This window comes from Peptoniphilus faecalis, assembly GCF_012976305.1.
In the GTDB taxonomy this organism is placed as follows: Bacteria; Bacillota; Clostridia; order Tissierellales; family Peptoniphilaceae; genus Peptoniphilus_A; species Peptoniphilus_A faecalis.
Genome location: NZ_JABDSR010000008.1, coordinates 57,200 through 113,152 on the forward strand (window position 1 = coordinate 57,200; position 55,953 = coordinate 113,152).

At 32.5% G+C, this 55,953-nt stretch carries 71 protein-coding genes, 1 tRNA gene, 1 pseudogene and 1 other annotated feature (2 of these 74 only partly in view); of the genes and pseudogenes, 58 read left to right on the forward strand and 15 right to left on the reverse strand.

The genetic code is table 11. The features are described 5' to 3' along the window. The 8 genes from HKO22_RS06750 to HKO22_RS06785 all read left to right on the forward strand — a co-directional run. Positions 1-893 carry the 3' portion of an amidohydrolase gene (locus tag HKO22_RS06750; protein ID WP_169969445.1) on the forward strand. 391 nt of this gene lie to the left of the window's left edge, so the window shows 893 of its 1,284 coding nt (coding positions 392-1,284); its start codon lies beyond the left edge, outside the window; its stop codon occupies positions 891-893. A gap of 3 nt (positions 894-896) precedes the next feature. Next, entirely contained in the window at positions 897-1,757 is an 861-nt protein-coding gene (locus tag HKO22_RS06755) for a CPBP family intramembrane glutamic endopeptidase (protein WP_169969447.1), read from the forward strand. After that, a complete protein-coding gene (gene trpS / locus HKO22_RS06760; protein ID WP_169969449.1) occupies positions 1,750-2,742 on the forward strand; it encodes a tryptophan--tRNA ligase in 993 nt (330 codons plus the stop codon). Before HKO22_RS06755 ends, trpS begins: the two co-directional genes overlap by 8 nt. Before the next feature lie 63 nt (positions 2,743-2,805). Continuing rightward, positions 2,806-3,597 carry a hypothetical protein gene (locus tag HKO22_RS06765; RefSeq protein WP_169969450.1) on the forward strand — a complete coding sequence of 264 codons (792 nt, stop codon included), beginning with the start codon at positions 2,806-2,808 and terminating at the stop codon, positions 3,595-3,597. Then, positions 3,585-3,786 (forward strand) — a binding site (T-box leader). It overlaps the preceding gene by 13 nt. Positions 3,787-3,845: 59 nt before the next feature. Then, positions 3,846-6,497: a valine--tRNA ligase gene (locus HKO22_RS06770; protein WP_169969460.1), complete on the forward strand. Its 2,652-nt coding sequence runs from the start codon at positions 3,846-3,848 to the stop codon at positions 6,495-6,497. After that, positions 6,494-7,789 carry a bifunctional folylpolyglutamate synthase/dihydrofolate synthase gene (locus HKO22_RS06775; protein WP_169969462.1) on the forward strand — a complete coding sequence of 432 codons (1,296 nt, stop codon included), beginning with the start codon at positions 6,494-6,496 and terminating at the stop codon, positions 7,787-7,789. The genes HKO22_RS06770 and HKO22_RS06775 overlap by 4 nt, the downstream gene beginning before the upstream one ends. A gap of 696 nt (positions 7,790-8,485) precedes the next feature. Continuing rightward, on the forward strand, positions 8,486-8,986 hold the full coding sequence (locus tag HKO22_RS06780; RefSeq protein WP_169969464.1) for a hypothetical protein: 501 nt from the start codon (positions 8,486-8,488) through the stop codon (positions 8,984-8,986). 462 nt (positions 8,987-9,448) lie between these two features. After that, entirely contained in the window at positions 9,449-10,252 is an 804-nt protein-coding gene (locus HKO22_RS06785) for a C39 family peptidase (RefSeq protein ID WP_169969466.1), read from the forward strand. 232 nt (positions 10,253-10,484) lie between these two features. Here HKO22_RS06785 and HKO22_RS06790 read toward each other — a convergent pair whose 3' ends face one another. The 6 genes and pseudogenes from HKO22_RS06790 to HKO22_RS06810 all read right to left on the reverse strand — a co-directional run bounded on the left by HKO22_RS06790 (position 10,485) and on the right by HKO22_RS06810 (position 17,004). Beyond that, positions 10,485-11,240 (reverse strand): glycosyltransferase, encoded by a 756-nt coding sequence (locus tag HKO22_RS06790; RefSeq protein WP_169969468.1) that lies wholly within the window; start codon positions 11,238-11,240, stop codon positions 10,485-10,487. Positions 11,241-11,248: 8 nt separating this feature from the next. Then, positions 11,249-11,659 carry a GtrA family protein gene (locus HKO22_RS11155; RefSeq protein WP_407947282.1) on the reverse strand — a complete coding sequence of 137 codons (411 nt, stop codon included), beginning with the start codon at positions 11,657-11,659 and terminating at the stop codon, positions 11,249-11,251. Next, complete coding sequence (locus HKO22_RS06795; RefSeq protein WP_169969470.1) at positions 11,656-13,095, reverse strand: ArnT family glycosyltransferase; 1,440 nt, start codon at positions 13,093-13,095, stop codon at positions 11,656-11,658. The genes HKO22_RS11155 and HKO22_RS06795 overlap by 4 nt, the downstream gene beginning before the upstream one ends. Positions 13,096-13,372: 277 nt before the next feature. Next, positions 13,373-14,513: pseudogene (locus tag HKO22_RS06800) on the reverse strand (IS256 family transposase). 152 nt (positions 14,514-14,665) lie between these two features. Further along, positions 14,666-15,856, reverse strand: a complete 1,191-nt coding sequence (locus tag HKO22_RS06805) for an FIVAR domain-containing protein (protein WP_169969472.1) — start codon at positions 15,854-15,856, stop codon at positions 14,666-14,668. Between the two features lie 254 nt (positions 15,857-16,110). Further along, complete coding sequence (locus tag HKO22_RS06810; RefSeq protein ID WP_169969473.1) at positions 16,111-17,004, reverse strand: LysR family transcriptional regulator; 894 nt, start codon at positions 17,002-17,004, stop codon at positions 16,111-16,113. A 173-nt stretch (positions 17,005-17,177) separates the two neighbouring features. Between HKO22_RS06810 and HKO22_RS06815 the strand changes: the two genes are divergently transcribed. Then, on the forward strand, positions 17,178-18,575 hold the full coding sequence (locus HKO22_RS06815; protein ID WP_169969474.1) for a YfcC family protein: 1,398 nt from the start codon (positions 17,178-17,180) through the stop codon (positions 18,573-18,575). A 9-nt stretch (positions 18,576-18,584) separates the two neighbouring features. Further along, positions 18,585-19,748 (forward strand): M20 family metallopeptidase, encoded by a 1,164-nt coding sequence (locus tag HKO22_RS06820; protein ID WP_169969475.1) that lies wholly within the window; start codon positions 18,585-18,587, stop codon positions 19,746-19,748. A 33-nt stretch (positions 19,749-19,781) separates the two neighbouring features. Here the strand turns inward: HKO22_RS06820 and HKO22_RS06825 are convergent, their stop codons facing one another. Further along, positions 19,782-20,153 (reverse strand): hypothetical protein, encoded by a 372-nt coding sequence (locus HKO22_RS06825; RefSeq protein ID WP_235932832.1) that lies wholly within the window; start codon positions 20,151-20,153, stop codon positions 19,782-19,784. A gap of 49 nt (positions 20,154-20,202) precedes the next feature. Beyond that, complete coding sequence (locus HKO22_RS06830) at positions 20,203-21,132, reverse strand: L-lactate dehydrogenase (RefSeq protein WP_169969477.1); 930 nt, start codon at positions 21,130-21,132, stop codon at positions 20,203-20,205. A 239-nt stretch (positions 21,133-21,371) separates the two neighbouring features. Here HKO22_RS06830 and HKO22_RS06835 point away from each other — a divergent pair. Next, a tRNA-Leu gene (locus tag HKO22_RS06835) sits at positions 21,372-21,455 on the forward strand. Here HKO22_RS06835 and HKO22_RS06840 read toward each other — a convergent pair. The 4 genes from HKO22_RS06840 to HKO22_RS06855 form a co-directional block, all read right to left on the reverse strand. Then, positions 21,434-22,942: a recombinase family protein gene (locus HKO22_RS06840; RefSeq protein ID WP_169969478.1), complete on the reverse strand. Its 1,509-nt coding sequence runs from the start codon at positions 22,940-22,942 to the stop codon at positions 21,434-21,436. The two genes, HKO22_RS06835 and HKO22_RS06840, sit on opposite strands and share 22 nt — an antisense overlap. A gap of 97 nt (positions 22,943-23,039) precedes the next feature. Then, positions 23,040-24,002, reverse strand: a complete 963-nt coding sequence (locus HKO22_RS06845) for an exonuclease domain-containing protein (RefSeq protein ID WP_169969479.1) — start codon at positions 24,000-24,002, stop codon at positions 23,040-23,042. A 49-nt stretch (positions 24,003-24,051) separates the two neighbouring features. Next, complete coding sequence (locus tag HKO22_RS06850) at positions 24,052-24,249, reverse strand: LexA family protein (RefSeq protein WP_169969480.1); 198 nt, start codon at positions 24,247-24,249, stop codon at positions 24,052-24,054. After that, positions 24,236-24,826: a helix-turn-helix domain-containing protein gene (locus HKO22_RS06855; protein WP_169969481.1), complete on the reverse strand. Its 591-nt coding sequence runs from the start codon at positions 24,824-24,826 to the stop codon at positions 24,236-24,238. The genes HKO22_RS06850 and HKO22_RS06855 overlap by 14 nt, the downstream gene beginning before the upstream one ends. Before the next feature lie 191 nt (positions 24,827-25,017). On the opposite strand from HKO22_RS06855, the gene HKO22_RS06860 reads away from it, so the two are divergent. Further along, entirely contained in the window at positions 25,018-25,293 is a 276-nt protein-coding gene (locus HKO22_RS06860) for an XRE family transcriptional regulator (RefSeq protein WP_169969483.1), read from the forward strand. 108 nt (positions 25,294-25,401) lie between these two features. Continuing rightward, the gene (locus tag HKO22_RS06865) at positions 25,402-25,587 is read left to right on the forward strand and encodes a hypothetical protein (RefSeq protein WP_169969485.1); all 186 of its coding nucleotides are present in this window, start codon (positions 25,402-25,404) and stop codon (positions 25,585-25,587) included. A gap of 172 nt (positions 25,588-25,759) precedes the next feature. Here HKO22_RS06865 and HKO22_RS11075 read toward each other — a convergent pair whose 3' ends face one another. Then, entirely contained in the window at positions 25,760-26,413 is a 654-nt protein-coding gene (locus HKO22_RS11075) for a DUF4145 domain-containing protein (protein ID WP_169969487.1), read from the reverse strand. A 139-nt stretch (positions 26,414-26,552) separates the two neighbouring features. On the opposite strand from HKO22_RS11075, the gene HKO22_RS06875 reads away from it, so the two are divergent. Next, entirely contained in the window at positions 26,553-26,744 is a 192-nt protein-coding gene (locus HKO22_RS06875; RefSeq protein ID WP_169969489.1) for a hypothetical protein, read from the forward strand. Here the strand turns inward: HKO22_RS06875 and HKO22_RS06880 are convergent. Continuing rightward, complete coding sequence (locus HKO22_RS06880) at positions 26,731-26,901, reverse strand: hypothetical protein (protein WP_169969491.1); 171 nt, start codon at positions 26,899-26,901, stop codon at positions 26,731-26,733. The two genes, HKO22_RS06875 and HKO22_RS06880, sit on opposite strands and share 14 nt — an antisense overlap. 55 nt (positions 26,902-26,956) lie before the next feature. On the opposite strand from HKO22_RS06880, the gene HKO22_RS06885 reads away from it, so the two are divergent. Beyond that, positions 26,957-27,139, forward strand: coding sequence for a hypothetical protein (locus HKO22_RS06885; protein ID WP_169969492.1), 183 nt, complete (start codon positions 26,957-26,959; stop codon positions 27,137-27,139). Here HKO22_RS06885 and HKO22_RS06890 read toward each other — a convergent pair. Beyond that, positions 27,126-27,434 carry a hypothetical protein gene (locus HKO22_RS06890; protein ID WP_169969494.1) on the reverse strand — a complete coding sequence of 103 codons (309 nt, stop codon included), beginning with the start codon at positions 27,432-27,434 and terminating at the stop codon, positions 27,126-27,128. The two genes, HKO22_RS06885 and HKO22_RS06890, sit on opposite strands and share 14 nt — an antisense overlap. Positions 27,435-27,485: 51 nt before the next feature. Here HKO22_RS06890 and HKO22_RS06895 point away from each other — a divergent pair, with 51 nt between their 5' ends. From HKO22_RS06895 to HKO22_RS07100, 43 genes are all read left to right on the forward strand, one after another. Then, a complete protein-coding gene (locus HKO22_RS06895; protein ID WP_169969496.1) occupies positions 27,486-27,719 on the forward strand; it encodes a hypothetical protein in 234 nt (77 codons plus the stop codon). Between the two features lie 67 nt (positions 27,720-27,786). Further along, on the forward strand, positions 27,787-27,951 hold the full coding sequence (locus HKO22_RS06900) for a hypothetical protein (protein ID WP_169969498.1): 165 nt from the start codon (positions 27,787-27,789) through the stop codon (positions 27,949-27,951). Continuing rightward, complete coding sequence (locus HKO22_RS06905) at positions 27,944-28,753, forward strand: phage antirepressor KilAC domain-containing protein (protein ID WP_169969500.1); 810 nt, start codon at positions 27,944-27,946, stop codon at positions 28,751-28,753. Before HKO22_RS06900 ends, HKO22_RS06905 begins: the two co-directional genes overlap by 8 nt. Next, a complete protein-coding gene (locus tag HKO22_RS11005; protein ID WP_268935699.1) occupies positions 28,737-28,862 on the forward strand; it encodes a hypothetical protein in 126 nt (41 codons plus the stop codon). The genes HKO22_RS06905 and HKO22_RS11005 overlap by 17 nt, the downstream gene beginning before the upstream one ends. Before the next feature lie 171 nt (positions 28,863-29,033). Continuing rightward, positions 29,034-29,192 carry a hypothetical protein gene (locus HKO22_RS06910; RefSeq protein WP_169969502.1) on the forward strand — a complete coding sequence of 53 codons (159 nt, stop codon included), beginning with the start codon at positions 29,034-29,036 and terminating at the stop codon, positions 29,190-29,192. Beyond that, on the forward strand, positions 29,189-29,410 hold the full coding sequence (locus tag HKO22_RS06915; RefSeq protein ID WP_169969504.1) for a hypothetical protein: 222 nt from the start codon (positions 29,189-29,191) through the stop codon (positions 29,408-29,410). Before HKO22_RS06910 ends, HKO22_RS06915 begins: the two co-directional genes overlap by 4 nt. A gap of 12 nt (positions 29,411-29,422) precedes the next feature. Beyond that, entirely contained in the window at positions 29,423-30,304 is an 882-nt protein-coding gene (locus HKO22_RS06920) for a DNA methyltransferase family protein (RefSeq protein ID WP_169969506.1), read from the forward strand. Beyond that, the gene (locus HKO22_RS06925; protein WP_169969508.1) at positions 30,270-30,821 is read left to right on the forward strand and encodes a restriction endonuclease subunit S; all 552 of its coding nucleotides are present in this window, start codon (positions 30,270-30,272) and stop codon (positions 30,819-30,821) included. Before HKO22_RS06920 ends, HKO22_RS06925 begins: the two co-directional genes overlap by 35 nt. A gap of 89 nt (positions 30,822-30,910) precedes the next feature. After that, the gene (locus HKO22_RS06930; protein ID WP_169969510.1) at positions 30,911-31,204 is read left to right on the forward strand and encodes a hypothetical protein; all 294 of its coding nucleotides are present in this window, start codon (positions 30,911-30,913) and stop codon (positions 31,202-31,204) included. Then, positions 31,195-32,997 (forward strand): DUF2813 domain-containing protein, encoded by a 1,803-nt coding sequence (locus HKO22_RS06935; protein ID WP_169969512.1) that lies wholly within the window; start codon positions 31,195-31,197, stop codon positions 32,995-32,997. The genes HKO22_RS06930 and HKO22_RS06935 overlap by 10 nt, the downstream gene beginning before the upstream one ends. Next, complete coding sequence (locus tag HKO22_RS06940; protein WP_169969514.1) at positions 32,990-33,169, forward strand: hypothetical protein; 180 nt, start codon at positions 32,990-32,992, stop codon at positions 33,167-33,169. Before HKO22_RS06935 ends, HKO22_RS06940 begins: the two co-directional genes overlap by 8 nt. Beyond that, the gene (locus HKO22_RS06945) at positions 33,169-33,513 is read left to right on the forward strand and encodes a hypothetical protein (RefSeq protein WP_169969516.1); all 345 of its coding nucleotides are present in this window, start codon (positions 33,169-33,171) and stop codon (positions 33,511-33,513) included. Before HKO22_RS06940 ends, HKO22_RS06945 begins: the two co-directional genes overlap by 1 nt. Then, complete coding sequence (locus HKO22_RS06950) at positions 33,510-33,800, forward strand: 50S ribosomal protein L29 (protein WP_169969518.1); 291 nt, start codon at positions 33,510-33,512, stop codon at positions 33,798-33,800. The genes HKO22_RS06945 and HKO22_RS06950 overlap by 4 nt, the downstream gene beginning before the upstream one ends. Next, complete coding sequence (locus HKO22_RS06955; RefSeq protein WP_169969520.1) at positions 33,797-34,234, forward strand: single-stranded DNA-binding protein; 438 nt, start codon at positions 33,797-33,799, stop codon at positions 34,232-34,234. Before HKO22_RS06950 ends, HKO22_RS06955 begins: the two co-directional genes overlap by 4 nt. A gap of 174 nt (positions 34,235-34,408) precedes the next feature. After that, positions 34,409-34,807, forward strand: coding sequence for a MazG-like family protein (locus tag HKO22_RS06960; RefSeq protein WP_169969618.1), 399 nt, complete (start codon positions 34,409-34,411; stop codon positions 34,805-34,807). Next, positions 34,804-35,622, forward strand: a complete 819-nt coding sequence (locus HKO22_RS06965; RefSeq protein ID WP_169969522.1) for a recombinase RecT — start codon at positions 34,804-34,806, stop codon at positions 35,620-35,622. Before HKO22_RS06960 ends, HKO22_RS06965 begins: the two co-directional genes overlap by 4 nt. 2 nt (positions 35,623-35,624) lie before the next feature. Further along, positions 35,625-36,332 carry an MBL fold metallo-hydrolase gene (locus HKO22_RS06970; RefSeq protein ID WP_211660222.1) on the forward strand — a complete coding sequence of 236 codons (708 nt, stop codon included), beginning with the start codon at positions 35,625-35,627 and terminating at the stop codon, positions 36,330-36,332. Then, positions 36,326-37,081, forward strand: a complete 756-nt coding sequence (locus tag HKO22_RS06975; protein WP_169969523.1) for a DnaD domain protein — start codon at positions 36,326-36,328, stop codon at positions 37,079-37,081. The genes HKO22_RS06970 and HKO22_RS06975 overlap by 7 nt, the downstream gene beginning before the upstream one ends. Continuing rightward, positions 37,047-37,838, forward strand: coding sequence for an ATP-binding protein (locus tag HKO22_RS06980; protein ID WP_169969525.1), 792 nt, complete (start codon positions 37,047-37,049; stop codon positions 37,836-37,838). Before HKO22_RS06975 ends, HKO22_RS06980 begins: the two co-directional genes overlap by 35 nt. Positions 37,839-37,880: 42 nt before the next feature. Continuing rightward, entirely contained in the window at positions 37,881-38,234 is a 354-nt protein-coding gene (locus tag HKO22_RS06985) for a VRR-NUC domain-containing protein (protein WP_169969527.1), read from the forward strand. Between the two features lie 10 nt (positions 38,235-38,244). Next, positions 38,245-38,667 carry a hypothetical protein gene (locus tag HKO22_RS06990; protein WP_169969529.1) on the forward strand — a complete coding sequence of 141 codons (423 nt, stop codon included), beginning with the start codon at positions 38,245-38,247 and terminating at the stop codon, positions 38,665-38,667. Next, positions 38,660-38,845: a hypothetical protein gene (locus HKO22_RS06995; protein WP_169969531.1), complete on the forward strand. Its 186-nt coding sequence runs from the start codon at positions 38,660-38,662 to the stop codon at positions 38,843-38,845. Before HKO22_RS06990 ends, HKO22_RS06995 begins: the two co-directional genes overlap by 8 nt. 197 nt (positions 38,846-39,042) lie before the next feature. Then, a complete protein-coding gene (locus HKO22_RS07000; protein WP_169969533.1) occupies positions 39,043-39,492 on the forward strand; it encodes an endonuclease in 450 nt (149 codons plus the stop codon). A gap of 256 nt (positions 39,493-39,748) precedes the next feature. Then, complete coding sequence (locus tag HKO22_RS07005; protein ID WP_169969535.1) at positions 39,749-40,216, forward strand: phage terminase small subunit P27 family; 468 nt, start codon at positions 39,749-39,751, stop codon at positions 40,214-40,216. Then, the gene (locus tag HKO22_RS07010) at positions 40,209-40,796 is read left to right on the forward strand and encodes a terminase large subunit domain-containing protein (RefSeq protein WP_169969537.1); all 588 of its coding nucleotides are present in this window, start codon (positions 40,209-40,211) and stop codon (positions 40,794-40,796) included. Before HKO22_RS07005 ends, HKO22_RS07010 begins: the two co-directional genes overlap by 8 nt. A 112-nt stretch (positions 40,797-40,908) precedes the next feature. Continuing rightward, positions 40,909-41,865 (forward strand): GIY-YIG nuclease family protein, encoded by a 957-nt coding sequence (locus HKO22_RS07015; protein ID WP_169969539.1) that lies wholly within the window; start codon positions 40,909-40,911, stop codon positions 41,863-41,865. Between the two features lie 220 nt (positions 41,866-42,085). Further along, complete coding sequence (locus tag HKO22_RS07020) at positions 42,086-43,237, forward strand: terminase TerL endonuclease subunit (RefSeq protein ID WP_328819081.1); 1,152 nt, start codon at positions 42,086-42,088, stop codon at positions 43,235-43,237. Further along, entirely contained in the window at positions 43,224-44,459 is a 1,236-nt protein-coding gene (locus tag HKO22_RS07025; protein WP_169969543.1) for a phage portal protein, read from the forward strand. The genes HKO22_RS07020 and HKO22_RS07025 overlap by 14 nt, the downstream gene beginning before the upstream one ends. After that, positions 44,452-45,132, forward strand: coding sequence for a head maturation protease, ClpP-related (locus HKO22_RS07030; RefSeq protein WP_169969545.1), 681 nt, complete (start codon positions 44,452-44,454; stop codon positions 45,130-45,132). The genes HKO22_RS07025 and HKO22_RS07030 overlap by 8 nt, the downstream gene beginning before the upstream one ends. Before the next feature lie 16 nt (positions 45,133-45,148). Next, positions 45,149-46,279, forward strand: a complete 1,131-nt coding sequence (locus HKO22_RS07035) for a phage major capsid protein (protein WP_169969547.1) — start codon at positions 45,149-45,151, stop codon at positions 46,277-46,279. 20 nt (positions 46,280-46,299) lie between these two features. Then, a complete protein-coding gene (locus tag HKO22_RS07040) occupies positions 46,300-46,584 on the forward strand; it encodes a head-tail connector protein (RefSeq protein ID WP_169969550.1) in 285 nt (94 codons plus the stop codon). Next, positions 46,577-46,915 (forward strand): phage head closure protein, encoded by a 339-nt coding sequence (locus HKO22_RS07045; RefSeq protein ID WP_169969551.1) that lies wholly within the window; start codon positions 46,577-46,579, stop codon positions 46,913-46,915. Before HKO22_RS07040 ends, HKO22_RS07045 begins: the two co-directional genes overlap by 8 nt. After that, positions 46,903-47,364 (forward strand): HK97 gp10 family phage protein, encoded by a 462-nt coding sequence (locus HKO22_RS07050; protein ID WP_169969552.1) that lies wholly within the window; start codon positions 46,903-46,905, stop codon positions 47,362-47,364. Before HKO22_RS07045 ends, HKO22_RS07050 begins: the two co-directional genes overlap by 13 nt. Continuing rightward, positions 47,365-47,799: a phage tail terminator family protein gene (locus HKO22_RS07055; protein ID WP_169969554.1), complete on the forward strand. Its 435-nt coding sequence runs from the start codon at positions 47,365-47,367 to the stop codon at positions 47,797-47,799. Further along, positions 47,792-48,901: a phage tail sheath subtilisin-like domain-containing protein gene (locus HKO22_RS07060; protein WP_169969555.1), complete on the forward strand. Its 1,110-nt coding sequence runs from the start codon at positions 47,792-47,794 to the stop codon at positions 48,899-48,901. The genes HKO22_RS07055 and HKO22_RS07060 overlap by 8 nt, the downstream gene beginning before the upstream one ends. A gap of 247 nt (positions 48,902-49,148) precedes the next feature. After that, positions 49,149-50,090, forward strand: a complete 942-nt coding sequence (locus HKO22_RS07065) for a PDDEXK family nuclease (RefSeq protein ID WP_169969557.1) — start codon at positions 49,149-49,151, stop codon at positions 50,088-50,090. A gap of 148 nt (positions 50,091-50,238) precedes the next feature. Further along, entirely contained in the window at positions 50,239-50,679 is a 441-nt protein-coding gene (locus tag HKO22_RS07070) for a phage tail tube protein (protein WP_169969559.1), read from the forward strand. A gap of 4 nt (positions 50,680-50,683) precedes the next feature. Next, positions 50,684-51,094, forward strand: coding sequence for a phage tail assembly chaperone (locus tag HKO22_RS07075; protein ID WP_169969560.1), 411 nt, complete (start codon positions 50,684-50,686; stop codon positions 51,092-51,094). Positions 51,095-51,259: 165 nt separating this feature from the next. Then, positions 51,260-53,446: a phage tail tape measure protein gene (locus HKO22_RS07080; protein WP_169969562.1), complete on the forward strand. Its 2,187-nt coding sequence runs from the start codon at positions 51,260-51,262 to the stop codon at positions 53,444-53,446. A gap of 1 nt (position 53,447) precedes the next feature. Further along, a complete protein-coding gene (locus HKO22_RS07085) occupies positions 53,448-54,068 on the forward strand; it encodes a hypothetical protein (protein ID WP_169969564.1) in 621 nt (206 codons plus the stop codon). Then, on the forward strand, positions 54,065-55,432 hold the full coding sequence (locus HKO22_RS07090; protein WP_169969566.1) for an XkdQ/YqbQ family protein: 1,368 nt from the start codon (positions 54,065-54,067) through the stop codon (positions 55,430-55,432). The genes HKO22_RS07085 and HKO22_RS07090 overlap by 4 nt, the downstream gene beginning before the upstream one ends. A 1-nt stretch (position 55,433) precedes the next feature. Then, positions 55,434-55,814 carry a DUF2577 family protein gene (locus tag HKO22_RS07095; protein WP_169969567.1) on the forward strand — a complete coding sequence of 127 codons (381 nt, stop codon included), beginning with the start codon at positions 55,434-55,436 and terminating at the stop codon, positions 55,812-55,814. Between the two features lie 2 nt (positions 55,815-55,816). Continuing rightward, positions 55,817-55,953: the 5' end (the start) of a DUF2634 domain-containing protein gene (locus HKO22_RS07100; protein WP_169969569.1), read on the forward strand. 307 nt of this gene lie beyond the right edge of the window; 137 of the gene's 444 nt are visible here — the first part of the coding sequence; it begins with the start codon at positions 55,817-55,819; its stop codon lies off the right edge, out of view.

Here is a 55,953-nt window from a genome sequence, read left to right on the forward strand (position 1 = left end):
CAATTGAATCTGGAATTCGTGGAGTTTTAACTCGTGGAATGACAGATGTGGATGGCAAGGGCGAAGAAAAGTTAAAGGAATTTGACGACCTTTACAAAAACTATCAAAACAAATGTGGCGGTAGAATAAAAGTCGTGCCTGCACCTCACGCAATTTACACTTGTTCCACAGAATTTTTAAAAGAAATTGCAAAAAGAGCAAGGGAAAATTACGACAGTTTAATTCACATTCACTTGTCGGAAACAATAACTGAAGTAGAAAATTCAAAAAAAGAATACGGAATGACGCCAATTGAATATGTAAACACGCTGGGACTTTTGGACAGTCAAGTAATTGCAGCCCACTGTGTCCACATAACTGATGAAGAAATTGAACTTGTAAAAAATAAAAAATTTTACCCAGTTTACAATCCATCATCAAATTTAAAACTTGCAAGTGGATTTACGCCAGTGGATAAGATGCTAAAAAATAATATGAAATTGGCAATGGGAACTGATGGTGATTCATCAAATAATAATCAAGACTTTGTAGAAGAAATGCACCTTGGTGGGATTGTAAATAAAGCCGTTACCATGAAGGAAAAAGCTGTTCCAGCAATTGAAATTTTAAAAATGGCAACAGTAAATGGGGCAGAGACCCTTGGCTTTGAAAAGCTTGGACTTATAAAGGAAGATTACCTTGCCGACCTTGCGATTTTTGATTTAGAATCAAATTCCTTCACACCGAGAAATAATCTCATCTCAGCCCTTGTCTATTCAGCAAACTCTCATGATGTTGAGTCAGTAATTTGTGACGGAAAATTCATTATGCGAGATAGGGAGCTTGTAAATGTAGATGAAAAAAAGGTTAGAGAAATTGTAAATAAGAGATGGGAAGATATAAAAAGAAGATAAATTATGGAAGAAAAAAATAAGGTAAAAAATTTTTTAAAAATTATTTTAAAGCTTTTGATTCTGATTGTGATGATTGCCATCTTCACTGTTGGCATTATGCTTGCCCTGTCATTATTTTTTTATAGACAGACCTACTTTAACAGCGACTATAAGAATGCAAACCTAGTAATGTTAATGGGAACTACGGGTCAGTTGTTTGCAGCAATATTATTTGTGAGATTTATTTTAAAGAAGAGGCTTGATTACATCTTTTTCAAAAGAGATAAGCTTGCAAAAAACATTGCTATTGGCTTATTTTTTGGATTTTTGCAAATTTCTATCTATGTATTAGTAGATTTAGGAAGGGGAGTCCTTGGCTACCAAGGCATGAATCTGGGAAATCTTAACTTGTTTTTCTTAGCCTACTTCATAGCCTTTTTCATCCAATCAACATCAGAAGAAGTTTTGGTGAGAGGTCTTTTAACAAGAGCCTTATTTGATAAATTTGGAAAGAAAATTGCAATAATTTTGCCATCAATTTTCTTTGGACTTTTGCATCTTGGCAATGAGGGCGTGACAGTTTTATCTACCTTAAATACAATATTAGTGGGAATATTTTTTGCAAAATTATTATTTTACACAGACAATATCATGGTGACCTCTGGAGCCCACGCAGGCTGGAACTTTTCCATGGCAATGATTTACGGCTTAAATGTAAGTGGCTTTAGTGGCTTTGACAGCCTACTTAATTTTAAAATTTTAAGTTATAACTTGTACGACAAAACCTATGGGCCAGAGGGCAGCATAGTAGTAACTTTTATTGAAATCATAAGCATTTTTATTATATTTTATTTAGAAAAAAGAAAGGGAGTTAAAAATGGATGAGAAAAAAATAGTTTATTCTGGGATTCAACCTTCTGGTTCTTTAACAATTGGAAATTATATTGGAGCACTTAAAAATTTTATTGCGCTTCAAGATGAATACAATTGTTTATACTGTATAGTTGATATGCACGCAATAACTGTGGCACAAGAGCCAAAGGAACTTAGGGAAAATACCCTAGATGTTCTTGCACTTTATCTTGCAGCAGGGCTTGATCCTAAAAAGAGCATAATTTACATTCAATCTCATGTGCCAGCTCATGCTGAACTTGGTTGGGTATTAAACACAATGACAGGGCTTGGACAACTTCAAAGGATGACACAATTTAAGGACAAGGCAAAAAAATATACTGATGTGCAAGCAGGTCTTTTGAATTATCCTGTGCTTATGGCTGCAGATATTTTATTATACCAAGCATCTTATGTGCCAGTGGGAGAAGATCAAAGGCAACATATTGAGATTACGAGAGATTTGGCACAAAGATTTAACTCAAGATATTCTGAAACTTTTACTATTCCAGAAATTTTGACGCCAAAAGTTGGTGCTAGAATTATGTCCCTTAAAGATCCCTCATCAAAAATGTCTAAGTCAGATTCAAATAAGGACGCCTTTATTTTAATTTTAGATTCAGAAGAGGACACTAGAAAGAAAATAAAAAGAGCAGTTACAGATTCCTCTGGCGAATTTAGATATTCTGACGAGCAAGCTGGACTTAAAAATTTGATAAATATTCACGCATCCTTTTCTGGCATGAGTCCTGAAGAAATCGTAAAGAAATATGAAAATATTGGATATAGAGAATTTAAAGAAGACCTTGGCGAAGTTGTGGTAGAAGGATTAAGACCACTTAGAGAGAGATTTAAAGAAATTAGAGATGACAAGGCTTATCTTGAATCAGTCTACAAGGAAGGAGCAGAAAAGGCATCCTACCTTGCCAACAAAACTCTAAGAAAAGTTTATAAAAAGGTTGGCTTTATCCCTAAATAATCGAATTTTTATTGATTTCAAAGGATTTTTGTGGTATCTTTTATATTAATTGGGAGGTGCTCAATGAAGAAGAAAATTATAATCTTATTGGGAGTCCTTATTGTGGGAGGAATTTTTGCCTATCCACAGATTCGAAACAAAATGCTAGAAGCAGAATTTAAGAGGCAAAACCCTGGAGTAGAAATTATTGGCAGGGCAGATGGCCCGACAGCTATTTTTACCACAAAAAATAAAAAGACAGACAAAGATAAAGATGGAGAAAAAGATAATAATCAAAAAGCAGACCAAGCAAGTGCAATAGGAATAATTGGTGGAGCTGACGATTCTAAGGTCTTATATCCAAAGGTGGATCCAGATACTGAACTTACCTTCCAAGCTTCTGATTTTTTAAGGGTCAAGGATTTTATTTTTGAATCTTCATCAGTAAAAAGTGACCTTGAAAAAGATTATGACAATGCAGCAAGAGCTTTTGGCTTTGGAAGTGAATCCAAAGAACCAGAAGAGGCTGACAAGATAGAAGATGCGACAATTATTGGAGCAGTCATAAACTCAAAGGGGTTTAGTGGTGACAAATTAGTCTTAGATATTAACACCTACTCCAATGTTAAAAGTTTAATGAAATCTACTTACATCTTAGGGTTTGAAGATGAAAATGGAAAAGAAATCAAAGAACTAAAGGTGAGAATAAATTCTTCAGAGCCAGAAGATCATCAAAATGTAAGAGAAGAAATTGGCGGGATTGATAAGTACGAAAAGGTAATCATATTTTTCAAGCAAGTAGAAGTTGTAGAAGACAATGATTGCACAAGTTACCTCACTCCTATACAAAATTTGATAATAGAAAACAAGCAATAAAAAAGAGGATTGTAAAAATTTATATTTAGAGAGAGACTATTTGGTGAGAAGTCTTTATAAACTTTACGATTGTAGCTTTTTTGCTTCTTTGGTAAAAATAGTAGCCAGAGACGGTTTATCGCGTTAAAGATAATAGAGAGTTTATTGAAAAATAAAAATTAAGGTGGTACCGCGTCTTTCGTCCTTATGGATGGAAGGCGTTTTTATTATATAAAAATTAAATTCACAAATATAATTTAGGAGGAAAAATGAAAGAGTTAAACAAAACTTATGATCCAAAGGATTTTGAAGAAAAAATCTACGACTATTGGATGGAAAATAATTATTTTAGAGCAGAGGTAGACGAGAATAAAAAACCTTATTCAATAGTAATGCCTCCTCCAAATGTAACGGGAAATCTTCACATGGGTCATGCACTAAACAATACAATTCAAGATGTTTTAATTAGAACAAAGAGAATGCAAGGTTACTCTACACTTTGGATTCCTGGAACTGACCACGCATCTATTTCCACAGAGGCAAAAGTTGTAGAAAAACTAAGGTCTGAAGGAATTAATAAGGAAGATATTGGAAGAGAAAAATTCTTAGAGAAAGCATGGGAATGGACTCACGAATACGGCGGAAACATTGTAAATCAACTTAAAAAGTTGGGGATTTCTTGCGACTGGTCTAGGCAAAGTTTTACCCTTGATGATAATTTGTCTCACGCAGTGGAAGAAGTTTTTATTGAACTTTACGAAAAGGGACTTATTTATCGAGGAAATAGAATTATAAACTGGTGTCCATCTTGTGAAACTTCAATTTCTGATGCAGAAGTGGAACACATTGAAACAGATTCAAATATTTGGTATTTCAAATATCCTTTTGCAGATAGAGAAGGCGGAATTGAAATTGCAACTACAAGGCCGGAGACAATCCCTGGAGACCTTGCCATTGCAGTAAATCCTAAGGATGAAAGATACACTGACTTAGTTGGTGAATATGTAATGATTCCAGTAATGGATAATAAAAAGATTCCAATAATCGCCGATGAATATGTTGAAATGGACTTTGGATCTGGTGCAGTAAAAATCACTCCATCTCACGATCCTAACGACTTCGAAGTTGGAGCTCGCCATAATCTTGGTCAATTAGTCATTATGGATGGAAAAGGACATCTAAATGAAAATGCAGGTGCTTATGCAGGCATGGAAAGGTATGAAGCGAGAAAGAAAATAATTGAAGATTTTGAAAAACTTGGCTTCTACATTGGCAAGAAACATCATCACAATTCTGTTGGCCATTGCGAAAGATGTAAAACTGTAATAGAACCACTTATATCAAAGCAATGGTTTGTAAAAATGGCACCACTTGCAAAGCCGGCTCTTGAAGAATATAGAAAGGGCAATTTAAATATTATTCCTGAAAGATTTGGAAAAATTTATGAAAATTGGCTAGAAAATATTCGCGACTGGAATATTTCAAGACAACTTTGGTGGGGACATAGACTTCCAGTTTGGTATTCTGACACCGATGATGAAATTGTAATTTCTAGAGAAGATCCATCAAATACTAAGGGACATGAAAATAAAACCTACACGCAAGACCAAGACACATTGGACACTTGGTTCTCCTCTGCACTATGGCCTTTCTCAACTATGGGTTGGCCAGAGAACACACCTGAATATAATTATTTTTATCCAACAAATGTACTTGTAACTGGTTACGACATAATTTTCTTCTGGGTAATTAGAATGGTATTCTCTGCACTTGAACAAACTGGCAAACTTCCATTTAAGGATGTACTTTTAAATGGACTTGTAAGAGATGATCAAGGAAGAAAAATGTCAAAATCTCTTGGAAATGGAATTGATCCACTTGATATCATAAGAGATTATGGTGCAGATGCCTTAAGATTTACACTTGTAACTGGAAATACTCCAGGTAATGACATGAGATTCTATACAAAGAGAGTTGAAGCAAATAGAAACTTTGCTAATAAATTATGGAATGCTACAAGATTTTTGATGATGAATATGTCTGATGAAATTGATGATTCAAACTTTGATGTGGAAAAACTTCATTACGAAGACAAGTGGATAATTTCAAAATTACAAAAAGTCATAAAGCAAATTACTGATAAAATAGAGAGATACGATATTGGACTTGCTGCCGATGACATTTATGACTTTATTTGGTCTGACTTCTGCGACTGGTATATCGAAATTGTAAAGCCAGTTTTATATTCTGACGATGTTGAAGAAAAAACAAACACAATAAAAGTTCTATTATATGTACTAGAGAATATTTTAAAACTTCTTCATCCATTTATGCCATACATTACAGAAGAAATTTGGCAAGCACTTCCTAATAGAAAGGATGCTTTAATTATTTCTAGCTGGCCAGAATACAATGAAAAACTTGTATTTGAAGAGGAAGAAGCAGCAACAGAATACATTGAAAATGCAATTAGAGAAATTAGAAATGCAAGAAGTGAAATGAATATCGAAAATTCAAAGAAATCTAACACAATTGTCTACACAAAGGACGACGAAGTGAAGAAAATCTTTGAGGAAATGAAAGGAATTCTGCTAAATCTTGGCTATTCAAATTCTGTTGAAATAACTGACGATGAAGGAAGAAAAAATTCAGAAAATATTGCCATTGTTTTAGATAAAGCAGAAATCCAACTTCCGCTAAAGGAACTTGTTGACTTTGAAAAAGAATTAAAGAGACTTCAAAAGGATAAAAAAGAAGCAGAGGCTGAATTAAAAAGAGCAAAGGGCAAACTTTCAAATGAAGGATTTGTTTCAAAAGCTCCTGAAAAATTAATTGAGCAAGAAAAAGAAAAAGTTACAAAATACGAAGAAATTTTGAAAACAATAGAAGCACAAATCTCAAAGGTAGAAAAAAACCTATGACATATCTTGAAGTTGTAAAGAATATTGAGCATAGAATTGGCAAATTTAAGTCAAAGGGCAATGTTAGAATAAAAAAGTTTTTGGAAAAAAATGGGTCGCCTCATAAAAATCTAAAAGTAATTCACGTTGCAGGTACAAATGGCAAGGGTTCAACAGTTAATTTTATAAAGGACGTTTTAAAAGAAGATTATAAAGTTGGTTCTTTTGTTTCGCCTCACTTGATAACCTATTGCGATAGAATAAAAATTGGCGACAAAGAAATTTTACAAGAAGATTTTGCAGAAATTGGCGAATTTATAATTGATAAAGAAGCAGAAATAATTGATGAATATGGCGAACTAAACCTATTTGAATTCTTGACAATTATGGCGATAATTTATTTTGAAAGAGAAAAAGTTGATGTAGCAATCTTGGAAGTCGGCATGGGAGGTCGTGCCGACTCCACAAATATTTTCACAAGCCGTGAAAAATTAATTTCAATAATCACATCAATTTCCATGGACCACATGGAATATTTAGGAAATACAATTGAAGAAATTGCAAGTGCAAAGGCAGGTATAATTACAGAAAAGGGACTTGTAGTAACTACAAATAGAGATGAGAGAGTCCTCAAAGTGATAGATAAGGAAGCAAAAGAAAAATCTGCAGAAATTTATTATACAAAGGACCTTGAAAGTGAGGTTGTAAAATCTAATTTAACAGGCATTGACTTTAAATTAAAGTTAGATAATTGGGAAGAATTTTCCCTTACTCAGATTGGTGATTATCAAGTGGAAAATGCTATTGGAGCAATTTATTCGCTCTATCTTTTAAATAAAAAAGGGATTTTAAAAATTGATCTTAAAAAGATAAAGGAAAGAATAAAAAATTCAACTTGGAAGGGAAGAATGGAAATTGTATCAAAGGACCCACTAATTATTTTAGATGGTGCTCACAACTTTGACGGCATAAAAAAACTAGTAGAGGCAATTGACAATTTTAAATTCAAAAAACTTTTTCTCATAATGTCAATTTTATCCGACAAAGAGCATAAAAAAATGCTTGAGGAAATTTCAAGCTTTACAGATGAAGTTATTTTTGTAAATTTAGATTACAAGAGGGGAACAAATCCAGAGGAACTAAAAAAAGAGGCATCTGATTATGGACTAAAAGCAGAAGTTATGAAAGTGGAGGATGCAATAAATTATTACAAAGAAAAATATGAAGAGGGCGATTTAATTTTAATCACAGGGTCTCTTTACTTTGTAAGCGAGGCAAGAGCAAAAATTTTAAATTATGAATATAGCATTTAGAAAATTTGTAAGAACTTTGAAATAGATTTTTAAAAGTGATTTTATATAATGACTATGGTTATAATATGAAAAAGATTAGAATCATAGTCATTATTTTTTATTTCTTTTGCTATCACGAATATATGTATATGTAAAAACACATAAAACGAAAACATCAAGAAGATAATTAATAGTCCGGATATTATTAAGCTATTATATAAGATAGAAAAAAAGAGATAAGCAACACAAGACAATAAATATTTCCGAAAATCACTTTTAATAATAGCTTCCTTAGTAAAATTATTAATAAATATAAAAAAATAAAAACCTGTAAATTCAAGTAAAACAACTTGACTTACAGGTTTAATTTATCCTATATATTTCGTCCGGAAATCCCATGATTTAATTTTCTATTATTTTATAATCTATCACTTTTGAGATAATATTCAAGTTTATGTTGGAACTACTATAAGAGTTTGTGACGAATTTAATTATTATAAATTTAGGGGTTTGAGGATATTCAAAATAAGTAAAATGGATAAAAATAAGTGATATATTCGTGGTATTCTTATTCAATTTTTAGTAAATGCATATGCACTTACTGTGCTTGCTATAATAGTTATATAACAAAATATTTTCAAGTATTTGATTAAAATTGACAAGTTATTATATCTACGATATCATTTACATATAAAAAAACAAAGGAGGGTTTTTAATATGAAAAAAAATATATTAATATTAATAGCCATTTGTTTTTTAGGTGTATTCATATATCTTTTAAATCAACCAAAAAAAATAAATGAAGTTAATGTGAGGGCAGTTTATACATATATTAATGATGATGGCGACTCTGCGTCAAGTGTTGGAATTATAGGGGGTAGTGATGGAGATGATAATACATCAGTACCGTTAGACATAGCAGAAGGAAGGATAGTTCTTTTCAGTGATGGGACTGCTAAAATAAACTACAGTATAGTACTTGGAGAATCAAAAGTATTTACTTCGAGAGGATTATTAAAGTTTTATGATGATAGTTCTAATATAGTAGATGAAATACAATTAAATACAAGTAGTGACCAAAAAGAAAACGCTCATAAACTTGAAAAACGAATAAAAATTAATCAAGAAGCACAAACTGTAGAATTAAGTGTAGAAGTTATAGATGAAAATACAAATTATGTGTTAGAAAGTTTAGGCGGAGCACAGAAATTAAAATAAAAAGTAGGGAGAATTTAAATTCTCCCTATTTTTTATAGAATGAATGACTTAGGAAATAAGTTTTTTATGTGCTATAAGATTTATAATAATCTAAAAACATGAAAAATACACTAAAGTAAATAATATTTCATAGCATCTTGTATAAAAACAGCTATTATTGTGAGGCTAAATTTTCTTTTTAAATTCAGAGATTTCCATATAAAAATTTTAATAGTGAACATAGACATTTATTGAAACTTCTTGTGTCGAATTTAAATTTACAATCTATAATGAAGATAGACATTATAATTATTACATAGGTAAAGAAACAAGAATTTTTGATGATATCATGTAAAATAAAGATAGTAGTGGATTTAAAATAAGAGCAAAAATTTTAAATTACGATTACAATATTTAGTAAATTTGTAAGAACTTTATAATAAAGTTGTAAAAATGATTTTATATAATGATTATGGTGATGATATGAAAAAGATTAGAACTGTAATCATTATTTTTTTAATAATTTTTCTTGCAAGGGGAATTTATTTAAAAGAAAATAATTCAAATGAAGTGAATCTAAAGAGCGATGAAAATTTTGAAAGGTATGATGACCTTTCTAGCAGTATTAAAGTAATAAAAGATAGGGCAAAAGACAATAAAGATTATGCGTATATCTATGAAAATATAAATAAATTGCCAGACGATTTAGTCAAACTTGCAGCAAAAAGAGAAGAAGCACTGGGTTTTATTCTTGGATATTTAAAGGACGACAAAAGTCTTGCAAAGAAAAGTGAAGAATTTGGCGTCAATAATCCTGTAAAGTTTTATCTTCAATATGATAAGCGTTGGGGCTATTCTAAATATGCAGGAGGATTAATCGCTACAAGAGGATGTATGCCAACTACTTTATCAATGGCTTTAAGTGGATGTGGAATAGATAAAAGTCCAAAAGAAATTGCAAAGTATGCGGAGAAAAATGGATATGTGGATGATGGAATGAGCTCGTGGAATCTTGTTTGTGATTACCTCAATGCTCAAGGTGTAAATGTACATGGAATTATGAAAAGTGAAATAACAAAGGAACTTGGGAAGGGGAATTATGTAATTTTATCTCTAGGTCCCGGATATTTTACAGATAAGGGACATATACTCTTGGCATGTGGCTTAGATGATAGAGGTAGACTCATTTTAAATGATCCAAATTCAGTTTATAATTCAATAAATAGATGGAATTATGAGAAAATAAAAAAACAAATAAAGGGAGCATGGGCTATTAGCAAAGAATAAATTAAAGGGAGTATGACTTTATTATTTTAATCGAGAATATAGTAGCAACTTTAAATTTTATGTCTATAATTTTTGAGACTTAGTTTTTATAATATAGCTTTATTGAAGGAAATTAACATTACACATTTAAAAATTTAATAAAAATAGTATATAAAAAGCCATGAATTTTCTTTGAATCCATGGCTTTTTGCAAAATATTAAAAATTACACAATGTGGACAATGTCGGATTTTTTATTTATTAAATCGCAATTTAAGCGCCGTAATTAAACTCGTCTTTGTCGTATTTTTTATATTCATCGAACTTTCACCTTTTTTCTTGTCATATCGCAATACAAACGGAATTTCGCCGATTTTCGCGCCGATTTTATATAATTTGTAAATGAGCTCCATCATACATGCAAATGAGGTATTTTCGATTATGTCGCCTTTATATGTATCGTCTGCAGATTTTAAAATTTCGTATTTATATGCTCTGTATCCGCACGTATAATCTCTTATGTCTTTTATATTTAAAACGATCATATAATAAATCTTTGCACAAAATGTCATAAAAAGTCTGAATTTCGGAACGCCATACGTCTTTGAACCTTGTTGATATCTTGATGCTATTGCAATGTCAAAGCCTTCGTTTAATTTTTCAATCAAATTTTTCATATACTTGGGGTCGTGTGAGTTGTCGGCATCCATAATTATCAAAATGTCGCCCGGCTCATAATTTTTTAAAAAATAATTTATAAGCGTGTTCATTCCGCCGCCGAGATTTTTGTTTTTATCGTGAAAAATAGGAATGACGTTTCCGTATTCGGCTTTCTTTTTTATCATCAAATTTTTCGTTTCGTCGGTTGAGCAGTCGTCGAGCGGTACGATTTCTAATGAAAATCCATAATCTTCCGCCAAAATTTTTGCCTCTTTATTTGCACAGTTTATCAACAATCCTATGTTTTTTTCTTCATTGTATGCGGGCAATCCCAACATTATTTTTTGCATAATCTTCCTCATTCAAATTTTTTATACAAATTTAGTCTCAAGACATATGTGATAAAAAATGTCGACACTATCGATAAAGTTTTTGCTATATAAAAACTCAATTTTTCCGAAAATCGCAGCAAAAATGCGTTATATGCATATTTTATGACGATATTTGCAATTAAAAGTCCGAATAAAAATGTGCTAACGTGGATTAGAAAATTTTCTTTTGAATATGCGTTTTTAAATGCAAATTTCAGCGTCAGAATATATTGAAAAATCGACCCCGTAACCACTCCCAATGTGTTTGAGATTACTATGTTAAGTCCAATTTTCAATGCAATTCTTCCGACTGCGATATCCAAAATCGTTATAAAAATCGTAATCAATCCATATTTTATCAAGCGCTCGTATTTTTTTAACAATTTTTTTATCATCATTCTATCCTATAAATAAACAAATTTTCATCTTCATAGATTATTCTACCATAATTGTCCAAGATTTTTGAAAATTCTTCAGTGCTACCCCACGGTTTTAAAAGGACGAAATTTTTTATGCCTTCGTCAATCCAATATTCTATCTCCAATGTCTTGTCTTTTGGCACATTGTCAAAATGATTTAAACCAATCCTTGCGCCTTCCGTTTTTAAGGCGTCGATATAGACGGGACTTGCATAATTTATGCCAAACGGAACATCTGCATCTTTGTGCATCCTGATTGTATTTATATTGTGGTCTAAATGTTCGTCGACTTTCATATATTTTTCTTTCGTCATAAATGCTTCAATTATCAAAAATGCGATTGCGATCGACATCAGAATGTATTTTCCTTTTCGCCTTTTAAAAATCTCGTTGTATATTATACCCGAAAGCATCGCCGTAACGGGTACAAAAAAAATATAATAATATTCAAATTTTATGATTGCGCAAATTGTTAAAACTTCCAACGCCATTGAAATAATCCACGGCAGAAGATTTCGATATTTTTTCTCCGCCAAGACGAATAAAAATCCGAAAATTGCAAGTATTACGACGATGATGCCGAAAAATTCCATAAAAATGTTAAAGTGAAGTTTCAGTGTTTGAATATTAAATATATCGCCAAGCTTTGCAGAAAATATGTGTTTGTTCGCAATGCCCGAAACGAATTGCTGATTTGAAACGGATTTTACTTTCGTATATCCGAAATAGCAAATCGCCGGCAACAAAGCGATAATTCCGTATAAATAAAATTCTACACTCTTTATCGCTTTTAATTTTTTTTCTTTTAAATAATAAAATATGACCGCCAATCCGAAAAACGCCGTCGGAATTTTTTCAAGTATCGCAAATGCCATAAAAATTGCGGAAATATATGCGTAAGATTTCTTTTTTGTTTTAAAGCGCATAAAAATAAAATACACGCCGCCCAGATAAAAAAACAACGCCGCCGATTCTGGCATAATCGCCCGTGATAAAAACAGTGAAAGCGGTGTCAGCATATAAACCGCCATCGAAAAAATCGCAAACGTACTCTTCATATAAAGGCTCGCCGTCAAATACATAAATATCGCCGAACCCAGAAAAAATAATACTGAAATCAGCCTGAGTGAAAATATTATATCGAATTTGAAAATGTTTGAAATTAAAACACCGAGAGCTGGCAAAATTTGCAGTTCGAGTTGAACTATGTTTTTTTCTGCGCCGTCATAAAAAAATTTGGGCTTCGAAAGATTTATGCCTTCTTCTTTATAAATTTCGGCGATTGAATATGTATCGGACTGTCGCCACGACAACAGCACTTCCCAAGGTGCATTGTTAAGTGTATCAAATAGCAATAAAACAAAGCACAGAAAAATAATTGAAATTAAAATTGTATTTTTAAAGGACTTTTTCAAAATAATCCTCCTTAATAATTCATAATTAAAAAAACAGTAGTATGAAAAGTTTTGTGTATCAGCTCTCCTGATTGGGTTGAACTGATATTTTTCTCATTAAAAATATCTCTTTGTGGATATCTATATCTTAATATTGTCATAAGCAAACTAAAAAGTCAAGATTTTCTTCTTAAAATTACCTTTTTTGCTAATTGGTATTCAAATAATTTACTCTTGAAAGGGCAAAAAGGGGTTGTTTTTGCTCTTCTTTTATTCTTCCTTCAAAATATATCTCGAGTTATGAGAGTATTTTGTCCCACCCTCTTATTCTGCTCGTCCATTTACTTGAAGCATCTACCATCGCTAGATACAGGCTTTTTTGTAGGGCGTAGTCGCTTGGAAATATTGTCTTGTTTTTAGTTACTTTTCTAAGTTGTCTATTAAAATTTTCTATGCTATTTGTTGTATATATTAGTTTTCTTATTCCTTCTGGATATTTGAAATATGTTGCTAATTCAGCCCAATTATTTCTCCATGAATTTACACACATTGGGTATTTTTTGCCCCATTTTTCTTCAAATATATCTAGATTATTTAATGCTAGTTCTTCTGTTGATGCTTTGTATACTGTTTTTAAGTCTTTCATTAGCTCTTTTATATCTCTATATGATACGAATTTTGTTGAATTTCTTATTTGATGGATTATGCATTTTTGAATTTCTGTTTTTGGATATACACTTTCTATTGCTTGGCTAAATCCTGATAAATTATCTGTTGAAACTATTAATATATCTTCTAATCCTCGTTCTTTTAATTGATTTAATACCAATAGCCAGTATTTACTTGATTCATTTTCTCCAACCCACATTCCAAGGATTTCTTTGTATCCTTCGGTATTGTATCCTAGGGCTATATATACTGCTTTTTTTACTACTATGTTATTTTCCCTTACATGATAGTGTATTGCATCTAAAAATACAAATGGATATACTTTTTCTATGGGTCTATTTTGCCATTCTTCAATAGTTAGTAGTATTTTATTTGTTATTTTGCTTACCATGGATTCTGATATTCCAAATCCATAGATTTCTTTTATGTGAGTTGATATGTCTCTTGTTGTCATACCTTTTGCATACATGGATATTATTTGGTTTTCTATGTTTGATATATCTTTTTGATATTTTTTTCAATGCTTGTGGTTCAAAAGATCCTTCTCTGTCTCTTGGAATGTTTAGGTCTATGTTTCCATATGATGATTTAACTGTTTTCTTACTTGAACCATTTCTTGTGTTTAAGGATAGTGGCTTTTCACCATATTCATAGTCTAGATGTTCATCTAACTCTGCTTTTAACATTTGCTCCATTGTGTCTCCTAGAAGATCTTTCAAGGCTTCTTGTAGGTCTTGTACTGTTTCTGGTTGATATTCTTCAATTAACATCTTTGATATTTTGTTTAATCTAGTTTCCGGTCTTTTTCTTGGCATTTAAAAATCCTCCTGATTAGTATTATTTTATCAGGAGGATTCTTCATACACAAACTCTTTCACAGTCTCCTTTTTGACAAAATCATTAAAATATTTTGCAATGTTTCTTATTTAGTTTCTTCTTTTGCTGTCTTAGTTTCTTCTTTATTAGCTTTAGTATCTTCCTTAGCTGCTTTAGTTTCTTCTACTTTTTTATCTGATTTAAAGCCAAGTTTTTCCTTTGCTTCTTTAAGATTAAAAAGTTCGTTTTCGAATTGTTCTTGAGTAGCTTTATCGTCATCAAGAAGTGATTTTCCAGCAGCAATTGCATTTTCGTAATTAGATTGAACTTTTAAATCTGATTTTTTGTATTCTTCAGATTCACGAACAGTTTTTTCTTGAGCAATTTCTTTTTTTATAGCTTCTTTTGTTTCTTCAAGTGTAGGAGTAGCTTTTTCTTCTTTAGTTTCAGAAGCTAATAAAACAGTGTTATTTGTTTTATCAAAATCAACAGCAAATCCAAGAGCTTCGCCAAGATCTCTCAATTTATAATAATTGTTATCGTCAATCTTGTAAGCAGTAGCAGTAAGAGCTTTATCTCCAACTAAAACTTTATCATTAGTAAGCATACCCTTAGATTCAGATTTAACTTCTTTTTGGTCAGATTCAGCAACTTTGTAGTCGCTACCCTTAGTTAAAGTAACAACGCCATCTTTGTAAGTAACGCCGAATTTTGCTTTAGTATCTTTTAATACGCTAGCTAAATCTCTTAGTTTGAAATAATTGAAACCGTCGATATTGTATCCATATATAACAACATCTTTACCATCAAGTTTAACTTTTTGTGTAGTAGCTTTAACGTCAACAGTTTTAGTTTCTTCTACTTTTTTATCTGCTTTAAAGCCAAGTTGTTTAACTGCATCTTTAAGATTGAAAAGTTCATTTTCAAATTGTTCTTGAGTAGCTTTATCGTCATCAAGAAGTGATTTTCCAGCAGCAATTGCATTTTCGTAATTAGATTGAACTTTTAAATCTGATTTTTTGTATGCTTCAGATTCACGAACAGCCTTTTCTTGAGCGATTTCTTTTTTAATTGCTTCTTTTGTTTCTTCAAGTGTAAGAGCAACTTTTTCTTCTTTAACTTTTTCCTTAGCATTATCTTTAGTTTCAGTCATAGCTTCTTTTGCGTCTTTAACTATTTTTTCTACCTTAGTAGGTTCTTTAACTTCAGCTTTAGCTTCAGTAGTTGCAAAAACAGGACTAGCTGTAGATAGAAGCACAACTCCTGCTAAAGATAGTGATATAATTTTCTTATTCATTTTTATTCCTCCTAAAAATATAAGTTAAACTTATTATACAAGAAATCTATTGGAAATCAATTACAAATCAATTACAATCCGGTAAATGTAGACTTATTTTTATAATCTTAATAAATTTGTAATAATAATTATTAGTAAAATCCAAGGGAAAATAACAATAATAAACAGCACTAATTTCAAAAGTACATCTATTATTATCAGTAAAATAGCCGAATATTAGTTAGAGTTTTAATTTTACTAAAAAATCCATTTATTTATCTTAGTGTGATGTATAATTTTGAGATATAATTTTTAATAATATTGCTTAAATTTTCTGCAATTGGTTTAAAAGACAAGTCTTTGTAGATTACATTTATAGTTGCATAATTTCCGTTTATTTCTATGAAATTACAATAAGAAGTTGAATTTATCATTCTAATAGATGAGCCATAAATGAAGGTAACACCCTTATTTGCTCTTACAAAACTAACAGAATCCATAATGCTCGAAGTTAGTTTGACTTTTTGAGGATAGAAGTTAGTAACCTTAAAGATATCTTCAACAGATTTGCGTAAATTTTTTTGCGGTTTTAATAGGAAGAAAGTTTCATTAGAATAATCTTCTAGTTTATCTTTGCCCTTGCAGTAAATTGCTTTCGGTATCATGAGATATATTTTGTCATTTAAAGAATGAATAGAATTTAGCTTGCTATTATCTATATTTCTATTAGTTATAAATAAGTCAATTTCATTTTTTATTAGTGCGTCTTCAAAGGATGTAGAATCATATTTTGTAAGGCTTAACTCCAAATTTGGATAAAGGTCCATCAATTTTGGAACAATGTTTGGAATAATATATTGAGACATAAAAGTTAGTGCGCCTATGCGAATATAGCAATTTTTTAAATTATTTGATTTATTGATTTTTTCCTTCATTTCTATTTCAAGTTCTTCAAACTTTTCGATGTATTCAAATAAAATTTTGCCTTCCTTTGTTAAATAAAGGGGAGATTTTGACCTTTCAAAGACTTTAAAGCCAAGTTCATCTTCGATTTGTTTTAGGGCTCTACTTAAATTAGGTTGAGCAGTGTATAATCTTTCAGACGCTTTGCTTATGCTGTTGTATTTTTCTATGGTTTTCAAAATATTAATTTTTTTATTATCCAACATTATATCACCGCAAACATTATATCATAAATTATATACTGGATATAGTATATTATGTATTTGCTGTGTTAAAGCAAAACGTGATAATATCAATTTAAAGATGATGAAAATGTTTACTTATAATTTTCACATCTAGTTGTAATTGGTTTTATATTTTATTATTAATGAGGTGTTTTATGGAGAAAGTAAAGAAAAAGAAAGTTCCTCACACATTAGTAATTCTTTTAGTAATTATATTGTGTGCAGTTGCATTAACTTGGATTATTCCAGCTGGTGCTTATGAAAGGGTGAAAAATGCTCAAGGTGTAAAAGTAATCGATCCCGAAACTTTTCATTATGTAGAAAAAAGTCCAGTAAATCCTTTAAAGATTTTTAATATTGGACTAGATGGATTTAATAAAGCTGCAACTTTAATATTTTTAATATTATTTTCAGGAGCGTCTTTTAACATCATTACAATGAGTGGAGCATTGCAATCACTTATTGGAGCAGTATCAAAGAAGACTAAAAGTAAAGAATATCTATTTATTCCGATTTTAACTTTTATTTTTGGGCTTATATGTACTACTCAAGGCGTTAATACTTTTATAGGATTTGCTCCAATAATGGTTATGATTTCTTTAGCAATGGGATTTGATTCCATTGTGGGAGCTTCAATAATTTTGCTTGGAGGAGCAGTTGGATTTTCAACAGGAACATTAAATGTAAGTACAACAATAGTTGCGCAAGAAATTGCAGGACTTCCACCTTATTCAGGATTAAGTTATAGAGCATTTTGTTTCCTAGTGTTTTATATAGTAACAAATTTGTATTTAGTAAAATATGCTCTAAAAGTTAAAAAGAATCCAGAATTAAGCCCTATGTATGAAATAGACAAAATAAGGATTAAAGACACTGATTCTCACGATGAATTTAACTCTCCAATGAATGCAAGAAAGTGGTTAGTTATTTTAACATTATTTGCAGCCTTAGGAGTTATAGTCTATGGTGGAGTAAAATTAAAATGGAAATTAGAAGAAACGGCAGTAGTATTTGTTTGGTTATCTATTATCGCAGGACTTGCAGCTGGATTTAGTCCATCAGAAATAGCAAAATACTTTGTAGAAGGTGCTAAAAAGATGGTAGGAGCTGCTCTTATAATTGGGCTTGCAAGAACAGTTTCAGGAGTTCTTGATGCAGGGAAAATTATGGATACAAGTATTCACGCAATGACAGGTTGGCTTAACTTTTTCCCACATCTATTAAAGGGACCTGTTATGTTTATTGTAAATATAATAGTAAATATGTTTATAACATCAGGTAGTGGACAAGCGGCAGCGGTTATGCCAATATTTGCACCACTTGCAGATACAATTGGAATTACTAGACAATCTGCAGTTCTAGCTTTTAACTTTGGAGATGGATTCTGTAATTACATCCTTCCAACTTCAACGGCTTTAATGGGAATTTTAGGAGCAACAGATATTCCATACGACAAATGGATGATTTTTATGGGTAAATTATTTGGTATTTGGGTTTTAGTTGGATCAATATTAATGATTGGAGCTCAAGTCATTCATTTGGGACCTATGTAAAGGAGAAAAATGAAAAATTTAATAGTAAAAGAAATAGATGAAATAAAAGAAAAATTATTTGAAATGTCAGATAAAATCTATGACAATCCAGAATTGTGTTTTGAAGAACACTTTGCAAGCAATTTACTAGAAGACTATCTTGAAGAAAATGGATTTGTTGTAGAAAGAGGTTTGGGAAGTCTTGACACAGCTTTTAGAGCAAAATATTCTAATGGTGATGCAAAATACAATATTGGACTTTTATGTGAATACGACGCACTTCCCATGGGTCATGGATGTGGACATCAAATGCAAGGACCTTCAATAATTGGTGCCGCAGTGGCAATAAAAAATGCTGTAAAAAATCTTCCCTTTAATCTAATTGTTTATGGAACTCCAGCCGAGGAAGGCGGCGGAGGAAAGATGATAATGTTAAAGGAAGGATATATAAAAGATATTGACATAGCCCTTATGATGCACGCTGGTCCAGCTACACAAGTGGATGTAAAATCAATGGCATTGTCATCAAGATTTGTAAAATTTTTTGGGAAAGCATCTCACGCAGCATTAAAACCAGAAGCAGGTAGATCAGCCTTTGATGCATTGCTTCTAACCTTTCAAGGACTAGAATTTTTAAGAGAGCACGTAAAAGAGGACACGAGAATGCACTACACAGTACAAACACTTCCAGGACCTGCAAATGTAGTTCCAAGTGAAGCGGAGGGGCACTTCTCTTTGAGATCTTATAACTCAAAATATTTAGATGAAGTTGTAGAAAGATTTGACAATATAGTAAAAGGGGCAGCCCTTATGACTGGAACAACTTATGAAATAAAAGAAGATAGAAGACTGGAATCAAAAATACCAGCTTATATTCTAAACGACTTGATAATGAAAAATGCAGAAGAACTTGGAGCACCAAGAATAAAAGGGGCAAGAGAAAAAACAGGATCAACAGATTTTGGAAATGTAACATATCTAATGCCTGGTTCCTGTGCGAGAATTGCCTTTGTACCAGAAGGCACATCTTCACACTCACAAGAATTTTTAGACTTAGGTAAGGCTAAAGAAGCACATGATTGTGTAGAATATGGTGCAAAAATTATTGCGACAACAGTTTATGATTTAATTGAAGATCCAAAGTTGATTGAAAAATCAATTAAAGATTTCGAAGAATACAAATCAAAAATGTAATAAAAAAGCTTCCTAAGGAGATCTTGGGAAGCTTTAACTTTTTACTACAAATTTATTGCCACATTCTTTACAAGTAACTCTAATTTTACCCTTGCCTTTTGGGACTTTCATTTCTAATTTGCAATTTGGACATTTTATGTACTTGTAAATTTTTCTATTGTCATATTTACTTTTTGATGAGAAAAACTTTTTTCTCAGAGGTTCAATGCTGTCTAAAAACTTTTTATTTTCAGAGTACCTTGCATTTATATCTCGCGAAAAAGTTCTATAATAGGAATAAGCTATTAAAATTAAAGCTGCAAAGGAAAGGGCAGCAGTTTTTGTGAATAAATTAATTATTAAAAGAATTAAAGATAGAGACAAAATAAATTTGCCCAACTCATCTTGTCCATATCTTCCAATCATAAAATTCCTCATTTTTTCTTTAAAATTCAAAAAAATCACTCTTTCTAAATCACAAATTTAAAACTTCTATATGTTTTTTTATTACATCTGCCGTTTCCTTTAACCTACCCATTTCTTTATCAGTTAAACTTAATTCTAACTTTTCTTCGATTCCATCTTTTCCGATTTTTATTGGAGTTGAAATATAAAGATCATTTAGTCCATATTCACCACTTAGAAGACAAGAACCCTTTAAAATAATTTTCTCGTCATTTGCTATTGCTTGGATAATGTTATTAACTGTATTTGCTATACCATATTGTGTTGAACCTTTTCCTGTAAAGATATCCCAACCACGATTACGTGTTTCATCTTCTATTTCATCTCTATTGAAATTTTTAAAAAGTTCTGGATGTATTTCTTCGTACTTATCAATAGTAAGGGAATCTATTTTTACTTGAGACCATGGGACAAACTGACTTTCGCCATGTTCGCCTAAGACAGTTGCATTTACAGATTTTGGAGAGATACCAAGTTTATTTGCAATTACAACTTCTAATCTTGCGCTGTCAAGAGCAGTACCAGATCCAATTACTCTTTTTTCATCAAAACCGGAAACTTTATAAATTTCATAAGTAATAATATCAACGGGATTTGTAACAACTACAAAAATTCCTTTGAAACCTGCATTAACAATCCTCTTTGTAAAATTTGCAACTTCCTTTTTATTTCCATCAAGTTCTTGGAGTCTGTCTTTTTCAGGAATTTTGCCAGAACATACTACAACAACATCCCTGTCTTTCATATCTTCATATTCTCCAGCTCTAAATTTCACATCCTTTGGGTAAAAAGGTCTTCCGTCATTAAGATCAATTGCCTGAGAAATGGCTTTTTCTTTTATTACATCATTTAAAATAATATCAGTTGCTATTCCTCTTAAAGCAGAAGTATAAGCAACAATTTCTCCAACAGATCCTGCTCCTATTATTCCTAGTTTCATCTTTTTCCTCCTTGATATAGTCCCATTGTGGATTATAGATTGTATATTTTAAAAAATCATACAAAATTTATCTAAATTAAAAAACCATTTATCTTTTGATTTAATATTATAATACATTAAATTTAAAAATAAAATTAAATTTTATGTAAATTGTAAAAAGCTTTATAAAGTTTTTGTAAAAAAAGTATTGACAAAGTTTTATTTGGTGCGTATAATATATTTTGTTGTTAAAACTTCATGCGGGAATGGCGGAATTGGCAGACGCGCTAGACTTAGGATCTAGTTCCAACGGAGTGGGGGTTCAAGTCCTCTTTCCCGCACCATAGATATCCGCACGGTCTAACATTTTTAGTTGGACCGTGATTTTTTTGTCCTTATAAGTGATTTTGTCGATAAAATTCTTTAGAATTACTGATTGTTCCTGTGGTGTAAAGTCATAGATTGAGTTATTTTTATTTAAAAACTCTTTGATCTCATCGATTAAATTTGAGGACTTGTAAGATATAATATTACATCTTGAGATACTAGCTTTGAGTGTCTCTTTTTTTGTTTCCAATTCTTTTAATTTTTCATTTACACTTGGAGATGATATACCACTTATAATTGCATCTAAAATATTTTCTATTTGCTTTTCTACTGTTGTCAATTCTTTTTCTAGGCTTTTCTTTTGATCCGTTGTATCAGTTTCTTTATCTAAAAATTTAAGCATAGATTTTATAACTGCATCTTTATTAGTTTGTGTAAAAATCACATCGTCAAAGCAGTCTAATACTTCTTTTTCAATTTTTTCTGCTCTTACTACTGGAGCGTGACATTTGTGTGTCCTTGATTTTTTATTACACTTATAGTAATAATATCTGTTGCCTTGGTTGTTACTTTGCATATGTCCACTCATAGGTGAGCCACACTCACCACAGAAAAGTAGTCCAGTAAGCAAATAAAATCTACCATTTTTATTTATGCGATTTAAGTTTTTATTATTTTTTATTTTTTCTTGTGCCTTTGCCCATGTATCTTTATCAATTATTGCTGGCACACCATTTTCAATTCTAATCATTTTACTTTTATCCCTTTTCTTATGATAATTTCTTTTTCCCTTAAATCCATCATAGTCCTCTTTTGAGTAGAAATAGGTACCAATATACCTCTCATTGTTTAAAATCTCGTAGAAACTATTCCTGGTAAACTCACGACCTCTTTTAGTCTTATACCCTAAGCTATTTAATGTCCTCATCATGTCAGAGTAGCTATAATTTTTTGTAAACATATCAAATATTAATTTTATAGCTTCCGCCTCATGGGCATTTATAACATAATTTTTATCTTCATCGATGTCATAACCAAGTGGGGGAGTGCCACCATTAAATTTACATTTTAAGGCATTTTCCCTCATGCCTTTTTTAACTTCCCTTGATAAGTTCCTGGAGTAATACTCCGACATACCCTCTAAGACTGATTCCAAGATTAAGGACTCTGGAGATCCGTCTAAGTTTTCTAAGACTGACAGTAACTGGACATCAAGTAGTTTTAATTTTCTTTTATAAATCGCACTATCGTATTTACTACGGGAAAATCTGTCTAGTTTATGGACTATGACATAGTCAAATGCTCCTAACTCAGCATCTTTTATCATTCTCTGAAACTCAGGTCTATTGTCTGTGGTCCCAGAGATACCCTCATCTGCATAAGTGCTTACTAATTCAATTTTGTTTCTATCGCAGTAATCTCTAATTGCTCTAAATTGAGCATCGATACTTTCTTCTCTCTGCATATCAGTCGAGTATCTGCCATAAGCGACTGCTCTTTTCAATGTTTTATACCTCCTTATTTTGTGGTATAATACAAGAGATTGGAACTGGTTTTTATACCACTTTATTAGGGGATGTGTTTTGCACGTCCTCTATTTTTTATTTTATTGTATCTAGGAATAAAGATTCATCCATTATTTGTAAGTCTTGACCATCCAAGATTAGTTTTTCAGCTTTTTTTAATTTTATTGATTTGTCTTTAACCGTCGCATTATAATCAAAGCTACCTAAAACTAATATATTAGTTTTTTTAGTAACACTATTCTCACAACTAGCACCTAAATTAACACAGATTTGAGCAGCCTCTTTTCTAGTAAAGTGTTCTAATTTTCCAGTAAAACAAATATTTTTATTGTAAAAATAATTTTCGGGATCTATATCATCCTCAGTAGATTTAATTTTTCTTAAATCAACATCTTCGCTTGGAAGAGTTAAATAATTAATGTTATTTTTTTCAGCATACTCTTTTAATAAATTCATTATTTTTAATGTAGTTTTACAATCATTTACTGCCCTGTGTCCTTCATAATTATAATTAAAATATTCAGCTAAGTCTTTTAATCTATGGTGTTCTAAATTTTTTAAGATTCTTCTAGATAGTTTTAATAAATCCCAATAATCATTATTGAATTCTTTTTCATAATTTTGTTCATAAAAATCATAGATAAAATTAATATCAAAATTCACATTGTGACCAACTATTATATTTTCTCCAATAAACTCAATAACATGGTCGAAAACTTCTTCTAGCTTTGGAGCAGTTTTTAACATTTCATTAGTTATTCCAGTTAATTCTTCAATAAAATCATCTATATAATAAGAAATTCTATTTCCATCATCATCAGAATAATTATATTCTTTAGGTTGAATTAAAGATTCAAAAGAATCAATTATTCTGTTATTTTTTATTTTTAATATTCCTATTTCAATAATTTCATCAAACAATGGATTTAATCCAGTGGTTTCTAAATCTAAAACGCAAAAATCTGTAGGAAATTCATTCAAGGATTTACCCTTGTTTCTTATTGCGTGTTTGAGCATTCCAGACTCTATAATAAACATAATACACCTCCTGATTAAAGTTAAGAGAATGCTTGCGCACTGCACTCTCTTATTCTTTTTTACTATATACACCTACTAATTTTCCTAAAACCCGTATATTGCCACTTGTATAAATTCTTGGCCAATCTGTCATGCTTGGATTTTCAGCCTGAAGTATTACACTATCATTTGTTTTGCTAAATCTTTTTAAAGTTGCCTTATCATCAATAAGAACCGCAGCTATTGTTGTTTGATTATAAATCATCATAATAAATTCTTCTCCAGGTAGGAAGTGATTGTATTTTGTTACAAATGTTATTAATTTCTAAAGAAAGTTCATTTTGAAAATACTTGGATATAATTTCATCTTCGTTAATATTAGGATATTTTTCTTTGTATTCTTTTATAATAATTTCAGAACTTTTATTCCAAAGGAGATTTGCTTGCAGATATCTTTCAATAAGTTTTTTATAACCCAAAAGAAGTTCATCAAAATGTTTTGTTAATAGGATTGTATCCTTAGGACTTTGAAGCTTATCAGTTATCCAACGTAATACACCATTAAGATGGGTTTTCATCATTTCATTAGCCTTTGTGTAAGGAGCTCCAAACTCAGTTCCTATAATTTTATTTAGATTACTATTATCTTCCCAACCCATTAAATGTGCTGGAGTAGTTTGTAAAATTTTAGCTAAAGATTCTAGTACATTGGCTGGCATATTTTCAATTTCATTACTTTCATACCTATAAACAGTAGCTCTATTTTTATTTAAGGCTTTTGCTAAATCGTCAACGGAAAGATTCAATTCAATCCGTCTTTGTTTTATTCTTTGTCCTATATTCATGATAAAACCTCCGTAAATAAGATACCTATATTATATTATAAATTCGCAAAAATGCAAGTAAATTTATTTGAATTTAAAAAATAATTGCATATTTTGCGAAAAAATATTGAAAATATTAATAAGCATGATATAATTAAATTAATCGCAGATATGCGAATAAAAATAACTTTGAAAGGAGATGTAATTATTTTATGGTTAATGTAGATAAATTAAAAGGTAAAATTGTTGAATCGAATCTTAACATTAGTAGTTTAGCTAAAAAACTAGATGTTAATCAGGCTACTCTTTATAGAAAAATCAATAATTATGGAGTTAATTTCACAGTTAAGGAAATTGAAATTATTGGGATGACTCTTAATCTAACATTAGAAGAAATGAACGAAATTTTTTTTAAAGATTATGTCGCATATAATGCGAAAAAAACAAAAAACAAAGAAAGGAGCAGTAATGAAAATAAAGATAAATAAATTTTTAATTATCTAAAATATTTGAATATTCTTGGTATGTTGTAAAAAATAAATGATTTGATAAAAAACGAAATAATGGAAGGTTAAATAAAAAATGGAGGTTTAAAAATGAAAGATGAAAAATTGATTTTAAAAATTGAGAAGAATTATAAACCATGCACTGATGTTATAAGAGTTAATCCAGCTGTTGCTGAAAGAGTAAGGGCTATCGCTAGTGAAGTTAATAAGGATTATTCAACTATTGCATGTGAATTATTGGAATTTGCACTTGATAGAGTTGAAATAATTGATTGATGTAAAAGGAAGGTTTGATTTATAAACTTAAATATGGGTGGCTTAAAAGCCGATTTAACGATTGATGGACTTGATGATTCATTAGAAAAATTGAATCGATATTTGGAATTATTAAAAGAGGCAAGGTCAATCGCTTATGAACTTGCCAACATAGAATTGAATATGAAATTTACTAAAGACGGCTCACAGGAGGATTAAGTATTTTATACTGCGTGTCAATTTGTCCTATGAAGATTTCTAAATAATTTTTTAATTTTGGAAAATCTATATCTTTATATTTTCTAAGATAGTGAGTGTTGTCATTACCTAGAATTCTTACAACATCAGCTGTGTTTAGAAGATCCTTAGGCAGATAATCTTCAATTGCTTTAAAAAGTGATTTTTTAACTACTTCTTCAGGGTTTTCTTTAAGAACTTTGATTGCATAGTCTTTTATAAGGATTTCTATTGAATTTCTGTATCCACAGGCGGCTAATTCAAAGTGATTATTTCTTTCTGATGCTAAAGCTTGTGAATACATTGAAACAAATCTTGGAGATATATTAGCAATATTTTCAGGAAGTGGGTTTGGATTTTGGCTAGGATAAAAATTCAAAAAAGTAAATTGTTGGGTTTTATATTCAAATAAATAGCTAGCTATATAAATTTTATCACAGCAATTAGATTGTAAAGCTATTATAAAATATTTGGAATTTTGGTCAAATTCAAGGCTTGCATTACTTATGTAAGATGAATGGGCAATTTGACCACAATATGGGCAGTTTGATGGAACTAAGAGCTTATGCTCATGATTATTATAAAAAAATTTGGTTTGAGACGTTTTCACAAAATTACCTCCTTACTTTAAGTATACCATCAAAAATGATTTTAATGATTATAAAAGATAAAAATGTAAGAGTGTGGAAAATTTGAATACAGAAGAAAATATTGAAGTAGCTATGAAAATAAAAGGAAGGTGAAAAAATATGAAAGTTAAAGTAGAGGTAATAGGCTTAGACGAATTAATGGACAAATTAAAAGAGCTCCATAATTTATTACAAGAAATAAATAGTGAAGCTCTCGTAATTGCAACGGCTTGTAATGACAAAATTGATATCGATAAATTAGCCAAGCAATTAGCAGATCGTTTGAAAGATGCTAAAGCTATTCTTTATTAAGTTCTTCTTGGTACTTTTGAAGAACAAGGATAGTTGTATCTAAAGCGGTAGTTTCAATTAATTCAAGGATTTCCAAACTTCCGCAATTAGAATTTTTATAGCGGTTAGCAATATCTTGCAATACATCAGATTTAATTTTTTGCAAGTCAACAATCACAATAGTCACCTCGCTTTCTAGGGTGATTATAACAAATAAAAGGAAGGTGAAAGTAATGAAGTTAGAAGATGAAAGAAAGCTCCCTTTAAGAGAGCTTGTAAAAAAACATGGACTGATAGTGGCAATAGATATCAAATATCCTTTTTTGTGGATGGATTTAGAAACTTACACTCCAATTATATCTTTAGCGTCTTTATTAATATCGCTTATAGCTTTGATTATTGTTACAAAGTCCTAAGTATAGCAATTACAGAAAGAATTAAAGATAGGGTTGAAATTATGTAAGGATACCAAGTTCTTAAGACATCTCTTTTAGCAAATAAAGAGTAGTTGTAGGCTTGGGGATCTAAGGAATACAAAAGGATGGTTTCTAACGAACCTTTGTAAGCAAGTTCTTGCTTTATGAAGTGCAATTTAACTAGAAAGTCTATATCTTTGTCGTCGAATTGTTCTAATTGTGAGTTGGGGTTATTAGCTAAATATTTAAGTATTTGTTTTTGGCTAGGGCTTAAAACAATTTCAGAATAATTCATATTAATCATCTCCTTATGGAGATTATAACAAACAAAAGGAAGGTGAAAGTAATGGAAAAAGAAAAAATAAAAAATCTTTATCTTCAGGAATTTAAAAAAGAAAATGATCCAGCTGAAAAATGTTTTGATGTTGATGTTAAAAATATCTCTGAAGAAGTCATCTCAATTATGAGAAAAAAAGGACTGACATATGAAGAAGCATACGCAGTCCTACAGTATAGTTACAATAAATTAAAATTTGAGTCAAACTTTATTCATTTGGAAGAACTAAACTTAGAAGTTTAAAAAGGAAGGGATGAATTTGGAATTGTTAATAAGCGTAGTAACATCGATATGCGTTTGTAGCATATTCATGTACTGGTACGAGAAAAAGCTGGACAATGATATTCGAGATTTGATTGAAGAAATGGAAAAGATTTCTATTGAAGCCATTGAACAAGCTAAGTCACAAAATATTAATGAGATCTTAGATAGATTTGGAAAATTTACAAACAATAAAAGGAGCAAAAATGAATGATTTAAGAATTTTTGAAAATAGAGAATTTGGGAAAGTCAGAACATCGATTATAAACGATGAACCTTATTTTAATTTAACTGATGTGTGCAGGATTTTAGAAATTAACAATCCTAGTCAAGCAAAGACAAGACTAAAAGCAGGCGGGGTCATTAGTAATGAGGTAGGGGTAGTAACTGGTAAAAGAGCAGACGGAACAGAGGCTGTTCAATATGTGAAGATGAATTTTATCAATGAGTCAAATCTCTATAAATTGATTTTTCAAAGCAGAAAACCAGAAGCAGAAAGATTTGCCGACTGGGTTACATCAGAAGTATTACCAAGCATAAGAAAGCACGGAGCATATATGACGGAAACAGTCATTGAAAGAACTCTTACAGATCCCGATTATCTAATACAACTTGCAACAACTTTAAAAGAAGAGAAGCAAAGAAGAATTGCAGCCGAAGAAGAAAATGAAAGAAACAAACCTAAAGTTTTATTTTCCGATTCTTGTGAAGTTGCAGAAAACTCAATCCTTATAGGCGAGTTTGCAAAAAGACTAAAGCAAAATGGTCTACCAAACATGGGACAGAACAGGTTATTTGCTTATTTAAGAGAGCAAGGTTATCTCTGTAAGGGCGGAGAAAGAAGAAACCAACCAACACAAAGGTCAATGGAGCAGGGACTTTTTGAGACCAAGGTAAGAGTAATTAATAACCCCGATGGCAGTACAAGAACAACTACAACAACAAAGATGACTGGTAAAGGACAAATTTACTTTACTAACAAATTTTTAGGGGGATCTTATGGACAAGAATTTTGACGTTGCCATCGAATATAGCGATACACAGGCGGACTGGGACGCTTTTATAAATCTCATGGCAGAAAAGTTTAAAAAGTGGCAAAAGGAAAGAGAGGATAGAGATGATTAAAGTTAGTAAATATAACATCTTATTAACAATCAGGAGATTGATAGGCTTGCTGATTCTTGCGAAAGCCTTATATTTTATAAGTTTGATTTCCATTAAATTTATATTTTGGTTTTTGTACGCAGGTGTAGAAGTTATTGACAGTTTTTTTAAGTTTTTAGTGGGGTGATGAGATTGAAAGATTGTTATTGTCATACTTGCGACAAAGAATTTAATTCTCTAGGTATTACAAGACATAGGGCTATGCATAGAGATAGGCAAGAGGATTGCAAGATAACCTACAAAGATGGAAAAACTCTTAATTATAAGTTTAGTCAGGTGGTAAAAAAGTGAAAGCAAATAGAAGAACTGCCACAGGAATTTTAAAGGCATATTTTGACAAAAATAATATTGCCGATGGGGAAGATTTTGAGATACAAGATTATAGAAAGTTCCTAGAAGAGGAAACGGAATCTTATCATAGACAATGTGGGATTGATGTTTTCCAAGATTACGGGAAGTTTTCAAAGTATGTGAAAGATAAGTATTTAAAGAGGAGAAAAAGTGAATAAGGCAAATAAAAAATGAAAGAGTTTAACAATAGGCAAATAGCGAACAAACACGCTGAATATGTTACAGGTGAAGTATTAAGAAAGTATGCAGCAGAAAAGGTCAAAAAGTATGTACCAGATTTAAAAACTATTTTTGATGGAGCGGCAGGGAGTGGACAACTTGAACAGTTTTTGAATGCAGAAAAAATAATAGCAGTTGAAATTCAAGAGCAAGCAGCAGACACACTAAAAGAAAACTTTCCAAATGCAGATGTGTATACAACAAGCTTTTTCTTATATAAGGATTTTAAAGAATATGACGCAAGCTTAATTAACCCGCCTTTTAGTTTGAGTTTAAAAGATCAGACAAAAGAAGAAATTAAAGCAATACAAGAAGAATACCCATGGAAGAAGTCAGGAGTATTGGACGATATATTCTTACTTAGAAGCTTAAATTTTACAAAACGATATTCTTTTTATATTTTATTTCCTGGTATTGCATATAGAAAAGCAGAAAGAAAAGCAAGGGAGATAATAGGCAATAAGTTGTTGGAGCTTAACTATATAGAAAATGGATTTAAAGATACTACAATATCTGTAGTTTTTATAGTTATAGACAAAGAAAAGAAAAGCAAAAATTATACAAGCGAAATTTATGATTGCCAAACAAAAACTGTAAATGTTAGAGAAGAATTTGAAATTGATGTAAATTATTGGCAATTAGCAAAAGATATAAAAGAAAAAGAAGAAGAAATAGATATTGTTAAACTTGAAGCAGAAATCAAAAAAAACAATAAAAATATTATTCGACTAAACAAAGAAATAGACAAAATCATAGAGGAAGAAATAAAACCATTTTTATATGGAGAGGTAGATAATATTGAAAACGAGCCAAAACAAATTTCATTATTTTAAATTGAAAGACTTAATAGATTTAGAGCGTGGAAAGAGAACTGATTATATAGAAAATGGGAAGTACCCAGTATTTGGAGCTGGAGAAAAAGCAATGGGATATTGCAATGAATATAACAATGAAGGCAATATAACAATAACTAGAAAAGGAACGATAGGCAATATATATAAACGAGAGTTCAAGCATTTTGTAACAGACGCAAGCAATATTATTGTTGTTAAAAACAAAAAGATTATAGAAGTTTATTTGTATGAATGGCTTTTAAGCAAAGAGTATTTAATAAAACAATTATCAAAACCTATGTTAATACCAGAACTTGATGAAAAAGCCTTCATGAATTTAGAAATTAACGTACCAAATTTAGAAGATCAGAAAAAGGTAGTTGATATTCTAAACCGATATAGATTTTTTTTAGAAGAAAATAATAAACACACATTGCAACTTATAAATAGCTTAGAAAACTACAGGTCCGGAGTAAGAAATATGTTTTTTGAGATTTTAGGAGAAAAGAATGAATAAGGCAAATAAAAAAAGTCCCAGGTCGGCTAAAACTCCAGGACTAAAATATATAAATATTTGCTCTTAGTATATCACAAGGAGTTAGAAAAATGAAAAGAATTGAATGTTATGAAACTGAAGACGGAAGATTGTTTACAACTTATGAAGAAGCGTTGATACATGAGAAAGAAGAAGAGATAAAAAATAATTTAGGTGCGCTCCTAAATACCTGCATTAGTGTTAACAGTTTAATGAAAAGCTATGTGGGAGATAACAAACTTTGTGCAAACTACGAAGAAGCACGAACTTTAAAAATTTTTCTAATTAAATACATGACAGAAATTATGTTAGAAGAATTTACAGCTTTTAAATCTCTATTTGATGGAGGTTTAAAATGCAAATAAAAATTAAAACTTTAAAATTAGAAAACTTCAAGGGAATCAAGGACTTAACAATAGACTTTAAGGACATAACTAATATTTATGGGGACAATGCAGTAGGTAAGACAACAATATTTGACGCCTACTCTTGGTTACTTTGGGACAAGGACAGTATAAACAGAAAGGACTTTGCAATAAAACCTTATAACAAAAATGGCGAAGAAGTCCACAACTTGGAATCAGTAGTTGAGGGAGATTTTACTTTTGATGACACAAATCTTAACCTTAAAAAAATCTATAAAGAAGTCTGGACTAAAAAACGTGGATCTACGCAGGCAGAATTTACGGGACATACTACTGACTATTATATAAATTCTGTACCAGTTAAGAAAAAGGAGTACAACGAAAGAATTGAAAGTGTCTTGTCTGAAGATAATTTCAACTTGCTTTCAAATCCATTGTACTTTAACCAATTTTTGGTAAAGACAGAAAGAAGAGAAATACTTTTAAGCCTTATAGAAGATGTAAAGCCAGAGGATATTATCGCAAAAAATAAAGATTTAGAAGAATTAGATCTTAAAAATTATACAGTTGATGAACTAAAGAAAATAGCAAAGGATAGTGCAAGAAAAATTAATAAAGACATTGAAAGCATACCAGCAAGGATTGATGAGTTAAATAAGTCAAAAATACATGACATAGATTTTGATGCCTTGGAGTTTAGAAAGAGAGGTACAATTCCAGCCATAAGAGAGATAGATGAAAAGCTTGCCGATGCTTCAAAGATGACTGAGGGCATGACTGAGATAACAGAAAAAATTACTGCATTACAAAAAGAAAAGTCTGAACTTGCAGAAAATTATCAAAATAAATGTTTTGAAATAAATCTAAAAAATAAAAATGTATTGCTGGAAAAAGAACACGATAAATTAGCACTTGAAGAAGCGAAAAAGAATATAGAAAAGCTTAAAGATCTAGTTGAAAAGGCTAGGGAAGAATGGCAAGAAGTCCACAAAGAACAATATCAAGGTGACTTTAAGTGCCCAACTTGCGGTCAAGACCTATTACCAGACCAAATAGAAAAGACAATGGCTAACTTTAATAAGAAAAAGTCTGAAAAGCTATCAAGCATCGAAGAAAAAGCAAAAGATCTAAAGTTAAAAATAGAAGAATGCGAAAAACTAATAGCTATTTATGAGGTTAAGGAATATAAGGAAGAAGACCTGCCAACTGAGCCTATTAGACTACAAGAAATTGATAAGGAGCTTGACGAGGCTAGGTCAAAATTAAAAGATTTTTCTTTAGACAATAAAAAGGATTTACTTGAAAAGAAAAGCTCTTTAAACGCAGATTTGGAAGAAATAAATAAAAAATTATCTCTACAAGGACAAAATGAAAAAATTGACGAAAGAATAAAGGAACTTGAAACGCAAGAAAAAGAACTTGCCAAAGCTTATGAAGAGCAACAAAGAATTATTTATCTTTGTGAGGAATATACAAAGGCTTATGTGGACCTAGTAAGCGACAAGATAAATGACAGTTTTGACCTGGTAAAATTTAAACTTTTTGAAAATCAAATAAACGGCGGAATAACTGAAACCTGCGAAGCTACTTTTGAGGAAGTACCTTACAGCGACTTAAACAATGCGGCAAAGATAAACGTAGGTCTTGATGTAATTAATAGCTTGTCTGACAAACTTGATTTAAAAGTGCCAATATTTATAGACAACGCAGAGTCGGTAAATGAACTAATTAAGACAGATACACAATTAGTGAGGTTAGTAGTTAGCAAGGATAAGGAGCTTAAAATTGATTAAGGTTTTAAATGCTTGGTGGTACAACGGAACCATCGGAATTGTAAAAGTCTTCAATGGCTTCGAAGTTAAATATTACATCGGCATAGGTTATGGACAAGATGAAAAAGAAGATATAGACAAAATTTTAAAGTATGGAAGCAGGTTTTACCCAGAGGTTTTTGAGGTTGAATAATGAGAATATTTAGTTTACAAGATGAAAAATTTGAAGATATGCAGATGAGTTTAAACGCATCAATTATTCATGTAGCAAAAAAGATAGCGGCTGGAGAATTTGAGCAAGGCGACATAACTCTTAAATTAAAGATAGGAACAGTTTTTGAACAAAAAGACGAGAAAGCTTATAAGATGCCAGCTTTTAATTACAAGATAGGCACTAATTTGCAAAAGAAATCAAGCCTAGACGGTGGAGATGCATACCAGGGCATGGAATTTAAACTCGATGATGGTGTTGTTGTTTTGGAAAAAGTGAAAAGTAATCAAATAGATATGTTAGATGAGGAGGACGAGGAAGAATGAAATTAACAAAAGAAGAATTACTAAAATTAGGATTTAAGGAAAAAGAAAACGAAAAGGGAAAATACTTAACATTAATTCTTAACAAAGGAAAAGACAGATTCTACCACTTTTTAGAATGGTATGAAGACCAACCAGACAAGTTTTACATTAACGTAATTTTAATAGGCAAAATAAAAACAATTTCCGAAGAAGATTTTTTGGTGAATACAAATGGATTGTCATCTAATGCTGTCGAACACTATGAAGAGATTTTAGAAGAATTAGAAGAATGGAGTAGAAAAGAATGAACTCAGTAAATTTAATTGGAAGATTAGTAAGGGAACCTGAACTTAAATATACACAAAGTGGTCTTGCAGTTTTGAAATTTACAGTTGCAGTCGACAGAAAGTTAAGCAAGGACAAAAGAGATGAAGCACAGGCAAATAACCAACCTACAGCTGACTTTATCTCATGCACTGCCTTTGGAAAGACTGCCGAAGTAATTGGAAATTATCACAGTAAAGGCAGCCAAATTGGAGTGGAAGGAAGAATCCAAACTGGAAGCTACGAAAAAGACGGAAGGACTATTTACACGACTGATGTTTTAGTAAATAGTATCACTTTTGTTGGATCTAAAAATAATAATTCTGGTGGTGGAAATTACCAAAATAGGAATGACCAACAAGATGACTATAGTGATGAAGGATTTTTCCCAGTAGATAATGACGATATCCCATTTTAAGGAGGAATAAAAATGAAAGTTAAAGATTTAATAATGGAATTGATTTATGTAAATCCTGATGCAGAGGTTAGATGTGTAACCTATCAAAATGCAAATGAAGATGCTGACGAATTTGCTTTAAATATAAGGACTTTAGAAGATTATGAAGATAATGTTGATTTAGTCCTTGATAATCTGAATGTTGGTAGATTTAATGAGGACCAAGTCTTCGAGATACTAAGAAATAAAGTCCTTGATTGGGCAAAGAATAAAAACTTGTTACACGAAGAAAACGCAGAAAAGCAATTTATGAAATTTATTGAAGAAGTTTTTGAGTTTAGAGATGAATGGCTTTTATTTGTACATGAGTACAATAAATGCAGTTACGGAGAAGCTGACAACGACCCAGAAGTTGTTGAACTTAGGGGAAACATGAAACTTGAAATGGGCGACGTATTTATAACGTTAATTATCCTATGTGACCAATTAAATTTAGATCCCGTTGATTGCCTAGGAAGAGCTTACGAAAAAATCAAAGATAGAAAAGGAAAAACTATTAACGGAGTATTTATCAAAGAAGGAGATTTAAAATGACAAATATACAAAAACAAGAAAATAGGACATTAAGTCCAGTAAACCAAATGAAGAATTTACTAGCAAACCAAGGCATGCAAAATTTATTTGCTGATGCCTTAAAGGAAAATAAGGACAGATTTTTAGCATCAATTATTGATCTATACAATGGTGATAGCTATTTACAAGGTTGCAATCCTAAAGAGGTTGCTATGGAAGCACTAAAGGCAGCTACTCTTAATTTGCCTATTAATAAAAATCTTGGATATGCCTATATTGTACCATACAAAAATAAAGGTAAATTAACACCTCAATTCCAAATCGGATACAAAGGTTATATACAAATGGCACAAAGAAGTGGACAATATAAGGCTTTAAACGCAGGAATTATGTATGAGGGGATGGAAGTCAAAAGAGATTACCTAAAAGGAACTTTTGAGATTATAGGAGAGCCTAAGTCTGATAAGGTTATTGGATATTTTGCTTATTTCCAACTTTTAAATGGATATGAAAAGGCAGTTTATATGACAAAGGACGAGGTAATAGAACACGCAAAGAGATATTCTCAAGCTTACGGAAGTGATTACAGTCCGTGGAAAAAACAATTTGACGAGATGGCACAAAAGACAGTAATTAAAAGACTTTTAAGCAAGTACGGAGTTTTGACAACAGAGTTTCAAGATGCAATTAAGGAAGAGGAAGACAGAGAAGTTTTAAGAGCGACAGAAAACAATGCTATGCTTGAAATGACAGCTCCAGAAGAGGAAGAAGAAACTATTGAAGTAAATCCAGATACTGGAGAAATCATCGAAGAAGATATAAAGGCACCGTTTTAATTATGGATATTAAGATTATAGCCAGTGGTAGCACTGGTAACTGCTACAAGATAAGTAACGAGGATACTACACTCTTAATTGAGTGTGGTATTCCTTATAAAAAAATACAGCAAGCACTTAATTTTAAGACTACGGACATTGACGGGGTCTTAGTAAGTCATGAGCATGGAGACCACTCAAAAGCTTGTAAGGATTTAATCAAGGCTGGAGTGGATCTATATATGACGGAAGGCACTAAAGAGGCTTTGGAGCTTGAAAGTCATAGGGTTAAAACTTTTGAAAAAAATGGTTATTTCACTTACAGATGGGTTGATATAGGATCTTTTAAAATAAAGATTTTTGAAACAGTACACGATGCCAAAGAACCAGTCGGCTTTTATATTTTAAACGCAAAGACTGATGAGAGGTTACTTTTCATCACCGATACTATGTTTGTTAAAAATCGATTTAGAACGATTGATTATTTGATGATAGAAGTTAATTATGTCAAAGAAACGATAAATAACAATCTCAATCTAGATCCAATTTTAAGAAAAAGAATCAAAGAAAATCATATGTCTTTGGAAACTGCTTTGGATTTTTTAAAGAAGTGTAATCTCTCAAGGCTTAAAAAGATATATGTAATGCACTTATCAGATGCTAATTCTGATGCCGAGGTCATAAAATATAGACTCCAAGAACTTACAGGTGTAGCTATAGAAATTTGCTAGGCGGTGATATTATGCCAAAGAAAAAAGGCTGGATTAGCATTCATAGAAGTATCTATGATAATTGGATATGGAATGATGATGAAGAATTTGACAAGAGATCAGCTTGGATTGACCTACTTCTAATGGTTAATCATGAGGATAAAAAAGTTCTGATAGATGGCAATTTGGAATTAGTTAGACGAGGACAGCGTATAACTTCTATAAGAAAATTATGCAGTAGGTGGAAGTGGTCGAGAACAAAAGTAAATAATTTTCTAAAATTATTAGAAAAAGATGAAATGATTTCTTTAAAAATAGAGCCACATAAAAAGACCGTTATAACCATTGTAAATTACAGTTTTTATCAAGATGACAGCAAGGGCAAAAAAGCCAGTGAAGAGCCAGTCAAGAGCCAGTCAAAAGCCAGTGAAGAGCCAGTGAAAAGCCTAAACAATAATGATAATAATGATAATAATGATAATAATGATAATAATGATAATAATGATAACAACAACTACTACAGAAAAAAATTTGAAGAAGAAAAAGTGTTAAAAAAATTTAAGGAATGTGGTGGTAATTGTAGTAAATATAATTTTTATAGATTAAAGGATTTAGAAAAGGAATATGGAGAAGAACAACTAATAAAAGCAATAGAGACATCTGCAGATAACAACAAGGTAACTACAGCTTATATAAAAGGTATATTAAATAATTGGAATAAGAAGGAGGTAGTAGATGGATACGAGAACCTCAACATTATTAAACTCTGAAAGAAAAGAGATTGTATTTTCCTTTGGAGGGAGAACATTCAGAATAAATGCAATGAGCGAAGCGGAACAAGCAGAATATGAAAGAGCAAAGGCAAAAGAAAAAGCTGAAGAAAAGAAACGAAGCTTAGAGAGATTGAAAGTAAATTCTTTGATTGATGAAAGGTTTAAGACATGTAAATTTGATAACTTTATAATCACCAATGAGAATAAAAAACTATTTAAATTTGCCAGGTACTATGTAGATAATTTTCAGGAAATGAAAGCTAATAATTGTGGATTGTTATTCTTTGGAAGACCAGGAAGCGGTAAATCATATTTAAGCTTTTGTATAGCTAACGCACTCCTAGAAAAATATATTTCAGTAATTGCAATAACGAGCAATGGACTTCTACAGAAGATAAGAGAGTTATCCACATTTGGAAGCACTGAACTTAATAGCTTACATAGGAATTTAAACCAGGTATCGCTTTTAATTATTGATGACTTAGGAGCAGAAGCATCAAGCGAATATAATAAGTCAAAAATATATGAGGTCATAGATGGTAGGTACAGAGCCAATAAGCCAATAATCATTACAACAAATTTAAATCCAAATGATTTTAAAAGGAAACTAACTTCACAAGATGAAGTAGCAAGAACCTTTGATAGAATAGCAGAAATGTGTGAAGTGATAGAAATGAATTATAAATCTTTCAGAGAGAAGAAAAAGGAAAATAAATCTAAGGCGTTTGAAAATATACTGAAGGATTTGAAGTAAGGGAATTAAGAAGGAAGGTTTTAAAAGATTGGGGGTTGAGATATGAGCAAGAACTTGTTTGGCGAGGAACAATCTGAAAAGGAAGTACAAGACTTAATTAGGTCTGCTCTTGCTCCTTATGCTAAGGTATGGAATGTGACTACTGGAGTTTTTAAGGTTAAAGAAGGTCCAGTTACTAGATGGATAAGGACTTTTCCAAAGGGGACTCCAGACCTAATGGGTTTTAGATATTCCGATGGCAAAATGTTTTTTATTGAGGTTAAAAATTCTAAAGGGCGATTGAGTGAAGAGCAAAAAGAATTTATGAAGTGGGCGGGAGGTCATCCTATTTTGTGTGGTGTGGCAAAGTCTGTTGAAGATGCCTTTAATATTTTAGAGATACCTCTTTGGGGTTAGGAGTTGGAAGATGAGACCAAAAGACTACTTATCGCAGGTTAGACATATTGATAATGAGATAGACAGCAAAATTAAATTATTGGAAGATTTGAGGGCTCGTGCTATGAGTATTGGAAGCTTAGAGGTTAAGGACAAGGTTCAAAGTTCTGGAGGTCTCGATTTTTCTGACTGGATGGATAGGTATGTGGACTTACAAAAAGAAGTGACTGACAAGGTGGATGAGTTGATTGATTTAAAGCAAAGGATAATTTCTCAGATTGATAGAATGGAAAATCCTCTTTATAGGCTTATTTTAGTCAGCCGTTATTTAAGAGATATGAGGCTTGGAGAGATTGCTGCTAGATATAATTACAATTATGGCTATATCAAAAATGCACATGGTAATGCTCTCTTAGAGTTTAAGGAAAAGAATCCAGAGGTGTTTCATGATTGAGTACCCTGAATTATTAGTTTCTGCAATTATTAAGAGGGCGGTCTATGATTACAAGAATTATCCTAAGCTGAGAGCAGAGGTAAGGAGATTTATCAAGTCTGATTATTTTAGATCAATTACGGATTTAGACCCAGATGCTCTCTTGGAAGAGTTAGAAAGACAGTGCAAAAAGATGTGACTTTTTTTGCCGTCAAGTTGTGATATAGTTTAAAGTGGAGATAGAAAGATAAATATTCACCTCCTTATTGTTTATAATTGTACGAGCGAAAGATTACCATTACTATATTTCATTCTTATCTTTCTAAGGTTAACATATACTATGTTATATGTTGGGTAACTACATACACTTGTTTAAGCTAGGGGTGGGAAGCTGGTATGTTAAAAAAATTATGTAAGTGTGGGAAAGCAATTCCTATCACTGAGAAAGCGTGCAAAGAATGCGCTAGCAAATATCACAAGTCTTATGATAAATATAACCGTGAGAATCACAATATTTATACTGACAAGCGTTGGGGCATTGTTAAGGATATTTGTAAGTCAAGAGCTTGCGGCATAGATCTATGGCATTATTACAAGACTGGTAAGATTGTTGAAGGCAGGTTAGCACACCATATTGTTGAGGTGGCTGATGATTTATCCAGGGCTTATGATGTCCAGAATCTTTTTTGGCTTACGGATAAGAGCCATCAAGAGATACACGCTCTATATAATAAGAATTTTGAGAGTAAATTAAAAACACAAGCATTACTATTAAAGTTAAATAAAAATGGTATGGGGGGTAGGTTAGAAAGTTTTGGGCAAAGTGTAAATGACCAGCGGCCTTAAATCCTGCGGGAAAATGCCAGAAACTGAAAATTTCAGAAATATTGTAGCACCTTATAAAAGGTGTTTTTTTAATGATTTTAATGTCGAATGATTTTAATGTCGTATGATTTTAATGTTGGATAAGTGATAAAAAAGATAATTTTTTAGAAAGTTTACTTGTTAATAAATGACGAAAACCTATAAAGTGGGAATTGTCAGAAAGGGTAAAAGAGACAGTTAAAGGTTTGTAATTAATCTTGTGAAAGGTGGTGGTAGAATGGCGAGACCAAGAAAGACGACTGCAACATCGACTGGGAAAATTGGGAAAGAGAATATTAAAGAAAGACAAGAGCAGGAAGAGAAAATCAGGTTAGACAATAAAAATTTAAAGGCTCCTAGTTATCTTCAAGAAACTGCAAAAGTTGAATTTAGTAGGGTTGTTGAAGAGGCAAAAAAGATTGGGATACTAGATAATCTTGATTTGTCAATTCTTGTCATATATTCAAATGCCTACGCACAATATTTAGAAATTACGCAAGAGATTGAGAACATGGAGCGGTCTTATAGATATGTTACTGAAGATTATAAAATATCTCCACTGATAAATGCACAAGATAAGGTTATAAAACAAATAATGTCCTGCTCATCAAAGCTTGGGCTTGCAACAACTGATAGATTAAAATTGATTGTCCCTAAAAAAGAAGAAAGCATAACTAATAAATATTTGAGATATTTTGATGGATAGAGTTACAGAGTATGCAAAATTAGTAGTTGAAGGCAAAATCTTAAAGGGACAAACTGAAATAAGTTGTTGTAAAAGACATTTAGATGATTTAAAAAGAAAAGATTTTGAATATATCTGGGACGTGGAACTATCAGAAAGAGCCATAAACATAGCCAATGAACTCACTATCCTAGAGGGTATGGAACCCACCAAGCTAAAGACTAGAGGCTTCCAAAATTTTATAATTGGATCCCTACATGGCTGGAGAAAAAAGCGAAGCAAGAAGTTAAGGTTTAGAGAAGCTTATGTTCAAATGGGCAGGCAAAATGGTAAATCTTTTTTGTCGGGAACTGAAATCAACAATCGTGCCACTTTCTCAGGCTATCAAAAAGGTAAAATCTACTGTGCAGCTACTAAGCAAGACCAAGCTAATATTGTTTGGGATGAGGTAGAAAAATTCATCCTTGCTGATGAGGAACTTGCTGAATTATATAGAATTAGACGACACGAAAGAACAATTACATCAAAGATAACGGGTACGGAAATCAAGTCAGTCGGTAGAGATACTAAATCTGCTGATGGTTTCCGTTCGATAGAATAGTGTCCTTTTTTAAAAGAAATTTTAAAATCGAATCGGGCAAAAACGGTGCTAAAACTAACATTATGTGATATAATATTAGTATAAACGAGGCTAAGTTTTTGAGGTGATAACGATGATTGGCACTATTTACAAAATAGTTAACAAGACAAATGGTAAAATTTATATAGGACAAACAATTCAAAATTTTTCAAAAAGAGTGAGAAGTCATAAATCACATTTAAAATGCGGAGTACATCACAACTCTTTGTTGCAAAGAGTGTATGATAAATATGGAATAGGAATTTTTGAATTTCAAGTAATAGAAAAATGTGATGTAGATTTACTTGATGAAAGAGAAAAATATTGGATAGAGTATTACAAAACCACTGATAGAAAATTTGGTTATAATTTTGAAAGTGGTGGAAATGTTAATAAGAAACATCATCAAGAAACAATTGAAAAATTTATAGAAAACAGTAGAGGAAAAAATAATAAGCTGACTCCTAATGAAGTTAAAACTATAAAACAACTTATAATTGATAAAGAATCAATAACAGAAATATCTAAAAAATTTGGAGTAAGCGTCGACTGTATCTCAAAAATTAAAAGTTTGAAAAATTGGAGTTATGTTGCACCAGAACTAAATGATGAGATGGTTCAAACTGACACTTCAAGAAACATTAAGATGATGACAGACGAAGAAAAGAAAGAGTGTAGAAAACTTATACTTGAAGGTGAATCAGTTTTTAATCTTTCAATACATTATGAAATTCCTTATAAAAGATTCTGTAAAATATTTCAAAAAGAAATAGGCTTTATGAATAATGACAGGTTAGAAGCTGAATCGAAAGCCTTAGATATGTTTTTTAAAAATTTTACCATAGAAGAAATATTAGAAGAAACAAATTTAACATACGCACAATATAAAAGAATTACTAAAGGTCAAGTTGAAAAGAGACGATTAAATAATATCTTATATGTTGGTGAAGAAGTTAAAAAAGGAAAAACTAATATTGAGTTAGCTAAAGAATTAAATGTAAATAGATGTACAATTAGTGTTTATCGTAAAGAATACTCAAAAATAAGCTAATACCGTGATAACCAACTTCATTAAAAAGGAGTTGGCATTGTAACGCATAGGAATTGAACCTATGCTTTTTTATTACAAAAAAGAGCGTAGAATATAATATTCCCACGAGTGTCCGACACCTAAACAAGTTAAGTTGCAGGTGATGATATATGCTGAACTTATAGGAAACTATAAGAAGTACAGGATAAAAAACTTGTACGATAACAAATGACTAGCCGTTATCGATGAGTACCATGCCCATCCTAACAATCAAATGTATAAGCTTATGCTTGACGGGCAAATAAGCGTGGGAAGTCCACTAACCTTGGCTATAACAACAGCAGGTTTTAATATCAATAGCCCTTGCTATGAACAATACGAATTTGCAAAGAAAATCCTATCTGGTGTAGTAGAAAAGGAATCCCTATTTATCTACATCGCAGAAATGGACGAAGATGACGACATCTGGGACTATAAGAACTGGGCAAAGGCAAATCCACTCCTATTATGGAATGAGGACAACTCCTACAACATGGAAAAGGTCAAGGATATGTCCGAAAAAGCCATAGATGCCAAGGAAAAAGGCGGTCAAGAGTTAATAAACTTTATGACCAAGTCCTTAAATGTTTGGGTTAAATACTCTGGAGCAGGATATGTAGACTTAGACAAGTTTAAAGAATGTGAATCTGACTTAACCTTAGAAGATTTTAAGGGTCAAGAGTGCATACTGGGAATTGACTTGTCATCTGGCGGCGACTTAACATCAATAGCTTTAGTCTTTAAGTTTGGAGACTATTATTATATTTATTCCCATTCTTTTATGCCGATTTTAAGGTTAGAAGAACACGAAAAGACAGACGAGGCACCTTATAGGATGTGGGCAAGGCAGGGTTATTTGACCTTAACTGAGGGTGTTTTTGGTCTGAAAACAGACTATAAGTATATAATTAGTCACTTAAAAAAGTTAATTGAGGACTACAATTTAGTAATTACAGCCTGTGGTTATGATGGTCATAATGCCAATGCTTTTTTAGCTGACTTGGATTTTTTGAACTGCGACCTAGTGGAGATAGTCCAATCTGCAAAGTCCTTAAATGATGCGACTGTGGACCTACAGTTATCAATCCAAGCCCTACAAGTTAAGTATGACAAGCATAATGACCTACTTAAGTGGTCCTTTGCAAATGCAAAAACAACGCAAAACTCCTTTGGAGAAATCAAGGTCATGAAAGAGACTAACACGGCAAGGATTGATGTTGTATATTCTGTAATAGATGCTTGGAAGCTTGCAATGGCAATAGATAATACTGAGAGATATAACGCAGAAACAGATATAGAAGAATGGCTTGAAATTATGAAAGAGAAAGGCGGTGAAAAAGATGGGAATAATTAAAAACTTTGGAAGAGCAGTTAAAAACGCTTTTAGCTGGGGAGAAACTGAACGGGGTTGGCAAACAATAAATATAAGCGATGAAAAAAATATTGAAAGCTTAATAACTACATCAAATACATCAGAAATAACTTATTATATTTGCCTAAAAATACTTAGTGAGTCCATAGGTAAGTTATCAATCCATCTTAAGGATGGAGAGGGAATAAAAATTACTGACAGTGATATAAACTATCTCCTAAAAGTAAGACCAAATCCCTTTATGACTCCTACAGACTTTAAAACGCTTATGGAATTTAACAGAAACCACTACGGAAATGCTTATGCCCTAATAGAAACCAATGGCAATAAAAGAGTTGGACTCCATCCACTAGACCCTAGAAAGGTCAAAGTAGTTGTAGATGATGGGCATATCATAAGTCAACTGACTAAGTATTACTACAAGTACACAGATAAAGGCAAAGACTACTACTATCAAGACAAGGAAATCATCCACTTAAAGGGTGGACTGTCACGAGATGGAATAGTTGGGACATCCATAGCAGAGGAACTTGTTGGGACTATAAGGGGATCTATAGAGGCGCAAAAGTATCTCAATGATTTATACTCCAGAGGACTTACTGCTAATGCAATCTTGGAATATACTGGAGAACTTAACAAGGACAAGAAAAAAGAACTTGTAAGGACTATAACAGAATTTGTAAGGGACAAGGACAACGGGAACATAGTGCCGATACCACTTGGGATGAAACTCACTCCACTTGATATAAAACTTACAGATGCACAATTTTTTGAACTTAGAAAGTTTACAGGCTTACAGATTGCGGCGGCCTTTGGGATAAAACCAAACCAATTAAATAACTATGACAAGTCAAGTTACAACTCATCAGAGATGCAAAACTTGACTTTTTTAATTGATACACTCCTAGTAATACTTAAAAAGTATGAAGAAGAATTTGACTACAAACTTTTATTTGAAGATGAAATTAATAGGGGAGTCCATACTGAATTTAACGTAGCGACTATCCTAAGAGGTGACCTTAAATCTCAGGCAGAGGCTCTGCAAAAGTATGTATCAGGTGGGATTTATACTCCAAACGAAGCAAGAGCTTACTCTGGTATGCCTAAAATTGATGGTGGAGATGTCCTTATGGTTAATGGTACTTATGTGCCAATTGATGATATAGGAAAAGCTTACGAGAAAGGTGGTGAGAAAAGTGATTAAAGTTAAAAATGAAGCAGATAAGACAACAATTTTTGTAAGTGGTGATATAGTCGACGACGTTTGGAGAGGCTGGTCTTGGGGTGATGAGGTGGAAACCTACCCACAAGATATAAGAGATTTGTTAAAAGGTGCTAAAAAGAATGTAGAGGTAATTATTTCATCTGGTGGCGGTGATCTCTTTGCGGGTATGGCAATTAGCAATATGCTACAAAGACACGAGGGACACACAAAAGCCATCATAGATGGACTTGCAGCATCTGCCGCATCAATTATAGCCTTTGGTTGTGATGAAATTGAAATGCCGTCAAATGCTTATCTTATGATACACAAGCCTAGTATTGGCATATTTGGTAATTCTGATGATCTCTTAAAATGGGCGGATACCTTGGATGAAATTCAAAAAGGACTTGTAGAAACCTACATGAGTAAGGCAGTTGAAGGCAAGACATCAGAGGATATCAACGACTTAATAGACAAAGAAACTTGGCTCACTGCCAAATCTGCAAGTGAGATTTTTAATATCCAGGTTACAAATCCATCAACTGTTAAAAATGACTTTGGAAAATCAGTCTTAAATTACAAGCATACTCCAAAAGAATTAATAAATAAGACAGATGATGCAGAGGAAGAAAGAAAACTTAAAGAAATTGAAATCGCTATGGCGATGAATTAAAGAAAAGAGGTAAAAAATGAAAAGAAGCGTAGAAATTAAGAACAAAATCGTGAATATCAAAAATGAAATGAAAGCCCTTCAAGAGCAAGGAAAGATTGATGAAGCACACGCAAAAATCGAAGTTTTAAATCAAGCAAGAAAAGAACTTGACCTTGCACTTGAAGAAGAAAAAGAAGAATTTAAAAACATTGTGGAAAATGGCAAAGAAGTGGGAACACCTAAGGCTAATATCGATGTAAACAAGGTATTTAATAAGCTTGTAATGGGCAAACCTGTTACAGATGCAGAAATGGAAGTATATAATCTTGCATCTACTGGTCAAATCGAACACAATCCAGAAAAAGGTGGTTACTTAGTACCAGAAGAACAAGGAAAAACACTAAAGGAATTTAGAAGAAACAAGGTATCTCTTAAAGACTTATGTAATGTAGTACCAGTAACTACTATGTCAGGTAAGTTCCCAGTAGCTAAAGACCAAAAGGGCAAGCTAGTTGAGTTTGACGAACTTTCAGAAATCGGACAAACTGACCTTACATTTGCTCAACAATCTTGGGAAGTTAAGGACTACGGAGATATTATCCCAGTATCTAACACACTTTTAGAAGATACAACTTTCCCACTTATTGAAATCATCGGCAACAACTTTACAACAAAATCAGTTAACACTGAAAATGCAAAAATCTTAGAACTTTTAAAGACTGCTAAGACTAAAGTTGCTGGTAAGGACTACAAGGACATTAGTACAATCCTAAATGTTAAGTTAGACCCTGCAATTGCTAACACAGCAGTAATCGTTACAAACCAATCAGGTTTTGACTACCTAGACAAGTTAGAAGATGGTAACAAGAGACCAATCCTAACTACTGATTTAACACAACCTACACAAAAGCTATTCAAGGGCAAGAGAATTGTTGTATTAGCTGATGAGTTATTACCACAAGATGCTAAAAAATACCCATTCTACATTGGCGACTTTGCAGAGTTTGTTAACTTCTACGACAGAAAGGGAGTAGAAATCGCAAGATCCACAGAAGCTGGATTTACAAAAAATGCAACTCTACTAAGAGCAATTGAAAGATTTGATGTAAAAGTAGTTGATGACGAAGCAGTTATCTACCTAACAATCCCAGAAACAACAGTTGCCTAAGAAAGAAAAGGGGGTAAATTATGACCCTTGAAGATGTAAAAAATTATCTGCGAGTAACTTATGATGATGATGACGGCTATCTGACTAAATTAATGCAGGTAGCCGAAGAATATCTCGTGGCTGGAGTTACTAACTATCTTGAAAAAAAGGAAAATGAACACTTTAAGGCAAGGTCTGAAATAGTGAAACTTGTAATCATACAAAATCTATACGATGAAAGATATATGATGGGTCAACCTTTGGAAATGAATTACATTATAAGGAGTATGATTACCCAGCTAGAATATGGTGATGTAAATGTATAACCCAGGAAGAAACCGAGTAAAGGTTGAATTTTACGACAGGTCAGAAACCGAAGATATCCTAAATGATGTTGGAGAATATGAACAAAAACCCAAGCTTATATGCAAGGATTGGGTGGAACTCATACCTACAACTGGAAGAGAATTTTTGCAAAATAGAAAATCTGAAAGTGAAATGACTTATAAGTTCAAGATGAGGAATAGAAAAGACATCGAGGTCAACGATTATGTGGAATTTAATGGAATAAAGGCTGAAGTAATTTATATTGCACCATTTATTGATCCAAAGATTCAAAATAGATATATGGAAGTGGTGGTATTATGGCAGAGTTAACGGAAGTTAAGGGCTTTGATAATTTTGCTGAAAAGCTAAAACTAGCAGAGAAAAAAGCTCCAGGTTTGATTTATGATAAGTATGATAGTGCGGCAAAAGACTTAAGGAAAAAGATAAGGAAAGTTACTCCTTATAATCCTAAAGGCAGATATAATAGAAAGTTAAAAAAAGCTAGCCAACATTTAAGAGGAAGATGGAAGGCTAACAAGACTCGAAAGAATAAGGGGATATATCACACAGAGGTATATTCAACTGCTCCACATTATCATTTAGTTGAGAGAGGACACGCAGTAGTAGGAAAGGGCAGAAAAGCAACAAAGAATGGGCAAAGTTATGTTCATGGAACTTTCTTTTTTGAAAAGAAAATAGATGAATTAGAGCCGGAACTTAATAAATTGCCAGAAAAGATATTAGATGAAATATTTAATGATTTGTTTGAGGGGAAATAAATGATTAAGGGGAAAGAACTTAAAAGAGGAATTACAAAGAAAATCCATGAGAATTTTAAGGAAAAAGTATTAAATAGCGAGGCAAAACAAGACTTTAAAGAGCCTTATTTTTTTGTTTATTTTGAAACTTTTGAAAGGGAATCCTATTCAAATACTAATGATTATTTAAGTTATGGAGTAGTGGTTCAGTATCAAAAGGCGGATAAAAATGAACTTATGGAAATAGGAGATAAATTATCTGAAATTTTTAATTATAGTTTAAAGATTGAGGATTTATACATCTTAATCACAAGAAATAGCTGGGAAATTGAAGAAAATACATTATTTTTTAATTTTGATTTAGGTTTCTATATGGATAAATTAAAAAATACTGTAAATTACAAATTAATGAAAGTACTACAAATGAAATACGAAAGGGGAGATATAAATGGCTAAATTAGGCTTACCATATCTACACATACGCTTTACAGAGCAGGGGATTGCCAGAATTGGAAGAAGCATAAGAGGGATTGTTGCTCTAGTCCTACAAGAAAAGCAAATGAAGGGGACTTATGACATTTACACAGCATCTGACATTCCAGAAAAATTATCTGAAAAGAACAGAGAACAAGTTGAGTTAGCACTTATGGGATACCAAAAGACACCTAAAAAACTAATTGTCGTAGTAGAACAATCAGAAACTGCTGATAAACCTAAATTTGATGTAACTACTGAAGCTTTTAAAATACTTGAAACTTTAAGATGGGACTATTTGGCAGTGCCCTTTGCTGATGAAGTAGACAGTGAAAAAATTGTAACTTGGATAAAGACACTTAATAACAATAGGGACAAAAGATGTAAGTTTGTTGCTGCAAATGTAAATGCTGACAATAAAAAAATAATTAACTTCACAATGCCAAGTGTAAGTACAGAGAAAAAAGAATACAAAACTAATGAATACACGTCAAGAATTGCAGGTCTTATAGCAGGTACACCAATGCAAATAGCTTGTACTTATGCACCACTGCCTGAACTTAAGGCTTGTACTCACTATACACAAGAAGAGATTGACCAAAAAATTGATAATGGCGAGTTTGTGCTTTTAAATGATGGTGAGAAAATCAAGGTAGCAAGAGGAGTTAACTCTCTTGTAACTACAAGCCAAATCGAAGGAGAGTCCTTTAGGAAGATTAAGATTGTAGACATTATGGATGCAATGGCTGATGACATACAATGGGCTGCACAAGATTCATATATTGGTAAATATGCCAACTCTTATGATAACAAGGTACTTTTAATGTCTGCGATTTTGGGATACATGGAAATTCTTGAAAATGATGGACTGCTTGCTAAAGGTTCATCTCATGTGGAAATTAATATTGAGGAACAAAAAGCCTTTTTAAAGTCTATGAGTTATCAAACAATTGACAAAAGAACAGTTGATGAAATGGATCTAAAAGAAATTAAAGAAGCTGATACTAAAGACAAGGTATTTATCAAGGCTTATTGTAAAATTCTTGATGCTATCGAAGAAATTGAACTTGATGTAGTAATTTAAGGGGTGGAAATATGATAAGAGATATACAAGACGAACAAATAATTAACGGAACATTCGGTAGACACTTTGCCGCTTAATAAAGAAATTTATTAATGAAAATCGGGTGAATTCAAGGGAACTCTAAGGTTTTTAAACAGTTTAATATGGTATAATATAAGTGTGGGATAGGGTAGCTCCCGACAAGTAAAACATTCCGAGTCTTACTTCCCACTATAAAATATCGGAAAGCACTACGGAGGTGTTTAATATGAGCAGAAAACTCACTTATGAATTTGTAAAATCAGAAATAGAAAAACGAGGTTATAAGTTATTAAGTAATGAGTATGTAGGTGCTAGTGAGAAGTTAAAAATCCTCTGCCCTGAAGGTCATGAATTTGAGATGAGTTGGAACTTATTTCAAAGAGCAAAGTACGGATGTCGAAAATGCAGTGACAAATACACAGGGTTAGAAAAAAGGCTTACAGATAATGAATTTAAAGATCGAATTAAGAAAATCTACAAAGGAAAATTAACTGTAACAGGTAAATTTAAAAGAACTAAAGATAAAGTTGGTTTTCACTGTAATGTTTGTGGGAATGATTTTAGTCAAAGAGCCAGTAACGCACTATTGGGTGTTGGATGTCCGAAATGTGGATATAGAAGTATTGGGGACAAACTAAGAAAGACTAACGAAGAGTTTAAGAAAGAAGTATTTGAATTAGTTGGAGATGAATATCAACTTTTAGAAGAATATAAAAGAGACAACGAAAAGATTAAGACTCTTCATAAAACATGTGGCAAAGTATTTGATTTGATGCCTACAAGCTTTTTACAAGGTTCACGATGTCCAAATTGTAGTGAGTCAAGGGGAGAAAAGATAATCTCAAAATTCTTAAATGATAATTCGATAAATTACAAATCTCAAATACGATTTAAAGAATGTAAGTATAAATATACTTTACCTTTTGATTTTGCAATTTATAAAAATGATAAATTGAAATGCTTGATTGAGTATGACGGCGAACTCCATTATAAAAAAGCCAGATGGAGCCAATCCGAAGAAACATTAAGTGGGACTCAAAAAAGAGATAAAATAAAAAGTGATTTTTGCCTCAATAAAAACATACCACTTATAAGAATTCCATATTGGGAATTTGAAAATATAGAAAACATATTACAAACTGAATTTAAGAAATTAGAAGTCCTTTAATAAGGACTTTTTTTAAACTATGACAATCTTGAACTAAGCTTGGCAGGGATGTCAAGAAAGTGCAACGACTAACAGCATACCACTAGATCAGTGATGAAGCTGACACGAGCGCCCGACACCTTAAAGGGTGAAAAGATAGTCTGAACTTATGGGAAACTATAAGAAGTATGAGATAAAGAACTTATACGATAACATATTGGAAGTATGGATAGAGGACACCTATCTAGCTACCCTTACAAAATTTGAAGCTAAGGTAACTATGACAAATGGAGATATTTTAAGACCTAGAGACCTTTGGAAAGGGAAAAAACTGCTTGAACTTGAAGGCTCTGGATCCTTAACAATGGGGAAATACTCATCAATTGGAATCCAACTAATGCACACTAAGTTATCACAAGGTAGGACACCAGTTGTAAAAATCATGGGCAAATTAGATGACCCAACAGCTTTAGGTGCAGAAAGAATAATGCTTAAAAACGTAACATTTACAGAATTGACATTATTTGACTTTGAACACGCAAAGGCACTTGAAGAGACAATCCCATTTAACTTTAGACATTATGAATTATATGATTTTATTGAGGAGTGATGAAATGAACGCAGTAGAAAAATTAATGCAATTTGACGCTGGCAAGGTGCAAATGCCAAAAAGCGAAAAGAAAATAAGACTTAATAAATTGGGTGGGGAAGAATTTATTTTCCCTATCCAAGCTTTAGACCCTGCACTTGCAGGGGAAATAGCAGAAAATATGATGGACATTACAATGCGTAAGGGCAACAGTGCCAAGGTTAACCTTATAAGATACCAAGCACAATTACGTACAATCGTAGAGGGTTGCCCTGATGTCTTTAAAAACCAAGACCTACAAAAGAGATTTGGGGCAAAAACACCTAATGAACTTGTAGAAAAGCTAATGTTATCAGGCGAAATGGATATCTTATCATCTGCTATTGAGGATTTATCTGGATATGAAGATGAGGAAAGCAAAGTAAAAAACTCATAGACTCCAATCCACATGTACAAACTGCCTATTGGCTGTACAAAGAAAAGGGTTGGAGTCCCTATAAATACCTTAAGATGCCCTATGGAGAGAAAGTAATTACCAGGGCATTTTTTCTTAGGGAAATTGAAGAATTAGAGGAAGAACAAAAGAAATTGGAGGCTTTATATGGCGAAAAGTAAAATATTTGATGCTACTTTGCGACTTGTGGACAAGTTTTCCAAACCTCTTGAAACTGTAGAAAAACATTTAACAAAATTTCAAACCAAATATCAGCGAACTGCTGAAGGTCTTTGGGCAACGGGTAAAAACCTTAATAGTATAGGGAAAGCTCTGACAAAGAGTGTTACTGCTCCTATAACTGCCATTGGGGTAGCTAGTACGAAGGCTTGGAAAGAAGTAGATGACGCCCTTGACACCATAGCAACAAAAACTGGTGCGACCGGTAAGGATATGAAAGCCTTTGAGGGTACTTTTAAAAACTTAGCCAACAAGGTACCAGCAGACCTCCAAGAAATTGGTGATGCAGTTGGGGAAGTAAACACCCAATTTGGACTTACAGGAAAAGCCCTAGAGGATGCCTCTGAATACATGATTAAGTTTTCCAAAATTAACGGGCAAGATATTACACAGGCATCAATCCAAGCTAAGCAGGCTATGGATTCCTATGGTCTTGAGGCTAAAGATTTAAGCAAAGTGTTAGATGCAGTTACAGCAACTGCACAGGCTACTGGGCAAGGAACAGATAAATTGTTTGAGTCTTTAACTAAGTCTGCACCTCAATTAAAGGCTATGGGGATAGGTGTAGAACAAGCAACAGCTTTACTTGGTGGGCTAGAAAAAACAGGTATCGACACAAGCAAGACTATGTCTTATATGTCGAGGGCTCAGGTTGCCTTCGCTAAGGATGGGCTTAACATGAATGAGGGGTTAAAGAAATTGCAGAAAGAACTCCAAGGGGCTAAATCTGAAACAGATAAAGTAAATATCGCCTCGGAATATTTTGGAAGGCGAGGGGCAACCTTTATGCTTGATGCAATAAACAGAGGTGCTTTAGATTTTGATTCTTTCGCTGATGCAGTTAAAAATGCCCAGGGAGTTGTGGGACGAACCTTTGACGAAACCCAAGATCCAATAGATAACTTTAAAATCTTATTTAACAGTCTAAAAATGGCAGGGGCTGACCTTTTCGATGCCTCGTCTGGAATATGGGGACCACTCCTAGAAAAAGCAATAGGAAAAGTACAACAGCTTACAGATTGGTTTACTAATTTGTCTGACACACAAAAACAAAATATTGTTAAGTGGCTAGGTATGGCGGCGGCAGTTGGTCCTATAATTCTTGGATTTGGCAAGGTGTTTGAACTTGCAGGTAAGGTTAATTTTAAGTTATTTGATTTTGCAAAAGTAGTCGGTAAGGCTGGCGGTATTACTAAGTGGTTTGGTCAAAGTGGATTCGGCATAATGTTTAAAAGCTTTGGTAAATTTGGAAAAGTCCTAGGGAAAACAGGTATAAAACTGGGTAAATTCGCCGGACCTGTGCTTGAAAAACTTGTAGGCGGCTTTGGGAAATTTAGCAAGATACTTGGCAAGGGTGCTTTAGGACTTGGTAAATTTGTCATTGGTCTTGGACCAGTAGGCTGGGCAATAATGGCGGTCGTTGCGGCAATTGTCCTCTTAATTGTCAACTGGAAGAAAATAAAGCCAGTAGTAACTAAGGTTATAAATGCAGTAGTTAACAAGTTTAATCACTTTAAAGAGGTTGCAGGCAATGTATTTAACCACATTATTGAGATTATAAAAGGCTTTATTGAGGGTGCAAAAAACCTATTTAAGAGCATAATCTCCTTTATAACTGGTACTTTTCTAGGTGCGTGGAATAGGGCTTGGACTGGCGTAGTCGGTGCTTTTAGGACTATATTTAGTGGAGTTAAAACCCTTGTAAAGTCAGTGATGAACGGGGTTATAAGCTTTATAAACCGTGGTATAGGTGGACTTAACAAGATACAAGTGCCTGACTGGGTACCTCTAGTAGGTGGCAAGGGAATAAATATTCCACTTATACCGAAACTTGCAAAGGGTACTAACTTTTGGAGAGGTGGCATTGTACAAATCCACGAAAAAGGCGGAGAAATTGTCGACTTACCAAGAGGTTCTAGAGTATTGCCACATGATAAGTCAGTGGCAGAAGCCTATAAGATGGGCAATGCTAAAAACAATAATGTTACAATTACAATTCCAAAAATAGCAGACCAAATTGTAGTAAGAGAAGACGCTGATATAGACAGAATAGTAAATGGAATAGCAAATAAATTAAAGATTGCTAAACAAAATAGGATTGGGGGCTTAACTTAATATGGAAGTATGGTTAACACATCAAGGTGAGAGGTTGAGGCTCCCAATCACTCCCTTTTATAACATAGAGGAGCCACAAAATAATAATACAGAGACCTTAAACGAGGTTGGGACTGTAAACCTAAAAGGTAAAAAAGGACTTAAAAGTCTTACAATTGAGAGTTTTTTCCCAAGTAAGGAATATGATTTTTTAGAATCTAGCGATGTTATCCTAGATCCCTTTTATTATGACGATAAAATCAGAAACTGGGCAAACTCTGGCGAGCCTATAAGACTGATAATCACAGAAACACCTCACAACTTCGAGGTCTTAATTGACAGTTACACAAGTGGAGAACAAGACGGGACAGGCGACGTCTATTACAGTCTTGCCCTTAGTGAGTATGTAAGGATAGAAGCTACAGAGTATGAGCCACCAGAAATCAAAAGGACAATAAAGGCAAATGACATTAAGAGGTTTGCTGGACTGGTGGCACCTACTGCGGCACTTTTGACAATTGGGAAATACGACACAGTCTGGTCTTTAGGGAAAAAAATTACTGGTAATGGTAAAAATGGAAAGCAACTCCTAAAGCAAAGTGGTCTTAAAAAGTTAATCGCTGGGAAAGGTATCAAGCTATGAAACTAATACTTAATGGCAAAGATATTTCCCAATTTTATAACGAGATAACTTGGAGCGGCGACAAGGGACAAGCGGCAAGACAATTGGGCTTTGGGGTGGTTGTAAGTGGTACTGATAAAAATCTTCCACAAATTACAGTACCAATGAACGCTAAAGGCCAACTAATAAATAATGATGGAGCAGTTTTATTTGATGGTTATGTATTTAGCAAGGAAAAATCAATCGACAACAATATTATGTCTGTAACTTGTCTTGATAAGCTTATACTTGCAAATAAGAGCAAGGGGACTTTTAATTTTGAGAAGAAGACGCCAGATGCTATTGCAAAGGAAGCTTTTGGGAGCATTGGTTTAAGTGTTGGAAAGGCTGAAAGCGGAAGTCCTATTGATAGAAAATTTGACCTGGAAACAATTTATAATGTCGTTTTTACTGCCTATAAAATGGAAAATGAAAAGACTGGTAAGCCTTATATAATACGCATGAACAACGGGAATGTTGACATAGTAGAGCAAGGTAAGATTGTTGCCAAGTATGTCCTTGATGGGAAAAGTAATTTATACAATGCGACTTATGGAGAAAATTCTGAAAACGTGGTGTCAAAGGTTAAGATGTTTGATACTGAAGGCAAAGAAATAGGTGAGGTTACTAATAATGTTGAGGGTGGAATTGTAGAAGTCTACCGACAGGAAAAAGATGAGGACCCAGAGGCGAGAGCCAAGGGAATGTTAAAGGATATAGAGAGGACTGCAAGTGTAAGAGTCAAGGGAGATTTTGATTTAATTACAGGTAATGCGGTCATCATCAAGGAGCCTTTTACTGGTCTAAATGGTAAGTTTTACATCATCTCCGACAAGCACACCTTTGCTAATAATTATCATGTTGTGGATTTGGAGCTTTCTTATGATAATGTCATGGAGGATATTGATACTTCTACTGATACAGAAACTGATAGTTCTACAAGTGTAAAAGCCTCTGGTAGCACAGCACAAAAAGCGGTACAAATTGGGGAAAGTGTTAAAGGGACTAAATACAAGTGGGGTGGAACTGACCCTAAAACTGGTGTCGATTGCTCTGGTTTTGTAACCTGGGCTTTTAAACAAGCAGGGGCAAATATACCTGGCAGAATAACATCTGCTGGTATTAGGAGCAATCCAAAGGCTCTAGGTTTTAAAGAGATACCTTTCAACGAACGACAACCTGGCGACGTCCTCTGGCAAAAGGGACATGTTGCCATGCAATATGATGCCACAAGGATAATTGAGTCTGGTGGAGTTAGTAAAAGGATAATGGGATATAGCGGTGTTTGTGTAAGTAATCAAAAAGGTAGGACCTTTTCTAAGGCTTATAGGTATGTAGGGGGTTAAGATGCAAGAAAAACAAAATGGAGCACAAGAAATTGTAAACTTATTTGATCCTAGTCCAGAAATTGAGGTCTTACCCTACTGTGAGACTGGAGAGGTTATAAGTCCATTGCCTGACCTAGTAGTTAAGGTTAGGGACATCGACTATAAGAAAAACAACATCAAGCTTGACGAATACTGGGTCAAGGGTCATGAAAGGGAAATAGAAATCCCTATGGCACAACTAACTGGTAGTGACAGTCACGGTGATGGTCACATAGCAGGGGCTTTTCCCAAGGCAAAAATTATATTTAAAGACGAGTTGAAAGCGGGCGATTTGGTGGCTTGTTTACAGTCAAAGGACAAACAGACTCTCTATGTAATCTATAAGATAGCGAGGTGGTAAGTATGGCAGATTTTTATCCTTTTATGGATCCTCAATTAATTAGAGAAAACTTTATAGAGACACCAATAGCTAAGGAATATGCCTATGATATGGACACAGCGAGATTTAAGACAAAAGACGGGAAGATGTACTTTGTCTA

Bases quoted from the DNA above. Each gene is read 5' to 3' on its own strand.
- HKO22_RS06755 (WP_169969447.1), top strand. From the start codon at position 897: ATGGAAGAAAAAAATAAGGTAAAAAATTTTTTAAAAATTATTTTAAAG.
- trpS (WP_169969449.1), top strand. From the start codon at position 1,750: ATGGATGAGAAAAAAATAGTTTATTCTGGGATTCAACCTTCTGGTTCT.
- HKO22_RS06765 (WP_169969450.1), top strand. From the start codon at position 2,806: ATGAAGAAGAAAATTATAATCTTATTGGGAGTCCTTATTGTGGGAGGA.
- HKO22_RS06770 (WP_169969460.1), top strand. From the start codon at position 3,846: ATGAAAGAGTTAAACAAAACTTATGATCCAAAGGATTTTGAAGAAAAA.
- HKO22_RS06775 (WP_169969462.1), top strand. From the start codon at position 6,494: ATGACATATCTTGAAGTTGTAAAGAATATTGAGCATAGAATTGGCAAA.
- HKO22_RS06780 (WP_169969464.1), top strand. From the start codon at position 8,486: ATGAAAAAAAATATATTAATATTAATAGCCATTTGTTTTTTAGGTGTA.
- HKO22_RS06785 (WP_169969466.1), top strand. From the start codon at position 9,449: ATGAAAAAGATTAGAACTGTAATCATTATTTTTTTAATAATTTTTCTT.
- HKO22_RS06790 (WP_169969468.1), bottom strand. From the start codon at position 11,240: ATGCAAAAAATAATGTTGGGATTGCCCGCATACAATGAAGAAAAAAAC.
- HKO22_RS11155 (WP_407947282.1), bottom strand. From the start codon at position 11,659: ATGATGATAAAAAAATTGTTAAAAAAATACGAGCGCTTGATAAAATAT.
- HKO22_RS06805 (WP_169969472.1), bottom strand. From the start codon at position 15,856: ATGAATAAGAAAATTATATCACTATCTTTAGCAGGAGTTGTGCTTCTA.
- HKO22_RS06810 (WP_169969473.1), bottom strand. From the start codon at position 17,004: ATGTTGGATAATAAAAAAATTAATATTTTGAAAACCATAGAAAAATAC.
- HKO22_RS06815 (WP_169969474.1), top strand. From the start codon at position 17,178: ATGGAGAAAGTAAAGAAAAAGAAAGTTCCTCACACATTAGTAATTCTT.
- HKO22_RS06820 (WP_169969475.1), top strand. From the start codon at position 18,585: ATGAAAAATTTAATAGTAAAAGAAATAGATGAAATAAAAGAAAAATTA.
- HKO22_RS06825 (WP_235932832.1), bottom strand. From the start codon at position 20,153: ATGATTGGAAGATATGGACAAGATGAGTTGGGCAAATTTATTTTGTCT.
- HKO22_RS06830 (WP_169969477.1), bottom strand. From the start codon at position 21,132: ATGAAACTAGGAATAATAGGAGCAGGATCTGTTGGAGAAATTGTTGCT.
- HKO22_RS06845 (WP_169969479.1), bottom strand. From the start codon at position 24,002: ATGTTTATTATAGAGTCTGGAATGCTCAAACACGCAATAAGAAACAAG.
- HKO22_RS06850 (WP_169969480.1), bottom strand. From the start codon at position 24,249: ATGATGATTTATAATCAAACAACAATAGCTGCGGTTCTTATTGATGAT.
- HKO22_RS06855 (WP_169969481.1), bottom strand. From the start codon at position 24,826: ATGAATATAGGACAAAGAATAAAACAAAGACGGATTGAATTGAATCTT.
- HKO22_RS06860 (WP_169969483.1), top strand. From the start codon at position 25,018: ATGGTTAATGTAGATAAATTAAAAGGTAAAATTGTTGAATCGAATCTT.
- HKO22_RS06865 (WP_169969485.1), top strand. From the start codon at position 25,402: ATGAAAGATGAAAAATTGATTTTAAAAATTGAGAAGAATTATAAACCA.
- HKO22_RS06875 (WP_169969489.1), top strand. From the start codon at position 26,553: ATGAAAGTTAAAGTAGAGGTAATAGGCTTAGACGAATTAATGGACAAA.
- HKO22_RS06885 (WP_169969492.1), top strand. From the start codon at position 26,957: ATGAAGTTAGAAGATGAAAGAAAGCTCCCTTTAAGAGAGCTTGTAAAA.
- HKO22_RS06890 (WP_169969494.1), bottom strand. From the start codon at position 27,434: ATGAATTATTCTGAAATTGTTTTAAGCCCTAGCCAAAAACAAATACTT.
- HKO22_RS06895 (WP_169969496.1), top strand. From the start codon at position 27,486: ATGGAAAAAGAAAAAATAAAAAATCTTTATCTTCAGGAATTTAAAAAA.
- HKO22_RS06900 (WP_169969498.1), top strand. From the start codon at position 27,787: ATGTACTGGTACGAGAAAAAGCTGGACAATGATATTCGAGATTTGATT.
- HKO22_RS06905 (WP_169969500.1), top strand. From the start codon at position 27,944: ATGAATGATTTAAGAATTTTTGAAAATAGAGAATTTGGGAAAGTCAGA.
- HKO22_RS11005 (WP_268935699.1), top strand. From the start codon at position 28,737: ATGGACAAGAATTTTGACGTTGCCATCGAATATAGCGATACACAGGCG.
- HKO22_RS06920 (WP_169969506.1), top strand. From the start codon at position 29,423: ATGAAAGAGTTTAACAATAGGCAAATAGCGAACAAACACGCTGAATAT.
- HKO22_RS06930 (WP_169969510.1), top strand. From the start codon at position 30,911: ATGAAAAGAATTGAATGTTATGAAACTGAAGACGGAAGATTGTTTACA.
- HKO22_RS06935 (WP_169969512.1), top strand. From the start codon at position 31,195: ATGCAAATAAAAATTAAAACTTTAAAATTAGAAAACTTCAAGGGAATC.
- HKO22_RS06945 (WP_169969516.1), top strand. From the start codon at position 33,169: ATGAGAATATTTAGTTTACAAGATGAAAAATTTGAAGATATGCAGATG.
- HKO22_RS06950 (WP_169969518.1), top strand. From the start codon at position 33,510: ATGAAATTAACAAAAGAAGAATTACTAAAATTAGGATTTAAGGAAAAA.
- HKO22_RS06955 (WP_169969520.1), top strand. From the start codon at position 33,797: ATGAACTCAGTAAATTTAATTGGAAGATTAGTAAGGGAACCTGAACTT.
- HKO22_RS06965 (WP_169969522.1), top strand. From the start codon at position 34,804: ATGACAAATATACAAAAACAAGAAAATAGGACATTAAGTCCAGTAAAC.
- HKO22_RS06970 (WP_211660222.1), top strand. From the start codon at position 35,625: ATGGATATTAAGATTATAGCCAGTGGTAGCACTGGTAACTGCTACAAG.
- HKO22_RS06980 (WP_169969525.1), top strand. From the start codon at position 37,047: ATGGATACGAGAACCTCAACATTATTAAACTCTGAAAGAAAAGAGATT.
- HKO22_RS06985 (WP_169969527.1), top strand. From the start codon at position 37,881: ATGAGCAAGAACTTGTTTGGCGAGGAACAATCTGAAAAGGAAGTACAA.
- HKO22_RS06990 (WP_169969529.1), top strand. From the start codon at position 38,245: ATGAGACCAAAAGACTACTTATCGCAGGTTAGACATATTGATAATGAG.
- HKO22_RS06995 (WP_169969531.1), top strand. From the start codon at position 38,660: ATGATTGAGTACCCTGAATTATTAGTTTCTGCAATTATTAAGAGGGCG.
- HKO22_RS07000 (WP_169969533.1), top strand. From the start codon at position 39,043: ATGTTAAAAAAATTATGTAAGTGTGGGAAAGCAATTCCTATCACTGAG.
- HKO22_RS07005 (WP_169969535.1), top strand. From the start codon at position 39,749: ATGGCGAGACCAAGAAAGACGACTGCAACATCGACTGGGAAAATTGGG.
- HKO22_RS07010 (WP_169969537.1), top strand. From the start codon at position 40,209: ATGGATAGAGTTACAGAGTATGCAAAATTAGTAGTTGAAGGCAAAATC.
- HKO22_RS07015 (WP_169969539.1), top strand. From the start codon at position 40,909: ATGATTGGCACTATTTACAAAATAGTTAACAAGACAAATGGTAAAATT.
- HKO22_RS07025 (WP_169969543.1), top strand. From the start codon at position 43,224: ATGGGAATAATTAAAAACTTTGGAAGAGCAGTTAAAAACGCTTTTAGC.
- HKO22_RS07035 (WP_169969547.1), top strand. From the start codon at position 45,149: ATGAAAAGAAGCGTAGAAATTAAGAACAAAATCGTGAATATCAAAAAT.
- HKO22_RS07040 (WP_169969550.1), top strand. From the start codon at position 46,300: ATGACCCTTGAAGATGTAAAAAATTATCTGCGAGTAACTTATGATGAT.
- HKO22_RS07045 (WP_169969551.1), top strand. From the start codon at position 46,577: ATGTATAACCCAGGAAGAAACCGAGTAAAGGTTGAATTTTACGACAGG.
- HKO22_RS07050 (WP_169969552.1), top strand. From the start codon at position 46,903: ATGGCAGAGTTAACGGAAGTTAAGGGCTTTGATAATTTTGCTGAAAAG.
- HKO22_RS07055 (WP_169969554.1), top strand. From the start codon at position 47,365: ATGATTAAGGGGAAAGAACTTAAAAGAGGAATTACAAAGAAAATCCAT.
- HKO22_RS07060 (WP_169969555.1), top strand. From the start codon at position 47,792: ATGGCTAAATTAGGCTTACCATATCTACACATACGCTTTACAGAGCAG.
- HKO22_RS07065 (WP_169969557.1), top strand. From the start codon at position 49,149: ATGAGCAGAAAACTCACTTATGAATTTGTAAAATCAGAAATAGAAAAA.
- HKO22_RS07070 (WP_169969559.1), top strand. From the start codon at position 50,239: ATGGGAAACTATAAGAAGTATGAGATAAAGAACTTATACGATAACATA.
- HKO22_RS07075 (WP_169969560.1), top strand. From the start codon at position 50,684: ATGAACGCAGTAGAAAAATTAATGCAATTTGACGCTGGCAAGGTGCAA.
- HKO22_RS07080 (WP_169969562.1), top strand. From the start codon at position 51,260: ATGGCGAAAAGTAAAATATTTGATGCTACTTTGCGACTTGTGGACAAG.
- HKO22_RS07085 (WP_169969564.1), top strand. From the start codon at position 53,448: ATGGAAGTATGGTTAACACATCAAGGTGAGAGGTTGAGGCTCCCAATC.
- HKO22_RS07090 (WP_169969566.1), top strand. From the start codon at position 54,065: ATGAAACTAATACTTAATGGCAAAGATATTTCCCAATTTTATAACGAG.
- HKO22_RS07095 (WP_169969567.1), top strand. From the start codon at position 55,434: ATGCAAGAAAAACAAAATGGAGCACAAGAAATTGTAAACTTATTTGAT.